Origin of the sequence: Rhodococcus sp. NPDC079359 (assembly GCF_040702585.1) — a bacterium.
Classification (GTDB): Bacteria; Actinomycetota; Actinomycetes; order Mycobacteriales; family Mycobacteriaceae; genus Rhodococcoides.
Genome location: NZ_JBFBLH010000003.1, coordinates 564544 through 620935, shown reverse-complemented (window position 1 = coordinate 620935; position 56392 = coordinate 564544). Strand labels below are relative to the sequence as shown.

The window sequence follows — 56392 nt, the reverse complement described above, 5'->3', positions numbered from 1 at the left end:
CAACGGCATCAGACCCAGGCTCTGCAGCACCACGGTTCCGAGACCGCCGCCGACGACCAGAACTACCAGCACTACGGCAGGCAAGACCGCCGCCGTGCCGCGAAAGCTCTTCGTGGACGCGCTCACTGACCGGCGAGCACGCTTCGACGCCAACCCTCGTCGACCGGCGAGACCCAATCGGCCGAGAGTTCGGGATGCGCGTTTTCCGACAGCTCCTCGTAGGAGGGCAGAACAGTCGAGCTCGGCAACGCCTCGAACCGGGCTCGGGCGTCATCGGGCAATCGGTCGATATCGAGCACGGTGAACTGCCCCCACACGTCCGGCGTCGCCTTTTCGAGTTGTTGCTCGGGCGACAAAGCAAGATTGGCAACCACCTGAGCCGCGGCCGACTTCCCCGACGTCGACGGAATGGCAAGGAAACTCGCATTCCCGACGGTTCCCTCGTCGAGAGTCAGGACGCGGGTCTCCGGTGGGAAGGTGCCGTCGGCGACGAGCTTCGGGAGGGTTGCGGGGCCGTACGTCATCGTCATGTCGACCTGGCCACCGGCGTAGAGGGCGTCGAGCTCGGAGGAGGACTGCGGGTACGTCGTTCCCTCGCGCCACAGCGACGGGGCGAGCTCGTTCAATTGATCGAACAACGCCGGGGCCAAGCGGTCGTAGGAGTCCTGATCGAACTGAGCGGGAACCTCGTCGACCCCGCCGGAGGCATTGATCAACGCCTCACGCACGAACACCGAGCCGGTGAAGTCCGGGGGAGCGGGGTAGGTGAAGCGACCCGGGTTCGCGCGAGCCCAGTCGAGCACGCCGTCGAATGTCGTCGGCGGATCGGGGATGGCTGCCGCGTTGTAGACGAGGGTGAATTGAGCTTTGTGCCAGGGTGATTCGCAGTTCTCGACCGGAGTGCCGAAGTCGTCGAGCAACAGCTGATCCTCGGGATCGGTCAGTTCCATGTTCGGCAGATTCTGCGGCCAGCCGCACAGCCATGCGCCGGCCTGCTTACCGGTGCCGAAGTTCGCGCCGTTGACCCACACCAGATCCACTTCGCCGTCGGTGACCCCGGCCTGTCGCTCGGACAGGATGCGGTTCACGGCGTCGGTGGTCGATTCCACCGGCACGCGCCGCAGCGTGACACCTTCCGCGGCCGCCGCGGGGGTGAGCACGTCGTCGACGTAGGCATTGCCCTGCTCGTCGCCGCCGTACATCCAGAGCGAGACGGTCTGCCCCTGCGCCTGCTGTTCGATCTCGCTCCACGACTGCGCCTCGGCAATCGGTGCTTCCGAATCCGGCGCAGCGCAGGAGGTCAGCAGCAGCCCTGCGCTCGCCGCAATCGTCACTGCGCACCGTACTGAACGAATCACCGTGGGCCCTCCAGATCAACCGAAGCAGCCATCGTCGACGCTGCCCTCACCACCGTAATCGGTCGAATGAGACAACCGCTGAACACGCGGGCACACGGGTCTTGTGCACAATGGATCCTGACCGCCGGACGAGAGGCACACACCGTGACGCAGGACCGCCCGACGCGTAGTCGCCGCGGCACCACCCTGAAATTGCTCGCGGCTGCCGTGGTCGTCATCGCTCTGGTGATCGTGCTCGGCACCGTCGACCTACCCGATCCGTCGTTAATCCGTGACCGAGTCGCATCGGCCGGGCCGTGGGGCATCGCGCTGTTCGTGGTGCTCTATGCCGTCCTGTCGGCCACTCCGTTCCCCGCCAGCACGTTGACCATCGCGTCGGGACTGCTGTTCGGATTGGCGGTGGGCGCAACCGTCGTGGTGTTCGCCGCCACGATCGGGGCGTATCTCGGGTACTGGGGAGCGCGGGCGCTGGGACGCGGCCAGGTGGCCCGCACCGAATGGGACAGGCTCCGCCGGCTCGACGCCATGCTCGGACGACGTGGATTGCTCTCGGTTCTACTCGTGCGTCTGGTGCCGCTGCCGTTCTCCTTGGTCAACTACGCGGCCGGAGTCAGCGCGGTGGGGCAACGTGACTACGTGGTGGGCACGATGGTCGGCATCGTGCCGGCGACTGTCGCCTACACCGCGCTCGGGGCCTACGGAACGTCTCCATTCTCGTGGCCGTTCGCCATCGCATTGCTCGCAGTACTGGCTATCGCGGCCGGTTCGGCGCTGTTGGCACGCCGCCTGGGTCTCACCGGCGCTGCCGAATGATCGACAGCTTTCTGCGTCGCCACCTCGAAAGCCCGCTCGATCGCTGTGCCCGGGCCCTCGACCGCCCCGCGATCACACCCGACCGCATCACCGCCGCTGGACTGGTGCTCGGCCTCGGCAGTGCACTGGCCGCGGGGCTGCAGTTCTGGTTGCTCGCCTTGGTGTTGTGGATCGTCTCCCGCATCGCCGACGGCCTGGACGGGCCACTTGCGCGTAGGCGTTCCAATACGGCTGGTGCGGGCGGATTCTTCGACATCACCGCCGACTTCGTGGTGTACGGCACCACGGTGGTGGGCGTCGCGGTCGGTGCCTCGGCCGGATACGACGCCCCCTGGTGGCCGTTCTTGCTGGTGCTGTTGGCGTACTACATCAACGGCACCGCGTTCCTGGCGTTCTCCTCGATCGCCGAGCGCACCGGTCGTACCATCGACGACGGTCGATCGCTGTCGTTCCTGGGCGGATTGGCCGAGGGTGCCGAAACCATTGCGGTGCACAGTCTCTGGCTACTGCTGCCCGGTATCTCGTGGCAGATCGCGGTGGTCTGGGCGGCGGTGGTCGCGGTGAGCTCCACCCAGCGAATCATCGCTGGGTATCGCGCGCTCTCCTGATCCACGTGCCGCGCACTTTCGCCAGTGCGGTCGTTGCTCGGGAAATCACCGGAGAACCCAACTGCGCCTTCACGTCTGCTATCGCCGCGTTCCACGGTCCGTCGTTGTACGTCGGATACGGATGGGTGGCTCCGGCTAGGTCACGGGTACGCAGCCCCTGCTCGATGGCGATGATCAGCTCGCCGATCGTCTCGCCCGCTCGCGGTCCCACCACACACGCCCCGACGATGCGACGCTTGGCATCGAGCACCAGCGTCGTCGATCCGTTCGTAGCTTTCTCGGTGACGGCGCGATCGACGTGGTGGTGGTCCAGAATTTGCAGCCGTAGTCCGCGACTGCGAGCGGTCCGCACATCGATTCCCGCCGAGGCGATCTCGGGATCGGTGAACGTCACCCGCGGAGTTCCCGTCGTACTCACTTTTCGGTTCAGACCGAGTGCCGCATTGCTCGCAGCCAGACTGCCGTGCACACCCGCAGTGTGCGTGAACTGAGGATGACCGGTGAGATCTCCGGCCGCCCAGATGCGAGGATTGGTGGTTCGCAGATGCTCGTCGACCTGCACGAATCCGTTGTCGTTCAGTTTCACACCGGCCGCGTCCAAGCCGAGCGACGCGGTTCTCGGAGTCCGTCCGGTGGCGATGAGCACTCGATCGAATGGGATCTCGACACCCGTATCGGTCACGGCCGAGCCGTCGGCGATGCGCACGACGGTGGTGCAGGTCAGCACGCGCACGCCCTCGTCGGTCAACGCCTGCGTCAGGATCGACGAGGCCTCAGGATGCTCGCGGGGAAGGATCGTGGCCGACCGTCCGACGAGGGTGACGTCCGATCCGAGACGCGAGAATGCCTGCGCCATTTCGCAACCCACCGTACCGGCACCGACTATGAGCAGTCGCTGCGGCAAGTCCTTCAGATCCCACAGGGTGTCACTGGTCAGATAGTCCACGTTGTCGATGCCGTCGATCGCCGGCACCGTGGGATGCGCGCCGGTGGTCACGATTGCCTGACCGAAATGCAGTATCCGCGTTCCGACTTTCACCGTGTTCGCACCCGTGAAAACGGCGTCGCCACTGATCACGTCCACCCCGGCTTCGGTGAGTGCCTCCGGCGAATCGATCGGCGCGATCTCGGCGATCGAGCCGTGTACGTGCTGCATAACGCGTGCGAAATCCACAATCGGTGGCTGGGTGACGATGCCGAAGCGGGACGCGGATCGAACCGTCTGTGCCGCCGAGGCCGCCGCGAGCAGTGCTTTGGACGGAACGCATCCGGTCCAGAGGCAATCGCCGCCGGTGCGTTCGCGCTCGATCAGCACGACGCGAACGCCGAAGCCAGCTGCGGTCTTCGCCGCCACGATGCCGGCGGTGCCGCCGCCCACCACGACCACGTCGGCACGGTTCTCGGGCACACTCGAAGACGAACGACGGATTCCCATACTTCCCACTACGCCCGCGCCCTGGAGAGACCCGACATGAGACGACCGACGAAATACACGATGTCGGCCCGCCTGTACGACGTGATCTCCTTCGAATGGCCGGTGTATCGAGCCGGTCGGGAGTCGGCGTTCGAGCTGCTGAATCTGCCTGCGGGAAGCCATGTTCTGGACCTCGGCTGCGGTACGGGTCTGAACTTCGCCGGTTTGCAGCGGATGATCGGACCGACCGGCTCGATCACCGGAGTCGACGCGAGCTCACAGATGCTCGAACAGGCCAGGCGGCGAGCCGACCGAGCCGGCTGGGACAACGTCACGCTGGTCGCCGCCGACGCCACGGCCCTCACCAGCGCGGATCTGGGCGAGGCTGAGTTCGATGCTGCGCTGAGTACGTATGCGCTCTCGCTGATGACGCCGTGGCAGGCGGCTCTCGACTCGATGATCGCGCACACTCGCGAGGGCGGTGCCGTGGCCGTCGTCGATATGCAGCGACCCGTCGGACGGGCGGCGGTGTGGACCCCGCTGGCGAAGCTTGCCTGCCGACTCGGAGGGTCAGACATCGAGGCACATCCGTGGACGACGATGACGCCACGGCTGCATGATCTGTCGACTCGCTCCGTTCGCGGCGGCCACATCCAGGTTCGCGTCGGGACTGTTGTATCTCGCCCAGCAGCGCCGAGTTCGTAACCGACGCTCGCCTGCGTGACGACCGGTGAGTTTTTGCTCGCGCCGAGGTCCACCTGATCATGACGACACAGACCGTTTCCGTTCGCGGTGCGACCCTGACCTACGACGTGATCGGCGAGCTCGAGCCCGGGGCCACGCCCTTGGTGCTCATCGGCTCACCGATGGATGCCAGTGGGTTCGGTACGTTGGCATCGCACTTCCGCGACCGGGTGGTCGTCACCTACGACCCGAGAAATGTCGGACGTAGTCGACGAGACGACGCGACCGCGGCGGTCACCGTCGGCGAACATGCCGACGACCTGCATGCAGTGCTCACCGCCGTCGGCCACGGTCCTGTCGATGTCTTCGCCTCCAGCGGGGGCGCGGTCAATGCGCTGGTTCTCGTCAGCAAGTACCCGTCCGACGTTCGGACGTTGGTGGCCCACGAACCGCCCGCCGGAGGCACTCTGCCGGACCACGAGAACATTGCGGCGGTGTGCGCACACATGGTGGCCACGTACGACGCTCACGGCCGAGGCCCGGCCATGGCCGAATTCATGTCGCTGCTGATGCACGTAGGCCCCATCGACGATGCGTTCTTCGCTCGCCCGGCACCGGACCCGGCGCAGTTCGGCCTTCCGACCGAGGACGACGGAACCCGCGACGATGCCCTGATGTCCAACATGCGCGGGGGAGGCGTCGATTTCGCGCCGGATGTCGATGCATTGCGCGCTGCTCCCACCGCGGTGGTGATCGGCGTAGGGGAAGAATCCGGCGGTCCCGAGGACGGTCACATCGCGGCTCGCGCAGCGTATTCGACTGCAGCGCTCCTCGGATCGGAGCCGATCGTCTTTCCCGGCGGCCACTCGGGCTTCCTCGGCGGCGAATTCGGCCAAACGGGAAAGCCGACCGAATTCGCCGAGACACTACGAAAAGTATTGATCTGAAAGAGATTCCGTCCTACAAAACCAGGAGCAATCATGGGCCTCATCACGTTGGAGCTGTTCGCCACCCTCGACCTCGTCGCACAATCACCCGGAAGCCCCGAGGAAGATCCCGAGAATTTCCCCTACGGTGGCTGGCAGGTTCCTCTGCTCGACGAGGTCTCCGGAGCGCAGGTCGACGCCGCATACGAGGGCACGGACGCGCTCCTGCTCGGGAGGCACACCTACGACATCTTCGCCGCGTACTGGCCGAACCAAAAAGGCTCGTTCGCAACGTTGTTCAACGCCATACCGAAATACGTGGCCTCGCGCGGCACACCCGATCTGCGGTGGGACGGTTCGACTCAACTCGGACCGGACCTGGTCGGCGCGGTGCGCGAAATCCGAGATCGACACGACCACATCAAGGTCGTCGGAAGCCTCGATCTGGTTCAGACTCTGTTGCGCGAGAAGCTCTTCGATCGACTCGATCTGTGGGTGCATCCCATCCTGCTCGGAGTGGGAAAGAGAGTCTTCGCCGACGGCACCGTGCCCAGTAACCTGACGTTGCTCGTGCCACCGGCTGTCGGTGACAAAGGCACTGTCTACCTGTGTTACGGCCTCGATGCCGGAACCCCGGAAGTCGGCAACATGGACGATGTTCTGGGCGAATAATTCTGCGGGTAACTCACTTCTTCTGGCGTCGGCTCCCACCGTGCCAGTCCTGCTGCACGCCCGCCTCGTCCTCCTGAACGCCCAGCGCCTTCAGCTGGGGGAGCTCACGCAGACTGCGCTTCATCTCGGCGAATCCGGGGAAGCGAGCGAGTCCGATCACGTTGTCCCACAGTGGCACTGCCTCTTCGTCGCTGGGTAGACGGCTGATCACCGGCCCGAAGAACGCGACGCCGTCCGGCGGCTCGAAGGCGATGATGGGGGTGCCGACGTCCTTGCCGGTCAGTGAGAGAGCATGATCGGTTTCGGCCTGGATCTCGTCGTCGAGGGACGAATCATCCAGTGCTGCAGTGTGACGGGTGGGCAGTCCGAGTTGTTCGAGGATCGGCCCGAGGAATTCTGCGGTGCCGCGATGGCCGTGGCTCGTAGCGTCGTCGGGCACGACCTCGGTGTCGAAGATGTGGGTGCCGAGGGCCTCGTACAGTGGCCCGATCGCGGCCGACCCGTGCTCACGACGAATATCGGCAGCAGCCCGCAACAGCCGCAGACCCGCGGTGTGCCCGGCCTCGTACTCGGGTGGAAAGTGCGCGTCGTAGTCGATGTGCGAGTTGAGCAGTCGCAGCGAGATGAACCGCCAGTCGACGGTGTAGTCGCGCTGGGCCTGGACCTTGCGAACCCATTTGCTGGTCATCCAGGCGAACGGGCACACCGGATCGAAATAGAACTCGATATCTGTCATCGGGGGGACTCTCCTTATGGGACGTAGGTATTCAGTGTTCACCCAGCAGTGCCGAGCGCTGTTCGGTGACGACGGCCCGGATGGCGTCGACCACCGCCGACACCTCCGGCCGTCGCAGTGTTTCGGTACGGGTGACGAGCCAGTAGGTCAGTTTCACGGCGATGGCGTCGGGCAGGACTCGTCGGAGGTCGGGGTGGCGGTCGGCCATGAAGCACGGCAACAGCCCGATGCCCGCGGATGCGCGGGTGGCCTCGACGTGGACGAAGACGTTGGTGGAGGTGACCGATTCGCGCATCGTCGGGGTGAAGTTGGGGGCCAGATCGAGATCGTCGACGTGCAGCATCGAATCGATGAAGTAGATGAACGGGTGTGCGGAGAGGTCGGCCGGCACCTGCGGAGTTCCGTGGTCCTCCAGATAGTCCTCGGATGCGTAGAGGCCGAGTAGATAGTCCCCGAGCCGGATGGCCTCGGCGCGATGCACTTGCGGTTGGCCGACGACGATCTCGATGTCCAGGCCCGATCGTTGCTGCGACGCGCGCCGGGTGACCGCCACGATTTCCACGGACACCCGCGGATGAGCGCGCTGCACCCGCGCCGCGGCCGGAGCCGCGATGTAGGCGCTGAATCCGTCGGTCGCCGAAATTCGTACGACGCCTTCCAACGCGCCGACATCGCTCGAGACGAGGGTGCGCAGCGCATCCTCGACGGCCTCCGCCGCGGCCAGTGCGCCGCGGCCAAGCTGTGTCAGTTCCCAGCCACCGGCACCACGGGTGAGAACCCGGCCGCCGAGCGTGTCCTCGAGTGCGGCGATGCGTCGGGAAATGGTCGTGTGGTTGATGCCCAGGTCGTCGGCGGCGGAGCTGTAGCGACCGGTACGACTGACAGCGAGCAGCACCAGCAGGTCGTCTGCACTGGGGATCTTCGCGCCACCGAGCGTCATGTGTGCAGTTTTGCAGATCCGACCTGCGTTCATGGCTCTTGCGCCCACAAACATCTGCACCAATACTCAGAGCAACCCGCAGTTGTGTGGTCCATCACATGCATGAACGTGACGTGCTGAGTAACACAGGAGAAAACATGAGCGTCGATCAGCCGCTGACAGAACGACCAGAACCGGATCCCGATGCCACGCCCACAGGCCTGAAGAAGGTCGTCGGGGCGTCGATGGCAGGCACCATCGTCGAGTGGTACGAGTTCTTCCTCTACGGCACCGCCGCAACGCTGGTGTTCAGCAAGATCTTCTTCGCTGCCGGAACCAGTGAGCTCGACGCGATCCTCGCGGCCTTCGTCACCTACGCCGTCGGGTTCGTCGCACGTCCGTTGGGCGGCATCGTCTTCGGCCACTACGGCGACAAGTACGGCCGAAAGAAGTTGCTGCAGTTCAGCCTCGTCCTCGTCGGCGGAGCCACGTTCCTCATGGGCTGCCTACCGACCTTCGAGGCCATCGGCTACTGGGCACCGGGACTGCTGGTGACCCTGCGATTCATCCAGGGCTTCGCCGTCGGCGGCGAATGGGGCGGCGCGGTTCTCCTCGTCGCAGAACACAGCCCGAACAAGTCCCGCGGATTCTGGGCCAGCTGGCCGCAGGCCGGCGTCCCCGCAGGCAACCTGCTCGCCACCGTCGCGCTGCTCGTCCTGACGACCACACTGTCCGACGAAGCCTTCCTCAGCTGGGGCTGGCGCGTCGCGTTCTGGCTCTCCGCCGTCATCGTCTTCGTCGGCTACTACATCCGCACCAAGGTCTCCGACGCCCCGATCTTCCTCGAGGCACACAAGCAGGCCGAGGTCATCAAGGCCGCGTCGTACGGCGTCTTCGAGGTCGTCAAGCGTTACCCGCGTGGCGTGTTCACCGCGATGGGACTGCGCTTCGGTGAAAACGTCATGTACTACCTCGTCGTCACCTTCTCCATCACGTACCTGTCGGTCGAGGTGGGTACCGACACCTCCACGATCCTGTGGTGGATGCTCATCGCCCACGCGATTCACTTCTGCACGATTCCGTTGGTGGGCAAGCTCGCCGACCGCGTCGGACGTCGCCCGGTCTACTTCGCCGGAGCCGTCACCGCAGCAACGTGGGGCTTCTTCGCCTTCCCGATGATGAACAGCGGCCACAACGTCGTCATCATGCTGGCCATCATCATCGGTCTGATGTTCCACGCCTTCATGTACGCCACGCAGCCGGCCATCATGGCCGAGATGTTCCCGACGCGGATGCGGTACTCCGGTGTGTCCCTCGGCTACCAGGTCACCTCGATCGTCGCCGGTTCGCTGGCCCCGATCATCGCGGTCAAGCTGCTCGACATCTACGGCTCGTCCGTCCCGATCGCGGTGTACCTGGCCGTGGCCTGCGCGATCACCGTCGTGGCCGTCGTCGTCGCTCGGGAGACCAAGGGACTGGCGCTGGAAAGCATCGACATCGCCGACGCCAAGAACCTGGCCACCGAGGCCGAGCTGGCGAAGGCCGGTCTGCTCGACAAGACTGCACAGCGATGACCGACCTGAACGGACGCTCCGCCCTCGTCACCGGGGGAGCGTCCGGCATCGGGGCCGCGTGTGCACGCGAGCTCGCCGGTCGCGGTGCCCGCGTCACCGTCGCCGATGTGAACGACGTTGCCGCAAAGGAATTGGCGTCGGAGATCGGTGGAGACGTCTGGTCGGTGGATCTGCTCGACACCACCGCGTTGGACGACCTTCGGTTGGACGTCGACATCCTCGTCAACAATGCGGGTATCCAGACCGTCGCACCGATCGTCGACTTCGACCCGGGCGCATTCCGCAGAATCCAGACGCTGATGGTCGAGGCACCGTTCCTTTTGGTCCGAGCTGCGTTGCCGCACATGTACTCTCGCGGTTTCGGTCGGGTGGTGAACCTGTCCTCGGTGCACGGACTGCGTGCCTCGGAATTCAAGGTCGCCTACGTCACCGCGAAACACGCACTCGAAGGACTGTCGAAAGTGACGGCTCTCGAAGGTGCCGCCCACGGTGTGACGAGCAACTGCGTCAACCCGGGATACGTCCGAACGCCGCTGGTGGAAACACAGATCGCAGACCAGGCCAAGGCACACGGCATCCCCGAGAACGAGGTACTCGAGAAAGTTCTGCTGACCGAGGCGGCCATCAAGCGACTCGTCGAACCGGCCGAAGTCGCCTCACTGGTGGGCTGGTTGACCTCCGAAAACGCCGGCATGGTGACCGGAGCGTCATACACCATGGACGGTGGTTGGTCGGCTCGATAGTTCGGCCCCGCCCCGCGTCAATGGACCACTGCATACGTCTGGCCGCGTCAATGTGACATCGACGCGGAGACGTGAACTGGGTGGATGGACCACTGCCTACGTCTGACCGGTGCAGTGGTCCATTGACGCGAACGGGGTGGGCGCGAACCAGAGCGGGCGGGTGAACAATCTCGCCTCGAACAGCAAGAAGCCCCCGTGACATGTCACGGGGGCTTCTCTGGCGGAGGATAGGGGATTTGAACCCCTGAGGGCGTTAACCCAACCCGCGTTCCAGGCGAGCGCCATAGGCCACTAGGCGAATCCTCCGTGGGGGAGCTTACCCGGTTACCCCCACCATCTCCCAAATCGGGAGGCGCGAAGGGTGGTGATGTGATGTCGGACGGGAGGCGGCTACACTTCCTAACGGATCCCGCGCGGCGCGCATCCTGTGAACTCCCCCAGGGCCGGAAGGCAGCAAGGGTCAATGGGCTCTGCCGGGTGCGCGGGGTCCCCTTTATTTCAGTGACATCGACACTGTCCGGGGAACCCGTCACCGAGAGGCCGCTCCGCATGCCAGCGCAAACCCAGTTGGGTCTGATGAACCATGAGGAGCTTGCCTCCGAGCACGAGCGGCAGAGCGCGAAGTACACGCAGCTCAAAGCCGAGAAGCTCACTCTCGATCTCACCCGCGGCAAGCCGTCGCCCGAGCAGCTCGATCTCGCTGCTGACCTGCTGACGCTTCCGGGTGCGGATTACAAGGACGGCAACGGCACCGACTGCCGCAACTACGGCGGCCTCGCGGGCCTGCCGGAACTGCGTGCCATCTTCGGTGAACTTCTCGGCATCCCGGTGAAGAACTTGCTCGCCGGCAACAACGCCAGCCTCGAGATCATGCAGGACCTGGTGGTCTGGGCGCTGCTGCACGGGCTGCCCGATTCCCCTCGCGCCTGGTCGGCCGAGCCGAACGTGCGCTTCCTCTGCCCTTCGCCCGGCTACGACCGGCACTTCGCGATCACCGAGAGCTTCGGCATCGAGATGATCCCGGTTCCGATGGGACCCGACGGCCCGGACGTGCACGAGATCGCCAACCTGGTGGCGTCGGATCCGCAGATCAAGGGCATGTGGGTGGTGCCGAACTACGCGAACCCCACCGGTGCCGTCTACTCGGAGGACGTCGTTCGCGCGCTGGCCACCATGCCTGCGGCCGCACCCGATTTCCGACTGTTCTGGGACAACGCCTACGCGGTGCATCCATTGACCGAGGAATTCGCGCCGTCGTACGACGTGTTGGGCATGGCCGCCGAGGCCGGGTTCCCCAACCGCCCGTTCGTGTTCGCGTCGACCTCGAAGATCACGTTCGCCGGTGCCGGGGTCAGCTTCCTCGGCAGTTCCGAGGAGAACCTCGCCTGGTACCAGAAGCATTTCGGCAAGAAGAGCATCGGCCCGGACAAGTTGAACCAGCTGCGGCACCTGCGCTTCTTCGGCGATGCCGCCGGTGTGCGGGCCCACATGGCCAAGCATCGCGAGATCCTGGCCCCCAAGTTCGCTCTGGTGCAGCAGATCCTCGAGGACCGGCTCGGTGCGTCGAAGATTGCATCCTGGACCGAGCCCAAGGGCGGCTACTTCATCAGCCTCGACGTGCTCGAGGGCACGGCCGCGCGGTCGATCGCGCTGGCCAAGGAAGCCGGAATCGCTCTGACGGCCGCCGGCTCGGCCTTCCCGTACGGAAAAGATCCGGAAGACAAGAACATTCGCCTCGCCCCGAGCTTCCCGTCACTCGGTGAGCTGGAGAAGTCGATGGACGGCGTCGCGACCTGCGTTCTGCTGGCCGCGACGGAGAAGCTGCTCGAAGGCTGACGCACGTGAGCGGAACTTCGTAGCAGGCTACGAGGTTCCGCTCACATGCGGCGAAGCCGCTCAGTGCCCGACGACTACCGCACCTTCGGGTGCCGACGGCAGTGGCCCACTCTTGAGCAGCGTTGCCGACAGCACCGCGCCGAGCAGGAAGATTCCCGACGCCCACCAGAACGTGGTGGTGTAGCTGGCGATCTCCGCGTTGGCCTGTAGCAGTGCCACATCGGTTGCCGTCGCCATGTTCGAGCTGACGTAGCTGGTCGCCGCATTGGCTGCCACGGTGCTCAGCAGCGCCGTGCCGATCGAGCCGCCCACCTGCTGCATCGTGTTCACCGTTGCCGATGCGACACCGGAATCGTCGGGGTCGACGCCCGAGATTGCGCCCTGCATGGCCGGGGCCATGGTGGCTCCGAGCCCGAGGCCCATGATGACCAGGCCGGGCAGGATGTGCGTGACGTAGCTGCTGTCGACGTCGATCTGCGTCAGCAGTGCCATGCCGATCGAGGCCACGACCAGGCCGGTCGTCATCAGGATGCGGGGTCCGAAGCGAGGCAGGATCAGCGCCGTGGACAGCGTCGCCGTGAGGATCAGCGACGCGATCATCGGCATGAAGGCGAACCCGGTGGTGATGGGCGTGTACTTCAACGTGTTCTGCAGGTAGTACGTCAGGAACAGGAACACCGCGAACATGCCTGCGCCGGTGACGAATACAGCGAGGAACGATCCCGCACGAGTGCGGTTCAGCACGATCCGCAACGGCAACAACGGATGCTCGACGCGCATCTGGATGGTCACGAACACTGCGAGCAGTACGACACCGGCGGCCAGGAATCCGAGGGTGACCGAGTTGCCCCAGCCGTCGGACTCGGCGTGAGCGAAGCCGTAGACGATGGAGAACAGTGCGGCCGAGACGGCGAGGGTGCCGGGGATGTCGAGCTTGGGGCGGACGTCCACCTTGTGCTTGGCCAGGAACAGGAACCCGCCGACGAAGGCGAGTGCGGCGAAGATCAGGTTGACGTACAGGCTCCAGCGCCAGTTGGCCCATTCGGTGAGCATGCCGCCCAGCAGCAGGCCGAGAGCGCCGCCGCCGCCGGCGATGGCACCGAAGATGCCGAATGCCTTGGCGCGTTCCTTGGTGTCGGTGAAGGTGGTGGCCAACAGGGACAGGGCCGCGGGGGCGAGCAGAGCGCCGAAGACACCCTGACCGGCGCGAGCCGCGACCAGCATGCCGAAGTTGACGGCCGCGCCGCCCACAGCCGACATCAGCGCGAAACCGACGAGCCCGATGAGGAAGGTGTTGCGTCGTCCGAAGAGGTCGCTCAGTCGTCCACCGAGCAGCAGCAGGCTGCCGAACGCGAGTGCGTACGAGGTGACGACCCAGGAGCGGTCGGCGTTGTCGAAGCCCAGGTCGAGCTGGGCGGCGGGGAGTGCGATGTTCACGATGGTCGCGTCGAGCACGACCATGAGCTGAGCCAGCCCGAGCGTCGCGAGAATCAGCCAACGATTCCGATGCGAACGTTCGTCGACCGGCGTGGTGTTCGACGTGGCGTCGCCCACGTTCTCCGATGAAAGGGCGGTCATAGTGTCCTCGGTTCGACTATGCGGAGGTGTACCCTCCGGTTGTAGAACAAGGTAGCAGCGAAGTGGAGGAATGTCCTCCGCTTATCGGGTGAAACGGACATCGAATGAGTGTGAGAGCGGACACAGCGGCATCGAAGCCACTTCGGGCTGATGCCGAACGCAATCGACGTCGCATCGTCGACGCGGCCCGCGAACTGTTCGCGTCACACGGCATCGACATCACGCTCGACGACGTCGCGGCGCACGCCAAGGTGGGCGTCGGCACCGTCTATCGGCGGTTCTCGTGCAAGGAAGAACTGATCGACGGCGTGTTCGAGCAGCGTCTCGAAGACATGCTCGCGACCGCCGAACGGGCGCTCGAAGCCGAGGATCCGTGGGACGGGTTGGTGCAGTTCCTCGGCGATGTGTGCGCGGGAATGGCACTCGATCGCGGTCTCGGAGACGTCGTACTCGGGTCCGATCAGGGCTGCCGAGGGATCGCTCAGGTTCGCTCGCGCATCGATCCGTTCTTCGAGAAGATCGTCGAACGAGCACTGGCATCCGGTCAGCTTCGGCCCGACGTCGCCGTCAACGACTTCTATCCGGTGCTCGGCATGATCGGCGCGAGCGTCGAATTCTCCAGCACCGTCGACGCGTCGAACTGGCGACGCTATTTCACCGTGTTGCTCGACGGTCTGCGCGGCGACGGCGTTCCAAGGTCGACGCTGCCGGGGCGGCCCTTCACCAGCGACGAGGTCGATGCGGCCAAGACGGCGATGCATCGTCGTCGACGCTGATCGTGAGGACACCGAACTAGCCCTATGCGTTGTGTGACGCATCACGTAAGGTGCGTCACGATAAGTGCTACACGGGGTAGCGCTCACTTGAAGTCAAGTGATCGACGTTGGGGGTTATCAGGTGCGTTGCAAGCGCGTGTTCGGGTCGGCTGTGGCGGTAGCAGCAGTATTCATGGGGGTGACGGCACCCGCGGTGTCAGCGGCACCCTCGACGGGATCGACCGTCGAATCCGATTTCTACATTCCACCGAGCCCGCTCCCCGCAGGCTCCCCGGGTGACGTGATCCGGTCCGAGCCCTCGCATCTCGCGCTGTCGGTTCCCGGGATCGGTGGCCCACTGCCCGGTGCGGCAACCCGAATCATGTACCGCAGCAACGATTCCAACGGCGAAGCCAATGCTGTCACGGGAACCTACATCGATCCCGCCGCGGAGTGGACCGGGCCCGGCCCGCGTCCGCTCGTCGTCCTCGCCCCGGGAACCCAGGGACAGGGCGATCAGTGCGCGCCGTCGAAGATGCTCAACAACGTCATCACCTACACTCCGCCGCTCGGCTTCATGGTCGAGTACGAGGTGCTCGCGGCATACTCGCTGCTCTCGCAGGGTTACGGCGTGGTCATCACCGACTACGAGGGCCTCGGTACGCCGGGTGCGCACACGTACGTCAACCGCGCGTCGGAAGCTCACGCTGTGCTCGACGCGGCCCGCGCCGCACAGAACCTGCAGGGCACCAAGATTTCCGCCGACGGCCCGGTGGCCGCGTACGGCTACTCGCAGGGCGGCGGAGCAGCCGCTGCTGCAGCGGAACTCGCCGATGAGTACGCACCCGAGATGAACCTCGTCGGCACCTACGCCGGCGCACCTCCCGCAGATCTGAAGGCGACCCTCGAGCAGGTCGACGGCACCATTCTCACCGGAGTCATCGGATACACCCTCAACGGTCTGCTCAACTCCGATCCGGGTCTCCAGCCCATCATCGACGAGAACATCAACGACGCAGGCAAGGCCATGCTGAATCTGGTCGCGAATCAGTGTGTGGGGGAAACGATTCTGAACGTCGGGCTGCACCGCACCAACGAGTACACCAAGACCGGCGAGCCGCTCTCGGTGGTGCTGGACAGGCTGCCGGTCGCTCAGGAGATCCTGGCCAAGAACAAGATCGGTGAGCGGACGCCGAATGCCCCGGTGCTGATTCAGTCCGGTACGTCCGACGACATCGTTCCCCACGGACAGGCCGTCGGACTGGCCGGTGACTGGTGCGGCAAGGGTGCCACCGTGCAACTGAGCGCCGCGCAGGTTCCGGCCATCGTGCCGGGTTCGGGTGCCGGACACCTGATTCCGGATATCCTCGGCCTCGGCGAGGCGCAGAACTGGATCAAGGACCGGTTCTACGGGGTGCCCGCGCCGTCCAACTGCTGATCTTCTCGGTACGGCCCGCGTGAGTCAGCGCGGGCCGTACATGATCACCGCGACGCCGATGAGTGCGATCGACGCTCCGGTGATGTCCCACCGGTCGGGTCGGAAACCGTCGACCACCATTGCCCAGAGCAACGATCCCGCGACGAACACCCCGCCGTACGCCGCCAGAATCCGGCCGAAGTTCGCGTCGGGTTGCAGAGTCGCCACGAAGCCGTAGGCGCCGAGAGCGATCACCCCGGCTCCGGCCCACAGCCACCCGCGATGCTCTCGAATTCCTTGCCATACCAACCATGCTCCGCCGATCTCGAACAGAGCGGCGACGCCGAACAGCACTATCGACTTCAACACAGTCATGGCGTTCAGCGTCGCACAGCGCCGTGGGAGGTGTAGAAACAAGTGTTCGGGGGTAAGGCCTACAGGCCCAACAGGGCCGAACGGTAGGGGTTGAGTACTTCATGCGGGACAGTTACGCCGAGACATTGGATTCGCTGGCGTCGAATTTGTCCGAAATGTCGCGAATCGCTGAGAAGGCGATGGCGGACGCGACTCGATCGTTGTTGACGGCAGACATCGTTCTCGCCGAGCAGACCATCGAATACCGCGAAGAAATCGACATGCTCGCAGTCGAATGGGAGCACGGAGCCTTCGGCTTCCTGGCCCTGCAGGCACCCGTTGCCCACGATCTACGACGCGTCGTCTCGGGCATCAACATCGTCGCCGATCTCCAGCGCATGGGGGGCCTGGCCGTGCACATCGCCGAACTGGTTCGCCGTCGCCATCCCGCGCACGTACTGCCGCCCGAGGTCGAGGGCGTGTTCGAGCAGATGGGTCGCGTTGCCGTCGCGCAGGCCGAGTCCACGCAACGCGTCCTGGAGACCCGAGACGCCGAACTCGCCGCCGACCTGCGAATTCAGGATCAGGAGATGGACGCGCTGCACCGCAGCCTGTTCATGCTGACCTCCGCGCCCGACTGGCCGCACGGCGTTCCTGCCGCAGTGGACATCACGCTGCTCGGGCGCTTCTACGAGCGATACTCCGACCACACCGTCGAGGTCGCCAAACGAGTCATCTTCCTGGTGACCGGCGATCGCCCCACCGACGAGTCATAGTCTGCGCGAACGGCTCGAAGATGGCAGGATCGGCACGATGAAACGTGATGTCTCTGCGTACCTCGATGTCGACGTGACCGAGGCCAGCACCCTCGAGTTCCAGATCGCAATTGCACCGCATCCAGGAACCGATGTGTGGGAAGCACTCTCGTTCACACTCGACGGTCAGCCGATCGAGGCGCAGGAGATCAGCGGTGCTCACGGCACCCGCATCCACAAGATTCACGCCGGCGTCGGCAAGCTCGAGGCGTCGTACTCGGCGACCATCTACGGAAACACCGAGCCCGCTCCGGTCTCCGACTACGACCTCTCGCTGTACCTGCGGCCCAGCCGCTACGCCGAAGCCGACAAGTTCTTCGGCTTCGCAGCAACGGAATTCGGCTCTTACCCGCCGTCGGAGAAGTTGCTCGCCGAGGTGTCCTCGTGGGTCGGCGCGCGGCTGAGCTACGTACCGGGCAGCAGCGACCCCATCGACGGCGCAGTCGACACCCTCCTTGCCGGTGCCGGCGTCTGCCGCGATTACACCCACCTCGTGGTTGCGCTGCTGCGTGCCGTCAACGTCCCTGCTCGCCTGGTCGCGGTGTACGCGCCGGGCTGCGATCCCATGGACTTCCATGCGGTCGCCGAAGCATTCGTCGAAGGCCAGTGGCGAGTGGTGGACGCGACCTGCCTCGCCCCGCGATCGACCCTGGTGCGCATCGCCACCGGACGCGACGCATCCGACACCGCCTTCCTCGACAACCACGGCGGATCGATCATCCTCAACAGCGCCGTCGTCGGAGCCGTCGTCGACGGACCGCTGCCCTTCGACGACATCACGCAGTTGGTGTCGATCACCTAACTGGGTCGCTCCTGCGGGCTTCACTCCTGGCACCTGATCGTGTCGAGTCGGGCCGCGTCAGGCCGCGGCCGCGCGAAACTGTTTCCCTAGGGCTCCCTCGCACGAGGGTTCGCCCGAAGATAGGGAACTCGCCCGATGTGTGGACGGTGCGGCGGAGCCAGAGTGGGTCCATGTACTCCACCTACGAAGTTCTGGCCGATCACGAACGCCGTGTTGCGGATTCGCTGCGAGCGTACGACCGCCGGGTGCGCAGGCGTGCACAGGACGACGGCCGGCCACGAGCGCGGCGTAGTTTGTTGGCGTGGCTCGCACTCTGATCGGACGGGACGCCGAACTTGCAGCGCTCGAACAGGTCGTCGCGGACGCTGCCAGAGGCGTACCTGCCGCGGCCGTCGTGTCCGGCGACGCCGGTGTGGGCAAAACGCGACTGCTGGCAGAATTGCGACGCAATGCGGAAGCACGCGCAACTCGGGTATTGGTCGGGCGGTGCTTGGACCTCGGTGAGGTCGGCATTCCGTATCTCGCGTTCACCGAATTGTTCGGTCCACTCCCGCACACCACACGGACCGAACTGTTCGATGCTGCCCTGGTTGCGCTGACTGCAGCCGGGGCCGACCGCCCGGCGGTCCTTATCGTCGAGGATGCGCACTGGGCGGACACCTCCACCCGTGAGCTCATGACATTTCTGCTGTCGAGACTCGCGAAAACTCGTGTTGCACTGATGATCTCGTATCGTAGTGATGATCTGCATCGCAAACACCCACTCCGACAGTCGCTCTCCGAGTGGGCACGTCTGAGCTACGTCCGTCGAGTCGACCTGCCGGCTCTCGATGCCGAATCGTCGTACCGCCTCCTCGACTCGCTTCCCGCGGCAACGGATGTGGCATCCCGGGACGTCATCGTGGAGCGATCGGGTGGCAATCCGTTTTTCATCGAGGAACTCGTATCTGCCGGCCAGCGTCCGGGATCGTCGATTCCGCCCGGCCTTGCCGAGCTACTGCTGGTCCGGCTCGACGCCTTGTCGCCCACGGCGAAGTCGGTAGCCGAAACGATGGCGGTGGGTGGCCCCCGCGTCGCGCACGAGGTTTTGGCAGAGGTGACCGGTCTGGACGAGGACCGACTCGAACACGTGATCCGCGAGATCGTCGACGCCCGGCTCGTGGAGACCACCGACTTCTACTACGTCTTTCGGCACGCGCTTCTGGCCGAAGCCATCTACGACGACGTCCTGCCCGGCCGTCGTGCGAGGTTGCACGCTTCTTTCGTCGACACGCTCACCGAACACCGGCATCGTGGCGCTGCCGCGGACCTGGCTCGACACGCAGGATTGGCCCACGATCTGCCGAAGGCGTTCAGAGCCCACGTCGATGCGGGCCGCGAGGCGATGACGCTGGCGGCACCTGCTGAAGCCATGGCTCACCTCGCCGCCGCACTGGAACTGCGACAGTCGCAATGGGAGCCGACGGAAACGGCACTGGTGTTGGAGTACGCGGTGGCGTCGACGACAGCAGGGCAAGACCTGCGGGCGCTCTCTGTGGTCCGTGCCGAACTGGAACGGGGTGGGGATGCGTTGTCGATCCCCGATCGACTCGACTTGTTGCACCCAGAGGCGACTTCGGCTCTGGCGATCGAACGTGAGGATTCGGCCCTGGTGGCCGTCGAGCAAGCGTTGATCATCGCGGAAGCGGAGGAATTCGCCCCATGGAGGGTGCAATTGACCGCTCTCGGTGCCCGGATAACCGATTCGTTGGGCAGGGAAGATCAGTCGCTCGCCTGGGCTGAGGAGTCTGTGCGTATTGCAGAGTCCCTCGGCGATCCGGGGCGGTCGGCAGATGCGCGAATTACGCTGGCACGCTTGCACGGACGCCATAATGACCCCGCGGCGTCGCGCACGCTCCTCGTTCGTACCGCCGCACTCGCGCGAGAAAGCGGTGACATCGGGGATCTACTGCGCAGCAAGTTCAATCTCGGAATGGTCGAATTCGACGACGGCAATTTCCTGTCGGCCCAGGAATCGTTCGAGGAGGCAGTCGAGATCGCTCGTTCCACGGGCCGCCAATGGACGCCTTACGGAGTCGGGGCACGGGTCCAGCTTGCGAACGCGCGGTACTACTCGGGTGATTGGACACTGGCCCTTGCCGACTTGGCTCGGATCGAATCGGCCGCACCACCTTTGGGTTCGGCCGAGCAGCTGTGCGCAGGATTTCAGATTCGAGCCGCGATCGGGGACGAGGAGCTCGCGGCCGACATCGAACGCGTGCGCCCCTACGAGTCTCAGGATGGCTTCATCACGATTCTGAGGAGCGCAGCTGTTGCCTATACCGCGTTGTGCAACGGGCGGTTCAGCGAAGTGATCACCTGCATAGAAGACGCTGTCGCCACCGTGGGTGCGCAATGGCACAACCCATGGTTCGGCGGGCGCATCAGACTGTCGGTACTGGGGATGGAAGCGGCGCGCCGCGGGTCTGCCGTCATCGGTGCGCAGGCCGCATTGGACATCGGATCACGCCTGCACTCCGAGATCGAACGCACAGCGAGTTCCAGCCCGTCCTACGGCTGGGAGTCGACCGCCTGGATACGGCGAGGCGAGGCCGAGTTGGGTCACCTGCGGCTCAATTGCGGATACGGGGACGCCGCCTCCGTAGTGGCGGCATGGCGTGCGGCCGTGGACGCGTTCGCAATTCAGCCGTTCGAGCGCGCCCGGGCGCTGCAGTCGCTCTCCGAAGCCCTCGAGGCGGCGGGTGACCGGTCGGCATCCGCACACGCGGCCGACGAGGCCATCGCGATCTACGACCGACTCGGGGTCACCGTGCGACTCGGCGATACACGTCGACCCGCAGGCGCGCACCTGCTGACTCGACGCGAGTGGGACGTTCTGGAACTGCTCGGCGAGGGATGCACCAACAAGCAGATCGCCGAGCGACTCGTGATCAGCGTCAAGACCGTCAGCGTGCACGTGTCGAATGTGCTGACCAAACTCGGAGCCCAGAACCGCACGGAGGCAGCGCGATTCGCGAAAGGGAAGTCGAGTGAATAGGGCGGGGCGGCGGGGCTCCGGGCTGCGAGAACGAATCGGTTTGAGCAACGCTCGTCGGCGTGGGCACGTGGCTGGTGTGGTGTAACGGGCAGATTCGCACGCGCCCAACGAACGAATCGATGCTCTTTTCGGGGTCGTCTACGTGAGGCGTCGAACCGACACCCTCTATTTCGGCGGATGTGAGTGGAGCAAGGCGTTGTACAGCCGCACTATCGCCTCGCGTACTTCGGCAGGATCGATGTAGAGGTTTTTCTCTTTCAACGCGTCCTCGAGCGCCTTGCCATCGGAAATGTTGTCGGGCACCAGGACGTGCCACTTGTATCCGCGTGGGCGCGGGCGGATGCCGGCCTCCGCGAGATACGAATTGATGTCGTCGTTTTCTTGCTGTAAATCGGCTTCGGTGAAGGGTTCGTACCAGACTTCCTCGGGCACCTTGCCAGGGTGGCCGCGTGTCACTCTTACCGGCCCGTGCGCGGTTGCGGGATGCGCTGTTCGATAACATCTTTGAGGTCCTGCGATCCATGCCGTAAGTGCACCGTGCCCGTTGGGTATCACGCTGACGTACCGACCCGCCGGCAGCACGTCAGGAATCTCGTCCTCAGCGGCGGACGACGGAAAGTCGCCCCAGTACTGCGCCATGTTGTACCTCTCTGCGGGTCGCCCGAAATCTACTATCAACGATCGACTCGTTGGTTACGGGTTCGGTGGTCTTTTTGGAACGAAATGCGAGGAGTCGACCGTGATAGTGGCGACGACGTCGGCATTGGCAGGGTCGGCAAAAGCATCCGGTGTTGTCGATCGCACGGTGACCGTCGCTGACTCGGCTGTCAGGTCGATCTTCGACGCCGTACCGTCGGAGTCGATGCGGCGCAACATAGTTGTGCCGTCGACGCACCACCGCGTGCCGTCGACCGCCGTAGCGCGGTCTGCTCGAATAAACCGGATGTCGTCGGGTCCGTCGACGGGAGTGAGGCGTCGGGTAACTCTGTTCAACAATCGAACTCGCTGCTCGTCCGGGTAAGTTCTGATCACTCCATGGCGTCGGTTGCTGTTCATCGACGACCGTGTCCTCACCAGGAGATACAGCTGTCCCTCGTGGACTGTTGTGGTCCAGCTGCCTTCCGTGGTGTATCGCTCGATGTTCAGCTCACCCTCGGGAGAAATGGTGCACAGGTGGATATCGTGCTCGGAGGTGATCCAGAAGCCGTCGTCGATCGCGTGTATCCGACGCGACCAGCGGTCGACCGAAGGTTCGATGGTCAGCGGCAGCAGGTAGCGAGTGACGACCGGAACTGCGCCCGCCGTATCGACCTGCAGAAGAACCGGGTCCGACGAGTGCATGACCCAGATCGAATTTCCCCTGATCGTCACAGCTCCAGCTACGAACGGTCTGAGCGAAGAGGGGTTGTCGTCGAGATCGATGTCGATCAGTACACCCGACGCGACGAAGCCGCCGTCTTCGGTGTCCTTGGACGGCCACCATTCGTGTGCGACGGGAATGGCATCGATCTCAGTGAGCTGGTTGGTTCCATCAATGGTGGTCCAGCCGTTTTCTGTCGGTCGAACTTGTTGGTCGACGAGATGCATCGAGCGGATGCGACCGTGGACGCGGGGTGGCGCGTCCACGCCGAAGTCGGTGAGCATCGCGTTGAACGTTCCGGTCAGAGTGACCTCGCCAGTGGTGGGCTCGTCGGTCCACCACTGGGCGCTCCAGCCGTCGCCGTAGACGAGATGAAGCCAGAGTAGACGCCCATCGCGGTGCATGCTGGGTGCTCGGCCGTAGGCGGGTCTGGCTATGGCAGTGCGTGTTTCGTCGCACGGGCTAGGTGCATCCGCTAGCGAGTAGTGCTCGAGGGCGACGTCCGCGAGATCACCGACCGATGCGCGGGGAAAAGATCCATCCTGAATGACCCACCCTGCAACAAACACTCGAAGGGTGCGTGGAGACGAAGCGTTCATGCATTTCCCGACGCAGTAGGGGAGGCCGCACGACGAGGCGTGGCGGGCGTCGGGTCACCGTGTTCTGAAGACTACATGCGTTGATGGAAGCGAAGTATTCATTCGAAAGACTGCGGTTGTTGCTACGCGTTCTTTCTCCCCGTCTGGCACGGAGTGAAGTCGGCACCGAATGCGTCGAACAGTGTCCGTCCCACTGCACCATCTCCCGAGTCCAGATCGTCATCCACGGTGGAGGTGCATGGCAAGATCGATGCCATGTCCCGCACACTGCACCTCGTCGGCGATCCTGAGGCCGATGCACTGCTCGCCGAGGATCCGTTCGCGCTGCTGATCGGCATGCTGCTCGATCAGCAGGTACCGATGGAATCGGCGTTCGCAGGACCGAAGAAGCTCGTCGACCGTCTCGGCGATCTGAACGTCGATACCGTCGCCGACGCCGATCCCGACGAGTTCGCTGCCCTGTGCGCGCAGACCCCGGCCGTCCACCGGTTCCCGGGTTCGATGGCCAAGCGCATCCAGGGGCTCGCGGCGTTCCTGGTCGAGAACTACGACGGCAAGCCGCAGGAGATCTGGACTCGGGACGATCCAAACGGTGCCGAAGTACTGAAGCGTCTCAAGGCCCTCCCCGGCTACGGCGATCAGAAGGCCCGCATCTTTCTCGCGCTGCTCGGCAAGCAGATGGGGGTCACGCCAGACGGTTGGCGCAAGGCCGCCGGAGCGTACGGCGACGACGGTGCGCGTCGATCCATCGCCGACGTGGTGGACGAGAAATCGCTGCTCGAGGTGCGCGAATTCAAGAAGGCAGCGAAAGCCGCAGCCAAGAACAAATAAGTTTGTCGGTGCCCGTCGATACAGTGGCCAGAACTTTCACCGGGGGGCGAAATGACCGACAGTATCGAGACCTACGAGGGCTGGCTGGCGACTCTCGACGAGGACGCACTGACCGATCTGCTGCATCGTCGGCCGGACGTGGCCACCGATCCGCCACCGCGCTCGTTCGGCTTGCTCGCGCAGTTGCTCGGTGCACCGTCTCGGGTGTCGATGCTGCCGCGTCGACTCGACAGCGGCGCGCTCGCTCTCCTCGAATTGTTCGCGCTCATGGGCGATCTGAGCCGAGCCGAGATCGGGCACTGGGCGAGTGAGGGCTCCATCAACCAGACGCCGCACATCGATGCCGCTATCGCCACACTGACGGCCTACGGGTTGATCTGGCCGCACTCCTCGCCCGGTGCAGGCACCGTCGAATACTCACCCATCGATCTGTCCGGGGTGTTCTCGCATCCGTTCGGACTTGCCCGCAGGCAGCGAAAACTGTTCCTGCACTGCGCCGTCGAGCAGGACCGGCTGGCTGTGCTGTCGATCCTCGGAATCGACCCGGCGCTCGAGCGAGGGGCGCGCGCAGACGCCGTTGCAGCCGCGATGACGCCCGAACGCATCCGTGAACTGTTCGACGGTGGGTCGGAGGAGATGCGAGCGATGTTGTCTCGCTTCGTCGATGGCAAACCGGTGTCACTTATCTTCGACATTCCATCGAGCGCGGGGACCCCTGCCTTCGAGCGGGGATTGTTGTACCGACTCGACGGGCACCGCGTCGAGATGCCGCTGGAGGTGAGCATCGCCCTGCGCGGGGAGGGGTGGCGTCTGCCCATCGAACTCACGCCGCCGACTTTCGACACCCGCGTGCTCTCGCACGACGAGGTGCGGCGCACTCGTTCCATCGCACTGCTGCAGTTCTGCGAACACACGCAGGCATTGCTGACGGCCATCGACGCCGACGGCCTGACGACGATGAAGACCGGCGGCGTCAGTGCCAAGGAACTTCGGTCGCTGACGAGCAGGTTGGGATTCGCCGACGAACACGACACCGCGTTGATGTTGATGCTGGCACGCGAAGCCGGGCTGCTGGCCGAACGCGGAAAGACCGGCGTCGCGTTGACCTCGGCCTACGAGACATGGTCGACGAGCGCCCGAGCCGAACAGGCGGCGACGCTGGTGACCGCGTGGTGGAGTTCGCCCTTCACTCCCACCCACCGAGTTCCCCGCGCATCCCAGAAGACCGTTCCCGTGCTCAAGAAGATGCTCGACGACCCCGCGGCAGCGGACCTGCGCGCGACGGCGCTGACAGCTCTGCTCCGATACGAGGACGTCGCCTCGCCGGTGACGGTTCTGCAGGATGCCGAGGAGTTCGCCCGGTACCTGGACTGGCACATCCCGGTCGTCTCGACGAGCGCCGGGCCCGGCCACGTGCACGCGCTGTGGTTGGAGGCGAGTCGACTCGGGATACTGGCCGACGGTGCACCGACCGATCTGTGCCGCACCCTCACCGAGTTCCCCGCGGGTCGAGACGGTGACCCGCGCGAAATCCGTGCGGCTCTGGCCGCACAGTTGCAGGACATGGCCGAGTGGGTTCCGTTCTCCGTTCGGCTGTTGCCCGATTCCACCGCGGTGGTGACCGGACCACCCAGTACCGAGGTGGCGTCGATTCTCGGCGCGGCCGCGCAGCCCGAGTCGAGGGACGTCGCATCGGTCTGGCGGTTCACCCCTGCGACCATCCGGGGGTTCTTCGACACCGGCGGCACCGGCGACGAGCTGATCGATGCGTTGACCGCGATGGCCGACACCGACGTACCCCAGGCTCTGAGCTACACGATCCGGGACTGCTGGCGTACCTACGGCGCACTGGCCGTGCGCAGAATTCCCTGCGCCATCGTGTCCGAGGACGTCGTGCTGCTGACGAACATCGAGACCGACGAGTCCCTGGCCGTGCTGCAGTTCCAGCGCCTCGCTCCCACCGTCCTGGTCAGTTCGGCCACGCCGATCGACACCATCGCAGTGCTCCGCAGGCACGGATACTCCCCGGTGCGGCACTCCGACACCGGGCAACTCCAACTCGACAGCGCACCTCGCATTCGCGCGGGGGAATCCCGGCCGACGCATCGTGCCGTCCACCCGGCACGGCACCGACGCGAACCACGCGAGCTCGCGCGGCTCCTGCTGGCCGGCAGCGGCGGAACCGTCGACGAGGCACGAGTTCGGTCTGCGCTGGATTCCCACAGCCGGCTGTTGCCGCGTGAGCTGGATCTGTTGACCGACGCCGCAGCGCGCGGCACGCCCGTCACGATCGACTATCAGAACTCCAGGGGAGCCATCGTGCGGCACGCGATCTCGGATGCGTTGCAGGACGGCCATTGGCTGTACGCGCTGTCGGAATCGACCGGAAGCCGCGAGAGCTTCGCCGTCATGAACATCAGAGCGGTATCCACCGCCGCACAATGACCGGCGATGCAACTGTGTCCGTGGTCGCCGGTACCCTTTCGGGCGTGGCCCTCTACCGGAAGTACCGTCCTGCGACGTTCGCCGAGGTCGTCGGTCAGGAGCACGTCACCGAGCCGATCAGCGTGGCGTTGGACAGCAACAGAATCAACCATGCCTACCTCTTCTCCGGGCCGCGCGGCTGCGGAAAGACCTCCTCGGCGCGGATCCTCGCCCGATCGCTGAACTGCGCCGAAGGTCCCACGTCGACGCCCTGCGGCGTGTGCAACTCCTGTGTCGCCCTCGCCCCCGGTGGACCCGGCAACTTCGACGTCGTCGAGATGGACGCGGCCAGCCACGGTGGCGTCGACGATGCCCGTGATCTGCGAGACAAGGCCGTGTACGCCCCGGCCGAATCGCGCTACGTCATCTTCATCATCGACGAGGCACACATGGTGACCCCGGCGGGCTTCAACGCGTTGCTCAAGGTCGTCGAGGAACCGCCCGAGCACCTCGTCTTCATCTTCGCGACCACCGAACCCGAGAAGGTTCTCCCCACCATCCGCTCGCGTACCCACCACTACCCGTTCCGGCTGCTCGCGCCGTCGACGATGCGCGTTCTGCTGGAAAAGATCTGCGGCCAGGAACAGGTCCCGGTCGAAGACGCGGTCTACCCGTTGGTCATCCGCGCCGGCGGCGGCTCGCCCCGTGACTCGCTCAGCGTCATGGATCAGCTCCTGGCCGGAGCCGGTCCGGAAGGCGTCACGTACCCGCGAGCACTGTCGCTGCTCGGCGTCACCGACGTCGCGCTGATCGACGAGGCCGTGGACGCATTGGCTGCGGGCGACGGCGGCGCACTGTTCGGCACCGTCGACAAGGTGATGGACGCCGGCCACGACCCACGCCGGTTCGCCATCGACCTCCTCGATCGCATGCGAGACCTGATCCTGATGAAGGCCGTGCCCGACGCCGGAGAACGCGGTCTGGTCGACGTGCCGGGCGACGTACTCGAGCGACTGCGTGACGAGGCCGATCTGCTCGGCTCGGCGACGCTGACTCGCTACGCCGAGATCGTGCACTCGGGACTCGGCGAGATGCGTGGTGCCACCGCCCCGCGTCTGCTGCTCGAAGTGATGTGCGCCCGCATGCTGCTGCCCTCGGCCTCCGACGCGGAATCGGCGGTGCTGCAACGACTCGAACGCGTCGAACGTCGCTTGGACGTCACCCTTCCGGCGGGGGAGCAGGCAGCCGTCGCCCAGGCAGTTGCGGATCCGACGCGACCGCAACTGCAACCCACCGAGGAGCCCGCACCCTCGGGTCCGGCACCGGTGAGCAAATTCCAGCGACCGTCACAGCGCCCACCGGCCGCAGAGCCGACAGCGCCGACACCGGCACCGGCACCAGCTCCGGTGGCAGCCGCTCCCGCAGTCTCAGTTCCCACACCGGCACCCACGCCCGAGCCGACATCTGAACCTGAACCGGTTCCGACACCCGCACCAACACCGGAGCCCGAGCCCACACCTGAGCCAGCTCCGGCACCCGAGCCCACACCTGAGCCAGCTCCGGCACCCGAGCCCACACCGACGCCCGAGCCCACACCAACACCCGAGCCGGCACCGACACCCGAGCCTGAGTCCGTCCCGGAACCCATTGCCGTGCAACAGGATTCGGCCCCGGCGGCCCCGGCGGCCCCGGCTGCCCCGGCTGCCCCGGTCGCCCCGGCTGCACCAACTGCCTCGACGTCACATGAGGACTTTCCGCCGGAGCCCGAAGACGATTACGGTCCCGAACCGGATCCCGTGTTCGAGTCGGAACCGGAGCCCGTGGCGGCCCCTGCCCCCGCGTCGAACGAACCCGACGCAGCTGCGGTTCGCGCGGTGTGGTCCGAGGTGCGTACGAAAGTACGGGAGCGGAGCCGGACCGTCGAGGTGATGCTCTCCGGAGCCTCGGTGCGTGCCGTCGAGAACGGCACCATCACGCTCGGCCACGACTCGGCACCGTTGGCCAAGCGGCTGGAGGAACCCCGCAACGCCGACGTCATTCGCGACGCTCTGCGTGACGTGTTCGGCGTCGAATGGTCGGTGGTATGTCTGGTCGGTGCCGCGGCACCACCGGAACAGTCATCAGCAAAAAAAGATGAACCGGCAGCGAAACCCGCGTCGCTGCCGAAGTTCTCGAGGCCGAGCCAGGCAGGGGCTCCCCGTCCCACGTCGGACGGGTTCGGATCAGCGGGCGACGGATCCTCGGCCGGCATCGGGGCGGACGACATTCCGATGCCCGAAGCCCCGGACTATCCGGACGAGCCCGAGCCGGTAGGGCCACCGCCGCCGGAGACCCCGGAGGACGAGGAAGAGTTGCTCAAGGCTGCCGCCGAGCCTGCCGATCCCACGGTTCGCCGGGACCCGGAGACAGTCGCGATGGAGCTGCTGGTGAGCGAACTGGGAGCGGTACCGCTCAAAGAGATCTGATCGACGGGTGACTCAGCCGACGGTGAGATCCTCGTTGTCGGCGAACACCAGGCGGCCACTGTCGAGTGCCACGGCCCAACGCCGTGCCACCGCCCATTCCCTCGACGTGGTGTCGGGGGTCTGCACGCCGAAGTCCTCGACGATGGCTCCGGTCTCGTAGGCGTCCTGACCGGACTCGTCGTCGGTGCCGGTGGTGTGAATGCGTACTTTGACGCGGGCGCCCACGGTCAGTTCGTTGTCGGTTTCCATGGAGGGTCTTCTTCCGCGCTCGGTAGATCTGATCTATCCGAGTGTCCCATGCCGACTTCGTTCAAACCTGAACTTCCGCGCCGGTCATGGAGAACGCTCGTTTCGGTCCTTATGTCGGATCGACCCGCGGCCCTACTGTGAAGTGAGCTGAGGTCTGTTGTGGCCTCGCATCGACGCGGTCGGCCAGCACGGCGACGGCGACGCCGATCGAGAATGTGGAAGGAACTGCGCGCTGTGACTACAGAGGCATTCATTTATGAAGCCATCAGGACTCCCCGAGGCAAAGGAAAGAACGGCTCCCTGCACTCGGTGAAGCCGATTTCCCTGGTGACCGGCCTGATCGACGAGCTTCGTCGACGTTTCCCCGACATGGACGAGAACCGGATCTCCGACCTCATCCTCGGAGTGGTCTCGCCCGTCGGAGACCAGGGTGCCGACATTGCCCGCACTGCCGTGCTCGCTGCGAAGATGCCCGACACCGTCGGCGGCTTCCAGCTCAACCGTTTCTGCGCGTCCGGCCTCGAGGCCGTCAACCTGGCCGCGCAGAAGGTGCGTTCGGGTTGGGACGAGCTCGTCGTCGCCGGTGGCGTCGAATCGATGTCGCGTGTGCCGATGGGCAGTGACGGCGGCGCGTGGGCCATGGACCCCGCCACCAACTACGACACCTACTTCGCCCCGCAGGGCATCGGTGCCGACCTCATCGCCACCATCGAGGGCTTCACCCGTGAAGACGTCGACGCCTACGCCGCGCAGTCGCAGGAGCGTGCCGCAGCAGCGTGGTCGGGTGGATACTTCGCCAAGTCCGTCGTACCGGTCACCGACCAGAACGGTCTGCTGATCCTCGATCAGGACGAGCACATGCGTCCGGGCAGTACCGTCGAATCGCTCGGCAAGCTGAACCCGGCCTTCACCGGTATCGCTGCCATGGGCGGATTCGATGACGTCGCACTGCAGAAGTACCACTGGATCGAGAAGATCGAACACGTCCACACCGGCGGTAACAGCTCCGGCATCGTCGACGGCGCAGCACTCGTCCTCGTCGGCAGCGAGCAGGCCGGCAAGGATCTGAACATGGTTCCGCGGGCGCGCATCGTCGCCACGGCCACCAGCGGTGCCGACACGACCATCATGCTGACCGGGCCGACCCCGGCGTCGAAGAAGGTTCTCGCCACCGCGGGGCTGACCGTCGACGACATCGATCTCTTCGAGCTCAACGAGGCGTTCGCGTCCGTCGTGCTGCGGTTCCAGAAGGATCTGAAGATCCCGAACGAGAAGCTCAACGTCAACGGCGGAGCCATCGCCATGGGCCACCCCTTGGGAGCTACCGGCGCGATGATCACCGGCACCGTGCTCGACGAGCTCGAGCGCCGCGGCGGTCGCTACGCGTTGATCACCCTGTGCATCGGCGGCGGCATGGGCGTTGCCACCATCATCGAGCGAGTCTGAGGTAAAGGCATGAGCAACAACATGATTCAGTGGGACCAGGACGCCGACGGCATCGTCACGCTGACAATGGACGACCCCAACCAGGGCGCCAACACGATGAACCAGCTGTACAAGGACTCGATGGGTGCCACCGTCGAACGCCTCGAGGCCGAGGTCGACTCCATCACCGGTGTCGTGATCACGTCCGCCAAGAAGACGTTCTTCGCCGGCGGCGATCTGCACACCCTCATCGCAGCCAAGCCCGAGGACGCCCAGCAGGTGTTCGACGAGGTTCAGGAAGTCAAGGGGCAGCTGCGTCGCATCGAGAAGCTCGGTAAGCCAGTCGTGGCCGCCATCAACGGCGCAGCACTCGGCGGCGGACTCGAGATCGCCCTCGCGACGCATCACCGCATCGCGGCCGATGTTTCCGGCGTCCAGATCGGTCTGCCCGAGGTCTCGCTCGGACTGCTTCCCGGCGGCGGCGGCGTTGCTCGCGTCACGCGACTGCTCGGCATCCAGACCGGCTTCATGACCGTCCTCGCCCAGGGCACCCGGTTCCGTCCGGCGAAGGCTCTCGAGATCGGTCTGATTCACGAATTGGTCGGCAGCATCGACGAATTGGTGCCCGCCGCCAAGGCGTGGATCAAGGCCAACCCCGAGGGTGGCGTCGCACCGTGGGACGTCAAGGGCTACAAGATCCCCGGCGGTACGCCGTCCAACCCGAAGCTCGCGCAGATCCTGCCTGCATTCCCGTCCAACCTGCGCAAGCAGATCAAGGGCGCACCGATGCCGGCTCCGCGCGCGATTCTCGCTGCGGCAGTGGAGGGTGCGCAGGTCGACTTCGACAATGCGTGCACCATCGAGTCGCGGTACTTCACCGAGTTGGTCACCGGACTGGTGTCCAAGAACATGATTCAGGCGTTCTTCTTCGACCTGCAGGCGATCAACGCCGGTAAGTCCCGCCCGGACGGCATCGAGAAGACCACGTTCACCAAGGTCGCGGTTCTCGGCGCAGGCATGATGGGCGCGGGTATCGCGTACGTGTGTGCCAAGGCCGGAATCGATGTGGTGCTCAAGGACGTTGCCCTCGAATCGGCTCAGAAGGGCAAGGCCTATTCCGAGGCGATCGAAGCCAAGGCGCTCTCCCGTGGCAAGACCACCCAGGAGAAGTCCGACGCTCTGCTGGCCCGTATCCACCCGACGGCCGACGCCAAGGACGTCGAAGGCGCAGACCTCGTCATCGAGGCCGTCTTCGAGTCGGAGGAGTTGAAGCAGAAGGTGTTCCAGGAGATCGAGGACCTCGTCGATCCGACGGCGCTGCTCGGTTCCAACACCTCGACGCTGCCCATCACGAGCCTCGCTCAGGGCATCAAGCGTCAGGAAGACTTCATCGGAATCCACTTCTTCTCACCCGTGGACAAGATGCCGCTGGTGGAGATCATTCGCGGCGAGAAGACGTCGGATGCAGCCTTGGCCAAGGCATTCGACCTGGTGCAGCTCATCAAGAAGACCCCGATCGTCGTCAACGACAGTCGCGGCTTCTTCACCTCGCGTGTCATCGGCACGTTCATCAACGAGGCCATCGCGATGTTGGGCGAGGGCGTCGAGCCGTCGACCATCGAGCAGGCCGGTCTGCAGGCCGGTTACCCGGCTGCGCCGCTGCAGCTCTCGGACGAGCTCACGCTCAACCTGATGCAGAAGATCCGCAAGGAGACCTACGACGCGCTCATCGCCGCGGGTCAGAGTCCTCCCGAGGATCCGGCCGGTGCCGTCATCGACAAGATGGTCGACGAGTTCGAGCGTCCGTCGAAGGCCAAGGGTGCGGGCTTCTACGAGTACGAGGACGGCAAGCGCGCCGGACTGTGGCCCGGACTGCGTGATGCGTTCAAGTCGGGCTCGGCGGACATCCCGTTCGAGGACCTCAAGGAGCGCATGCTGTTCATCGAGGCCATCGAGACGCAGAAGTGCTTCGACGAGGGTGTCCTGAACACCACCGCCGACGCCAACATCGGCTCGATCTTCGGCATCGGATTCCCCGCCTGGACCGGAGGCGTGCACCAGTACGTCGTCGGCTACCCGGGTGGTCAGGCCGGATTCGTCACTCGTGCAGACGAATTGGCGAAGAAGTACGGCGATCGCTTCCAGGTTCCCGCCTCGCTGCGCTAGTGCCAAGGCAGTGGTGTGGTTATGTGCCGCCCGTGGCACCTAACCGCACCACTGCGCGTAGCGCACTCAACCGCGGTGCGCGATCAACCTCTCGGCGCCGTCTGTGAATTGTTGCTTCATCAATTCGCAGGCGGCGTCGATGTCGTTTCGAAGGAGTGCCTCGATGAGGGCCTCGTGGTTGCGCACTGTCGCTCGGCCCCAGTCGCGGTCGGTGGCGTAGAGGCGGGTGGGTGTGTAGCGGGTGGCGTTGTTGAGAAACCACGCCAGTTTCGCGGATTCGGCGAGTCGGTTGAGGACTCGGTGGAACTCGAACTCGCAGTTCTCGACGTCCTCCGGCCGACCGTTCTCGACGGCGACCGACAGCGCGGCGGTGAGCTCGGCGAGCCGGTCGAGCTCGGCCTCGGTGATCTTCGGCGCGGCGCGGCGAACCAGCTCGGCGGCGATGTGCCCCTGCAGCCAGAAGATGTCGACGATGTCGCTCGGCGTCAGTGGCGAGACCTTGTATCCGCGATGCGGGACGAGTTCGACTATGCCCTCACCACGCAGCGTCAGCAGTGCCTCGCGGACCGGAGTGACGCTCACGCCGAGTTCGGCGGCGGTCTCGTCGAGTCGGATGAAGTCGCCTGGGCTCACTTCGCCGGACATGACGAGATGCCGGACGTGGTTGGCCACCTCCTCCGACAGCTGCGGCCGTCGGCGCAGAACCGATGCTCGACGCTTGTCCACCATTCCGAAAGCCAATCACACGGCGGGCTTCGTGCGAAGGAGGACCTTCGCGACCGGTTCGACGACTCGGGCCGCGATGGGCCCCAGGATGGCCATCAGCAGCACGTATGCCGTGGCCAGAGCAGCCAGCTCGCCCTCGACGGCACCCGCGGCCACGGCCAGCCCGGCGATGACGATGGAGAACTCGCCGCGGGCCACCAGGGCCGCACCGGCGCGCAGTCGGCCCGGTCGCCCTATTCCTTGACGCCTGGCCGCCCACCAGCCCGTCGCGATCTTGGTCGCCGCGGTGGCGACCGCCAGGACGATAGCCCAGCCGAGCACCGGCGGGATGGTTGCCGGATCGGTGGCGAGCCCGAACACCACGAAGAACATCGCCGCGAACAGATCTCGGAGGGGTTCGAGAACGCGGGTGGCGTTGGCGGCCGTCGAGCCGGAGATCGCGATACCGAGCAGGAATGCGCCGACGGCTGCCGAGACCTGCAGTTCCGACGCGATTCCGGCCACCAGCAGGGCAGCGCCGAGGACGTTGAGGAGCATGACCTCACGGTCCTTGCTGTCGAGCAGCGCGGAGACCGAGCTGCCGTAGCGCAGAGCGATGACCAGGACGATCGTGACCACCAGCAACGAGATTCCGAGAGCTTCGAGCCCGCCGAGGAAACTGGCACCCATCAGAACGGTGGTGAGGATCGGCAGGTAGACGGCCATCGCGAGGTCCTCGAACACCAGGATGGAGAGCACGATGGGGGTTTCTCGGTTGCCGAGCCGGCCAAGGTCGGTGAGGACCTTGGCGATGATGCCCGAGGACGAGATGTAGGTGACACCGCCCATCACCAGTGCTCCGACGCCGCCCCAGCCGAGTATCAATGCCACCACTGCGCCTGGAGTGAAGTTCAGAGCGATGTCGACCAGGCCCGCCAGCCAGGATCGGCGCAGTCCGGTGACGAGTTCGGTGGCGGTGTACTCGAGTCCGAGCAGGAGCAGCAGCAGGATGACGCCGATTTCGCTGGCGATCTCACTGAATTCGTCGATGCCGCCGAGGCTGACGATTCCGCCGTTTCCGAAGGCGAGACCGGCGAGAAGATAGAAGGGAATGGGGGAGACCCCGAACTTGCCTGCCACGCGGGCGAGTAGGCCGAGGACGAAGAACACCGCTCCCAGTTCGGTCAGAGCGAGTGCAGTCTCGGCCACCGGGTCAGACCCGACGATTGTCAGGCATTGCCGAGGATCTTGGCAGCTGCGTCCAAACCGTCGGCGGTTCCGACGGCGACCAGCAGGTCGCCGGAGACGAGGGTGAAGCCAGGAGTGGGTGACGGTTGTACTTGGCCCGCGCGCATCACTGCGACGATCGAGACGCCGGTCTTGGTGCGCATCCCGGTATCGCCGAGGGGGCGACCGTCGAAACGCGAGCCCTTCCTGACGGGGAGCTGGCGGGTGTGGATTCCGGGGAGGTCGCGATGCTGTTCCCCGAGCTGAGCGATGAGTTGCGGCGACCCGAGCAGATTGCCCAGAGCCGCCGCTTCCTCATTGCTCAACGTGATGGATTCCTGCGTCGCATCGGGGTCGTCCTTGCGCGAGACGATCAACTCGTTCGCGCCGTCCTTGCGGGTGATGACGCCTATGCGACGCCCGGAAGCGAGGGCGAAATCCTTCCGCACCCCGATTCCCGGCAGCAGGGTCACTTCGACGTTCATGGTCGAAATGCTAGCCCTGCAGGCAACGCATTATCGCAGGATCGGGTGTGAGCCCGACCCATGTCGATCAGGATGCGACGGCAGCCAGGAGGGCTTCGCGCTGGTTTGCACCGAGGCCACCGATACGGCGGGTATCGGCGATGGACAGCTGCTCGAGCAGCTGTGCGGCGCGCACGGAACCAACACCCGGCAGGGCCTTGATCAGGGCGGACACCTTGGTCTTCTTGACGATCTCGTCGTTCTCCGCCTTGGCGAGAACGTCAGCGACGCTGAGTTCGCCGGACTTGACGGATGCGAGCAGCTTCGACCGCGCAGTGCGTGCCTCGGCCGCCTTGGCCAGCGCCGCGGTGCGCTGTTCCGGTGTCAATACTGGTAAAGCCATGGCCTGTTCTCCTCGATTGTGGTGACCCGTCGCTCGTTGACAGGTCTCGACCCTCTTGCATCGTGCCTGGTGGCTCTCCCAATCTAACCGAACAACACGACTGTCATTCCGGTCGAGCCACCGAACCTTCCCAGCCAGGCTACGTCCTATCCGATTCGGGGTGTGCCCCGACCAGCACTTCGGCCCCGTGTCGGCTCTCGAAGGGCGTCGTGTACCGGGCATGTCCGACGCCTCCCTGCCCGCCTTTCAGGCAGGTGCCGGCGAGTAGGTCTTCCGGAGTGCGACCTTGACCACCTTGCCGCTCGCGTTGCGTGGGAGGGCGTCGACGACGACCAGATCCTTGGGGTGTTTGAACCGCGCGAGATGGTCGCCGAGCCACACGAGAAGCTCGTCGAGTGTCAGGTCCGGGGTGCCGGGCGAATCGTGCAGTGCGACCACCGCGACGGGCACCTCACCCCATCTGTCGTCGGGGCGGCCGATCACCGCGGCCTCGAGGATTCGGGGGTGGGAGAACAGGACGTTCTCGACTTCGGCGCAGTAGATGTTCTCGCCGCCGGAGATGATCATGTCCTTCTTGCGGTCGACGACGAACACGAAGCCTTCCTCGTCCTGGCGTACGAGGTCGCCGGAGTGGAACCAGCCGCCGTGGAATGCGTCCGCCGTCGCGTCCGGGTTCTCCCAGTAGCCCTGCATCAATGTGGGCCCTCGATAGACGATTTCGCCGATCTCGCCCTGCTCCACGTCGTTCATCTCGTCGTCGACGACGCGCGCGGCGATGGTCGGGATGACGCGTCCGACGGAGCCGAGTTTGCGCAGTGCGTCGACGCCGTCGAGCACGCAGGTGATGGGCGACATCTCCGTCTGTCCGAAGACCGCGACGTTCAGCGCTCCCGGGAACGTTGTCGACATCGCGCGAAGGACGGTGTCGGAGGCCGGGGCGGCACCCCAGGAAATGACCCGCAGGGCAAGTTCTCTCGGGTTGGCGGCCTGCTCGGCGCACATCGCCTGCCATTGCACGGGGACGAGGAAGAGATTGGTGACGCCCTCGGCGGCGAGTACGTCGAGCAGGGTGCCCGGATCGAAGGCACCGACCGGGTGGACGACGGTGGGAATGCCGAGCAGAAGGCTGGGTGCGAGACTGCCGAGTGCGGCGATGTGGAACATCGGTGAGGCGCAGAAACCGACCTCGTCGGTGGCGCTCATTTGTAGTGCCCGGATGCAGGTGAAGGCCTGGGCCTGCATGTTCGCGTGCGTGAGGACCGCGCCCTTGGGTCTTCCGGTGGTACCCGAGGTGTACATGATCAAGGCCGGGGCGTCGTCCGGAACGTCGACGGTGTCCGCCGGCTCAGCCGCGGACAGCAGCGCCTCGTAGTCGTCCCCGACGGTGATGATCCCGTTCAGTGAATCACTCTGCGCCACAACTGCTTCGGCCAGCGGAGCGAGAGTGTCATCGGTGATCACCAGGGTAGAGCCACTGTTCTGCGCCAGAAAGGCCACCTCGGGCGGAGTCATCCGGAAGTTCACCGGCACTGCCAGAGCCCCGAGCGCATTGATTGCCAGCACCGCCTCGAGGTACTCGGGTCGGTTGAGCATCACGATCAACACCCGGTCGCCGAATCCGATTCCGCGGCTCTGCAGAACGCCTGCGCATCTCGACACGCGGTCGTCGAGTTCGCGCCACGTGATCGATCGCCCCTGGAACCGGAGCGCCACGGCGTCGGGCTGCATGAGGGCGTGCCGTCGAACGTGGTTGTTCCAGTTGTTTCGGTTGGACAACCCGGGTTCGTTCGGGTGAGCGGCCATCGCCGGTTCCTCTCGTCAGCGGTAAGGGCAGGGGATCGAATGTGATGCAGCCTACAGACCGGCCACCGCTTTGTCCGGAGCTTCGTCGACTGCATTCCTGCAGCTCAGCGCTGCAATAAGTTTGTGATCATTCGCATCGATGCCGCTACTATGGGGAATCGAGACGACCGGCGGTGCAAGGGCAGGCGATGAACGAGACAGGTACGACGGCGCAGCGGCGTCGGCCACGGAATCGAAAGGCGCAGATTCTGGTGGCCGCGGCCGAGGCCTTCAGCGAGCGCGGCTATCACCCCGTCGGAATCGAGGACATCGCCGCCACCGTCGGCATTTCCGGGCCCGCGCTGTACCGGCACTTTCCCACCAAGTACTCCCTGTTCGTCCACACCGTCATGCGGATGACCGACTCGTTGACCGCGGCAACCGATCCGGCCGTTATCGATGTGGAGGATCCGCAGGCTCGCATCGACGCGGTCATCGGTGCCATCATCGCCACCACCCTCGACAATCGGCGCACCGGTGGGTTGTATCGATGGGAGGGGCGCTATCTCGTCGGTTCGGACCGTGAGTACTTACGCCGAGCGCTGCGAACGGTGCACGAGCGGATGACGGTCCCGCTGCGACAGCTTCGCCCCGATCTGTCCGAATCCGATGCAGCGCTGCTGGCCACCGCGGCAATCAGTGTGGTCGCCAGCATCACCGCGCATCGATCGGCGTTGTCGGCCAAGCAGATCGAGGAGTCGATGCTCGCGGCCGCACGGTCGGTTCTGTGGACCGAACTTCCGCAGCAGGGCAGCGCATCTCCTCACCGCGAATCCGTGCTCGAGCATGCATCGAAACACGAAGAGCTGCTGCATCATTCGATCAGGCTGTTCTACCTGCACGGCTACCACGAGGTGGGCCTGGACGACATCGGCGCAGCGGCGTCGATCACTGCCTCCAGTGTGTACCGCTATTTCCCCAGCAAGGCCGAACTGCTCGAGGCTGCGTTGCACCGTGCCAACGACCAGCTCACCGACACCCTGGCCGGTGCGCTCGAGCACTCGAGCTCCCCGGTCGACGCGGTGCGGACGTTCGCCAGGCTGTACACCGAATTGACCTTCCGGCAGGGCGAACTCGTGGCCGTGTACTTCGCCGAGATCGGAAATCTACCGGCCGATCGGCGGACGACGCTGCGCAGAATTCAGCGCCACAACATAGACGGCTGGGCGCAACTACTGCGGGAAGCACGGCCGAACACGAGCGTGGTGGTCTCGAAATTTCTGATCCACGCCGCTCTCGGGTTGGTCTTCGACGTCGGTCGCACGGTGCGGTTCGAGCGCTCCGACCGAACCATGGCCCGGGTGCAGCAGACGATGACGGCGGTACTGCTGGGGTGATCGCCGCCGGACTCAGGCAGGCGTGGCCACGGCGGTGTACGGGCACGTACCAGCTCCCAGATCCCGAGGGCGGTAGCCGACGGGATAACCGGGGTAGGTCTTGTTCGACGCGTCGGCGGTGGCCCGCGATCGCGTCCGCTTGGGGAGGAACCGCTCCACGCGGGCTCGGGCACGCAGAGCCCGCACGGCGGCCCGCTCGATCGTCGCCGAGCCGGACGGGAAGCCGAAGGCACCCGCCATCCGGTCGTCCAGCAATGCGAAGACTGCCTGCTTCACGGCGGGGGTGAACGCGGCGGGGTACCACGAGCAGTACAGCTCGAGGGTGTACGTGCCGATCCGTCGGTTGTCCTCGCTGAAGCGGAACGTGCGCTCCTCGTAATCGAGCTTGAACTGCGCGAGCTCCGTGTACGAGGAGGGAATGTTCTTGATTCCCATCCGCTTTCCCACTTCGCAGTAGAAGTGGAACGTTGCGAGTCGTTCCTTCGGATGCAGGCGACGCCATCCGTAGGTGTCGATCCACTCGATCGGCTCGTAGATGAACGTCGTCAACACGTAGAGTATGTCGTCGTTCGAGATGTCGAACTGCCCGTGCATCCGGTTGACCATCCGAAGCGATTCGCGGCCCCGCTCGGAGTCGTATCCGTGCTCGAGCAATTCGGCCATCAGCAGCGCGGTGTCGTCGTAGCGCTTCTGCGGCCTGTTCTCGAATTCGCCGGTCCTGACCAACAGTGCCGAGATGGTCGGCACACAGTAGGTACGGAACAACGCGAATTCGAGTGCACGCTGGTAGTCCCACGGAAACTCGTAGCCGGCGGTGATGCGGTGGATCGTGTGGCAATCCCGCACCGGGTCGAGTTCCTCGATGCGGCGGAGCCAGCCGAAGCGCCCCTTCTTCGGCTTGATGTCCATGTTCAGCCCCGTCCGTGACGAAGCTTCAGCGCCAGCACGGACAGCTTCATGTTTCGCGCTTTGCGCTTCATCGTCAGCAGATTGACCGGAGCTGCGAAACTCTGCACGGTCAACGATTTCACGGTGCTGAATTCACGGAGGCCGTCGGCACCGTGGATGCGGCCGAATCCCGAGTCGCCCGTGCCGCCGAAGGGCAGCGCCGGAACACCGGCGAAGCCGAGCACCGAATTGACCGTCACGACACCACAATCGAGCTTCTCGGCGGCGCGTCTGCCCACCGCTCCGTCCTGGGTGAACACCGATGCGCCGAGTCCGTACTTGGACGCGTTGGCGCGTTCGATGGCCTCGTCCAGATCGCGAACCTTGTTGACCACCACGGTCGGACCGAAGGTCTCCTCGGTGATCGCCGTCGAATCCTCGGGTACGTCGGTGAGAACCACCGGGTCGATGTACGGACCGTGCAACGAGTCGAGTCCGCCGACGACCGCCTTGCCGCCCTTGGCCAGAGCGTCCTCGATCTGGCCGCGCACGATGTCGCTCTGCTTACCCAGCGTCATCGGACCGTAGGACGAGGTCTTCGTTCCGCCGGGCTTCAGCGCCTTCACCGCGGCGGTGAACTCGCCGACGAAGCGGTCGTACACCGGCGCCGCGACGTAGATGCGTTCGACGCCCGCGCAGGTCTGGCCGGCGTTGCCCATCGCACCGAACGTCGCGAATTCCACTGCGGCAGTGATGTCCGCGTCTGCATCGACGAGCATCGCGTCCTTGCCGCCGCACTCGGCGACGAGTGGGGTCAGCGACTTCGCGCAGGTGGCCATGACCTTCTTGGCCGTGGCGGTGGATCCGGTGAACGCGATCTTGTCGACACCGGATTCGACGAGGGCGGTGCCGGTGGATCCGTCGCCGGTGATCGTCTGGAACACCGGGTGTGGAGCGGCAAGCGACTGCCACTTCTCGGCCAACCAGGTCCCGACGCCAGGCGTCAGTTCGCTCGGTTTGAACACGACGGTGTTGCCTGCCGCGAGGGCGTACGCGATCGACCCCATCGGTGTGTAGAGCGGGTAGTTCCAGGGGCCGATCACTCCGACGACACCGAACGGGCGGTACCCGACGTAGGCCTTCTGGTTCACGGCGAGCAGGCCCGATCCGACCTTGCGCTGCCGCAGGATCTTCTCGGCGTTGCGGGCCGCCCAGTCGAGGTGTTCGACGCCGAGCATGACCTCGAGCAGAGAGTCCTCGTCCGGCTTGCCGGTTTCGGCGGCGATGACGGTAGCGAGGCTTGCGGCGTCCTTGGCGATGGCGGACTTGAATTCGAGCAACCACCTTTTGCGTCCGACGAAGCCCTGTACGTCCCACCAGCGCGCGGCCGACCGGGCGCGAGCGACGGCGACGTCGACTTCTGCGGTGCCCGCGATCGGATACGTGGCGAGTGCGACACCTGTTCTGGGGTCGAGGCTTTCGAAGGTGCTCTCGTTCGTTCGTTCGATCTGGTCCGTCACGGGCTCTATCCTCCAGCAGATCGCATCACATATATTTGATGTGATTGAATGTTGTCCAGGACACACTATGCGTCCGATTCGGTTGCTACAACCCCCGCCGCCTCGATGTGCAGGAGCCGATTCATGAGTATCGATCTCACCCGGGAACAGACCGCGTTCGCCCAGGCTGTCGCGTCCTTCTGCGCCAAGGAAGCCGGTACCCGCGCCCAGAGGGACGCGCTCACCGAGCACGGCAAGCACACCCACAACCAGGCGCTCTACGACAAGATGGCCGAGCTGGGCTGGCTGGGTGCGATCATCTCCGAGGAGCATGGCGGGGCGGGCGGCAGCACCGTCGACCTGTGCATTCTGCTCGAAGAATCTGCCAAGGCCATGGCTCCCATCGGCGGCATCGGACCCACCCTGATCACCGGTGCGGCCTACGAGAAATTCGGCACACCCACACAGAAGGAGACCGTTCTCGGCGGCATCGTCGCCGGGCGGAGCTATTCGATCTCGATGTCCGAGCCGGAGGCAGGCTCGGACGTCGGCAACCTCAGCTGCCGCGCCGAGAAGACCGACACCGGCTGGCTGATCAACGGCCAGAAGACCTGGTGTTCCAATGCGCACTTCGCCGATCGGATCCTGCTCGTCGCACGCACCGGCAGGAGCGGAGCCGGCGGAGCGACCCAGGGAGGCAGAGCGGGTGGGAAGCACGAAGGCCTGACGATGTTCGACGTTCCGGCCGATGTCGAGGGCCTGAACATCGTCGGCATCGACACGATGGGCGGCAAGGAAGTCAACGATTTGTACTTCACCGACTGCGCGCTGCCCGAGGACGCGGTGGTCGGGGTGGAAGGGCAGGGGTGGTCTCAGCTGATGACCGGTCTGAACATCGAGCGCCTCATTCTCGCGGCGATGATGCTCGGTACGGCGCAACGAGCATTCGAAGACACACTCGACTTCATCACCCAGCGCAAGCAATTCGGACGGCCCGTCGGAACGTTCCAGGCACTGCGGCATCGCATCGCCGATCTGGCCACCGAGATCGAGTGCGGACGGCTGCTGGTCTACCACGTGGCTCGGTTGGTCGACGAGAACCCGACGAAACTCTTCCCGCGCGAGGCATCGATGGCCAAGCTCAAGCTCACCGAGACCGCCAAGAAGGTGGCGCTCGAAGGCATGCAGATGATGGGTGGCTACGGCTACGCCACCGAGTTCGACATGGAAAAGCATGTCCGGACGACTCTCGTGTCCTCGATCTACGGCGGTACCAACGAGATTCAGCGCGACATCATCGGCAAGACGTACGGGCTGTAGGTCATCGTGTTGCGTCGTCGACCACAGCTCGCGGAGGATGTCGCCGCCAGTATTCGCCAGCAGATCGTCACGGGTGCGCTCGAGCCAGGGGCATTCGTGCGAATCGACGAGACGGCGGCGGAGTTGGGCGTCAGTGCCACTCCGGTGCGCGAAGCACTCGTTTCGCTGCGCGGGGAAGGGCTCGTCGAGCAGGTGCCTCGACGCGGCTACCGCGTCGGTGAGCTGTCGCGCCAGGATGTGGACGACATCTTCTGGCTGCAGGGGACAATCGCCGGCACACTCGCCGGTCGGGCCGCTCGCAGCATCACACCCGAGCACCTGGATCGGCTGACAGCACTCAACGACGGTCTCCGTGACGCCGTGGCCCGCTCGGATACCGAATCGGTGGAGTACTACGAGTTCGAGTTCCACCGATTCGTGAACAAGATCGCAGGCGGAACCAAGTTGGCGTGGTTCCTCCTCGGTGCGGTCAGATACACGCCGCGGTTGTACGCGACCGACAAGCGATGGGGTGAAGATGCAGTGCGCAGTCACGAAGAACTGATCGACGCCTTTGCGCGACGCGATGTCGAGGCCGCCGACGACGTGATGCGTCGACAGTTCCGGCAGTGGGACATCGGTGCGGAATCGACGCCGTCGTGACCGGCGATCCGGATTTTCTGCGCAAGTCCATGACCGGACTGGGGCTGCTCGCCGGCTCGGCGAACGTCATCATGCAACTGGGGCACCCGGCCGTCGGGTATGGGGTGTTCGAGAGCCGTGTCGAATCCGGACAGATCAACCGGCACCCGATCAAGCGCACCCGAACCACGTTGTCCTATCTCGCCGTCGCGGGTATGGGTGACGACGAGACCAAGGCCGCATACCGCAAGGCGACCAACCGATCTCATGCAGCCGTGAAGTCGACGCCGGACAGTCCGGTGAAGTACAGCGCCTTCGATCCCACCCTGCAGCTGTGGGTGGCGGCGTGCCTCTACCGCGGTCTCGAGGATGTGTACGCCGCCTTGTACGGGCCACCCGATCCGGACACCGTGGACGAGATGTACCAGGCATGCCACGTACTGGGCTCGACGCTTCAGATGCCACCCGAGATGTGGCCCGCAGATCGAGCAGCGTTCGAGAAGTACTGGGACGCAGCGCTCGACGACATTCATATCGACCCGACGATCCGGCGCTACCTGCACGGCATCGCCTCGGCGACGTTCACCAAGCCGGCGGTACTACATCCGCTGATCGGGCCGTTCTTCCGCTTCGTGACGACCGGATTCTTACCCCAGCGATTTCGGGACGAGATGGAATTGGCCTGGGACCCGGTCAAGCAGAGACGGTTTGCGCTGTTGCTGCGCAGCGCGTCCCTGCTCAACCGGGTGTCGCCGCCCGTCGTGCGCGCATTTCCGTTCAACATCCTGCTCCGCGATGTCGAGCGTCGGATTCGCTCGGGGCGAGCACTGGTCTAGTACGAGCCTCAGCTCAGATGATGCGGCTGCGGGTGCGACTTGTGCCCCTCGTCCGATCCCTCGTTGTCCTGATGACCGTTCGCCGTACCCTGCACGCCTGTTCCCGCCGGAACCATCGCGATGATGACCGACTTCGAGGTGGGGGTGTTGCTGTGCAGCGCAGTCGAATCCAGCGGGATCAAAGGATTGGTCTCGGGATAGTACGCAGCGGCCGACCCACGCGGGGTGTCGTACTCGACGATGCGGAACGACGGCGCGCACCGATCCACGTCGTCGTCGTCCCACTTGGTGACGAGGTCGACCATGTCGCCGTCGCGGAAGCCGAGCGCCGAAATGTCCTCGCGGTGCACGAAGACGACGCGTCGGCCGTTCTCGATGCCGCGGTAACGGTCGCTGAGTCCGTAGATGGTGGTGTTGAACTGATCGTGGCTGCGCAGCGTCTGCAGGATCAGATGGCCCGGCGGAACCTGCAGCACATCGATCGGTGAGACCGCGAATTCGCCCAGGCCGCTCTTGGTTTCGAACGTCCGGCTGTCGCGCGGCGGATGCGGAAGCACGAAGCCGCCGGGGCGTCGAACATTGACCTCGTAACCCTCGCAACCGGCGACGACGCGGGAGATGTGCTTGCGGATGTTGCGGTAGTCGTCGCGGAAACCCTTCCAGTCGAGACCGTATCGGTTGCCGAGTGTCGACTCGGCGATGCCGCTGACGATCGCGACCTCGGAACGAAGGAACTCGCTCGCGGGCTTCAACGGTCCGCGCGAGGAATGCACCGAGCACGTGGAGTCCTCGACCGAGATCCATTGCTCACCACTGGCTTGCACGTCCTTCTCGGTGCGGCCCAGAGTCGGCAGGATGATCGACGTCTCGCCGCAGACGAGGTGCGAGCGGTTGATCTTGGTGGAGATCTGCACCGTCATCCGCATCTTGCGCAGTGCCTCGAAGGTGACGTCACTGTCCGGAGTCGCCTGGACGAAGTTGCCGCCGAGGCCGAGGAAGAAGTGCGCCTTACCGTCGCGCATGGCCCGGATGGAATCGACGGTGTCCAAGCCGTGCTCGCGCGGCGGCTCGAAGTCGAATTCCGCAGCCATGGCGTCGAGGAAGGCCACCGGCGGGCGTTCCCAGATGCCCATCGTCCGGTCGCCCTGCACGTTCGAGTGGCCGCGCACGGGGAGCAGCCCGGCACCTGCCCGGCCGATGTTGCCCTGTGCGAACGCGAGATTGGTGACTTCCTTGATGGTCGCGACGGCATTGCGGTGCTGCGTCAGACCCATGGCCCAGCAGAAGACCGTTGCCTTGGAGTCGCGCAACATCTCGGCTGCCTCGGTGATCTGCGCTACCGACAGTCCGGTCACCTCGGTGACGAGATCCCAGTCGACCTCGGCGACGTGCGCCTTCCATGCGTCGAAGCCGACGGTGTAGTTGTCGAGGAACTCGTGATCGAGTGCATCCCACTTCACCAGCAACGAGCCGATGGCCTGGAAGAGTGCAAGGTCGCCGTTGATCTTGATCGACAGGTGCAGATCCGACAGGTCCGTTCCCGGGCCCACCATGCCCCGCGGGGTCTGCGGGTTCTTGAAGTTCAGCAGACCCGCTTCGCGAAGTGGGTTGATGGACAGAATCTTTGCGCCGTTCTGCTTGGCCATCTCGAGGGCCGAGAGCATGCGGGGGTGATTGGTTCCGGGATTCTGACCGGCGAGGATGATCAGTTCGGCATTGTGGACGTCGTCGAGCGTGACGCTGGCCTTGCCGATGCCGATCGATTCCTGCAGCGCGATGGACGTCGACTCGTGACACATGTTGGAACAGTCGGGCATGTTGTTCGTGCCGAACGCCCGGGCGAAGAGCTGATAGGTGAATGCGGACTCGTTCGAGGCGCGACCCGAGGTGTAGAAGATGGCCTCATCGGGACTCGCGAGGGACTTCAGCTCATCGCCGATCAGGCGGAACGCGTCGTCCCACTCGATGGGCTCGTAATGGCTGCCGCCGGGCAGCTTGATCATCGGGTGCGTGATCCGGCCCTGCTGGCCCAGCCAGTGTTCGGTGTGGCTGTCGAGTTCGGCAATGCTGTGCTGCGCGAAGAACTCCGGCGTCGCCCGCGTCGTCGTCGCTTCCTCGGCAACGGCCTTCGCGCCGTTCTCGCAGAACTCCGCTGCGTGCCGGTGGCCCGGATCGGGGTCGGGCCACGCGCAGCTCATGCAGTCGAAACCCTCGGCCTGGTTGAGCTTGAGCAGCGTCTGCGCGGTGCGCTTCGGGCCCATGTGCCCGAGCGCTCGCTTCATCGACACTGCGACGGCGACGGGGCCTGCCGCGTGGGTCTTCGGCTTTTCGATGTCGAGCTCGGCCTCGTCGACGTCGCTGTCGGTGCGTCTCATGCGGGTCCCTTCGTTGCGTTACCCCCGCACTCGACCATAGCCGTTGGCTCAGCCGGCGAGGAGCTTGGTCACCAGATCCACGTACTGCTGCTTCGCCGAATCCTGGCTCGTACCTTCGAGCTTCGCCCAGGCATCGAACTTCGCTCGGTTCACCATGTCCAGTCGTCCGGGCCGCTTACCCGAGGCGTCACCGATCGAACCCTGCTTGTAGAGCGAGTACAGGCTCAGTAGGTCGTCGTTGCTCGGCTTGGACGTGAGCTTCTTGACGTCTACCTGCGCGTCGGCGAACGACTGGTCGAGATCGGACATGAAGAACTCCTTCGGTTAGAGGTGGTGTCATCCTCGCACGGAGGCCTCGGAAATCAGCCGAATGCAGTGCGCCACGAGGGCTTCGCGGGTGACGGTGAGCGTGCCGTCGAGATAGCCGATGAACAGGGCCGTCAACGCCCCGACGGTTCCGACGGCGATCAGCTGTCGATCTTCGCTGTCGGGCAGTTGGGAGTGCACCAGTTCGACGAAGCCGGGCAGGAGATCGAGGCCGCGTCGGCTCAGCGCCGGTTCGGCCAACGGCGCGATGAGCAGCACCCGTCCGGTTCGCGGCTCGTCGATGATGAGTTCGACGAATGCGCGTACCGGCGCGGCGATGGTGTCCTCGGCAGTGCTCGCCTGCATCACGGCGTCGAGCAAGGCGCCCTGTGCTCTGGTGCCCACCCACGCGTACACCGCGCGGACGAAGGCGTCGCGGTCGGCGAAGCTCTCGTAGAAGTACCGCTCGGTCAGGCCGGCGGTACGGCAGACGGCCCGCACGTTGACGGCCGGACCGTCCGGCGAGCCGAGGAGCTCGACCCCGGCCGCGAGCAACGCGTCGTAGCGCTTGGATCTGCGTTCCTCCAACTGTTGACTACGCATGTTGTCAACCCTAGTCTGACAACATGCGTAGTCAGCCCGATCGACCCGTCCCGCTCGGTCCGGATTCGCTCACCTGGAAGTACTTCGGCGACTGGCGAGGGATGTTGCAGGGCGTCTGGGCAGGGTCGATGCAGAACATGCACCCAGGGCTCGGAGCCGGGGTGGAGCAACACTCCACGTTCTTCGACGAGCGCTGGCAGCGTCTGTACCGGTCCCTGTACCCCATCGGTGGGGTCGTGTTCGACGGCGATCGGGCCGAGGAGACCGCACTGCAGGTCCGCGGCTATCACACGAACATCAAGGGAATCGACTCCAAGGGCCGCAAGTACCACGCGCTCGATCCCGACACGTTCTACTGGGCGCACGCCACCTTCTTCATGGGCACGGTGCTCACTGCAGACCACTTCATGGGCGGGCTGACCGAGGCTCAGAAGGTGCAGCTGTTCGACGAGCACGTGCAGTGGTATCGCCTCTACGGCATGAGCATGCGGTCGGTGCCTGCCACCTGGCCGGAGTTCCAGCAGTACTGGGATCACATGTGCCGACACGTGTTGGAGGACAACATAGCCGCCCGCGGGGTGTTGGACCTGTCGAAGCTGGGACCACCGCCGTATGCGGCCTGGCTGCCCGAGCCGATCTGGGCCGTGTTCCGGCGTCCGGTGGCGAGGCTGTTCGTCTGGATCACCGTCGGGCTCTACGACGAGCCGGTACGCCGACTCCTGGGCTACAGCTGGTCTGCCCAGGACGAGAAGCGCCTGGCGTTGTTCGGCAAGGCAGTGAACCTGGTGTTCGGGTTGGTTCCGCCGCGACGGCGACTGCACCCGCGAGGCCGCGCCGGATGGGATCGTGTTCGGGGCCGGATCGACCCGACGTCACCGCTGGTCCATACGCCGGCCCGCAATCTGCCGCCGGTGGAACGCCGCACGGACCCGTCGCACTACAGCCCGAAGGTGTAGATCGGCGCGCTCGGGGTACAACGCGGGGTATGTACAACGTCAGAACCGGCACCGGAAAGCCCCTGGTCCTCGTCCACGGTCTCGGTTCCTCGCACCGCAACTGGGACCCCATCGTGCCCGCCCTCGTCAAGCACCGAGAGGTCATCGCCCTCGACCTACCCGGGTTCGGGCAGACTCCGCCTCTGGCCGAGGTCTCCATCGCGACGTTGACCGACGCGTTGCGGGAATTTCTCGACAGCGAGGGGCTGTCCGACGCCGATCTCGTCGGCAGTTCGATGGGTGCGCGAATGGTCGTCGAGCTGGCCCGCCGCGGTCACCGCGGATCCATGGTGGCGCTCGATCCCGGCGGGTTCTGGAACGACCGGCAGGTCAAGATCTTCGGGGCCACGATCACCGCATCGTTGGCGCTGATGAAGAACGTGCAGCCGCTGGTACCGTTTCTGGCCGGCAACCCGGTCACCAGAACTGCTGCACTGGCGCAGTTCTCGGCTGCGCCCTGGAAACTTCCGAGTGGGCTGGTCGAGCAGGAGCTCAAGGGTTTCTCCTCCACGACATCACCTTCGCTCGACGCCGCACGCAAGGCGCTGATCCACGGGCCGAAGCAACAGGGTTCCCCGAAAGGTTCCCTGCAGGGCTCGCTGCTCATCGGTTGGGGCCGTCAGGACAAGGTCACCACACCCAGCCAGGCCACAGTGGCGTTGGAGCGATTCCCCGACGCCACCCTGCACTGGTTCGACAAATGCGGACACTTCCCGCACTGGGATCAGCCGACCGAGACCGCGCGGGTCATCCTGCGGGGAACGGGTCGCTGACGCTCCCATGTGCGCGGAACCTCGTAGCAGGGGTCGAGTTTCCGCTCACAAGGGTCAGCCGTTCCACCAGGGCCGCAGAGGAACGTCGGCCTGTCCCTTCGGTCCGAGCTTGACGGCCAGAACCTGGTGCAGCTGAACCACATTGCGCTCGAAGCCGAGCCGGGACCCGGCCATGTACAGGCCCCAGACGCGGGCTGTTCCCTCACCGGCTTCGGCGACGCAGGCATCCCAGTTCTCGACGAGGTTCCGGCACCATCCGGCCAGCGTCAAGGCGTAGTGCTCGCGCAGGTTCTCCTCGTGACGAACCTCGAGTCCGACGTCCTGGATCTCGGTGATGATGCGGCCCGAGCCGGTGAGTTCGCCGTCGGGAAAGACGTACCGGTCGATGAAGCTGCCGGCCTTGGCGTGTGCGCGATTGTCCGGCCGGGTGATCGAGTGGTTGAGGAGCCGGCCGCCGTCGCGCAGCTTGGACTGGATGAACGTGAAGTACGACGGGTAGTTGTGCACGCCGATGTGCTCGGTCAGCCCGATGGAGGAGATGGCGTCGAAGTTGGTCTCGGGCACGTCGCGATAGTCCGAGAAGCGCACCTCGGCCAACTCTGACAGGCCCTCGTCGGCGATGGCCTGCTGTGCCCACGACGCCTGCTCCTGGGAGAGCGTCACACCGATCACCTTCACTCCGCGGCGGGCGGCGTAGCGCACCATCGAGCCCCAACCGCAGCCGATGTCGAGCAGGCGATCACCCGGTTGCAGGCCGAGCTTGTCGAACACCAAGCGATACTTGTTCTCCTGTGCGGCTTCCAGCGACTGATCGGCGCTCTCGAACGCCGCGCAGGTGTACGTCATGGAGGGGCCGAGCACCTTCTCGTAGAAGGCATTGGACACGTCGTAGTGATGGTGGATCGCTTCGGCATCGCGAGTCTTGGAGTGGCGCAGACCTTCTGCGATGCGACGCCACCGCGGAATCGCTTCCTGGGGTGGGGGAGCGATGGGCCGCAACACATCCCAGCCGAGCGAACGGGCGATCGATGTCAGCGTCATCGCCGAGGGGCGACGGAAGTGCAGCTCGTCGCCCATCAGCGCCAGCAGCTCGTAGGGGTCGCCCGGATGGACTCCCGTTGCTTCGAGATCGCCCGAGACGTACGCGCGCGCCATGCCGAGATCGCCGGGAGCGGTTGCGAGATAGGTGGTTCCGCGGGGGCTCTTGAGGTTGAGGCCGATTCTCGCGTCCTCGGGTCCTGCGGTGCTGCCGTCGTAGGCGGTGAAGCGCAGTGGGATGTTGCCGTCGGAGATCAGTTCGAGAATCTCGGAGATCTTGAGCTTCTGGGCACCGTTCACCGTGCGATTGCCGGAGTCCTTGAACGTCGTCATCTGCGTTGCACCGCCTTCGAGTACAAATCCAACAATCGGGATTCGGGATCGTATTTCTTCTTCAACACTTCGTATCGATCGCCGCCGTACAGAACGGCGAATTCATGTTCGGTGTAATAAGCGTCCGAGTACAGCGATTTATGCCCGTCGAACTCGGTGACCTTCTTCTCGATGGCGCGGTTCGCGGCACCCTCTGGTTCGCCTGCAACGATCGGGACCGAAGACCAGAAGCCGATGTTGACGTAGGTGCGTTTGGGTTCGAGTGGGTACAGCGGCCACGGCCTGGCCGGATTTGCGCCCGGTGCTGCGGGCTCACGAAGACGCAACGGGCACAACCACAACGGCTCGATCGGGATGTTGTCGAGGAACCACGCGACGAAGCCTGCGGTGTGCTCGATCGGAACCTCGACATCCTGCACGACGCGTTCGCGCGGCGGATTTCCTTTGCGTTTCTCTAGTCGATCGCCGATGTCGTACTTACGATCGAGGCCGATCAGTTTCCAGTAGAAACTACTGCGCCGGTACTTGCGCGGCCAGAAGCGTCGGATTCTCGGGTTCTGTGTTCCGAACGCTCGGGAGCACCAGAACCAATCGGTGTCCCAGCGCCACAGGTAGTCGTGAATGGTGAGGCGGTCGGTCTTCGGTGTGTCCGACGCGTGCTGGATCGAGCGGTAGAAGATGTCGGCACCGGTGTAGTCGCTGACCGGTCCCGGTTCGTCGGTCTGGACGCCGAGGGTGAGGTAGCTTTCGTCGGCGCTGAAGACCACACCGTCGAGGTACTGGACCTCGATGCCGTCGTACTCGCGCTGCTCGACGATGCGGTCCATCGTGGACTGCAGGGTATCGAGATCGTGAAATCGCAGGTGGCGCAACGCGACATACGGCAACACGGGTTCGAGCTGGATCTTCAGCCGAGTGGAGTAGCCGAGGGTTCCGTACGAGTTGGGAAAGCCCCAGTAGAGATCTGCGTGTTCGCCCTCCGGTGTTGCGGTGACGATCTCGCCGCTGCCGGTGAGGACATCGATCTCGAGCACCGATTCGTGTGGGAGTCCACTACGAAAGGACGTGGACTCGATGCCGAGTCCGGTGACGGCTCCGCCGAGGGTGATCGTCTTGAGCTGCGGGACGACGAGGGGTGCCAGGCCGTAGGGAAGCGTCGCGTCGACCAGGTCCTCGTAGGTGCACATTCCGGCGACATCTGCTGTGCGCGAGGCGGGATCGACGGTGATGACCTTGCTCAGGCCCGACACGTCGAGCCCCGGTGTGGTGGTGGTCGTCCTGGCCCGGAACAGGTTGGACGTCTTCTTCGCCAGACGCACCGTCGCATCGGCGGGAATTGCGCGATAGCTGCGAAGCAGCTGCTCGACACCCGACCGGTGCGCTGCGTAACCGCTCTCCCTCGGTTCTGGCCGTCGTCCGAGAAGAGCATTCACTGAAGCCACACTCAGACGCTATATCTCGTACCGCGTGGTATCCACCGGCATCGGCGTCCGACCGGTGAAACTTCACGCAACTGTTGCCGAATCTCCGCGGAGAATCGGAGTAAATCGGACAAATGGTTGCGTCATGCATGTGTTTTGCGGGATGAGAAATATGTGTGTGAAGCACATCACACACGGTCCGGCGGGATGCCTGCCGCGCGTGCGCGGCGAGGCAGTATGGACGCACATCCCGTTCGCTATCGAAGGAGAACGTTTCCGTGGCTCAGGTCAGTGCATCCAGTTCCGCCACCATCGCCACCACACCGGATCGAGTGCTCGCTGCGCTCGCCGACTACGAGACGGTGCGCCCACGCATCCTCCCCGAGCAGTACCGCGACTACGAGGTGGTCCAGGGCGGGCAAGGAGACGGAACCGTGGCCACATGGACCCTGCAGGCCACCGAGAAGCGAGTGCGCAACGTCGCCGCGACCGTCACCGTCGCCGGATCGACCATCACCGAACGCGACGCCAATTCCTCCATGGTCACCACCTGGTCGGTCGCCCCGGACGGCGCGGGCACCACGGTCACCACGACGACGGAGTGGAAGGGTGCAGGCGGCATCGGCGGATTCTTCGAGAAGACCTTCGCACCGCTGGGACTGAAGAAGATCCAGGCCGCGACGCTGGAGAACCTGCGCCGCGAGTTGATCTAAGCCTGCTCGAAGTCGGGGGCCTCGATGAGCTCGAGTGTTCCGACGACCACGGTGCGCATCGACCACAGGAACATCCCGTCGGGTCCACGGTCGACCGTGTCGTAGGCCCCCGGCAATGTATCGAGGTCGGTGCGCGCCGCGATCGCGTCGTCGTACTCACGATCGCGTCGAGCAGAGTTGTAGACCATCTCGGCCAAGGCCAGCGCATGCTCGCAGACGGTGATGACAGCCCACGTCGCCTGCTTCGGAGTGAGGTCGTATCGAGTTCGATAGCGCGTCTGCACCGAGTCGGCCATACGGATGGCGTCGATCGAGCTGGGAGTCAGGCCGATCAGATACTCCGCGATGCCCGGGTTGGAGTGAACCAGCTCGCGCATCGCGGAAGCGAGGGTCAGCAACGCGTCGTGCATGGATTCGTCGTCACCGGGAAGCGGCGGCGACCACCTCCGCAGAATCTCCTCCGCCACGAGCGCCTTGAGGGAGCAGAGATCGTCGATGTTGTTGTAGATGGCGACGATCGACACGCCCAGGCTTTCGGCCACCGACTTCACCGACACCTTCGGCAGCGTCAGCGCAATACCCGCCTCGGCCATGGTCTGGGGCGTCACCCGACGCTTGCGAGGGGAGCGACCCTCGGGGTTCGTCGGTTCGTGCATTCGAGGATGGTACGCGCCTCAGTTGTGACGCATCCTCAGCTGTGTGGCGCGGCGTCCGCGGACCTTCGTGCGACTACGCTGGGGATCGCTTCGACCCACGCGAGAGGACGACACAGTGCAACCCGGTGAACAGCCCGACATGGCATCGATCCTGCAGCAGGCCCAGCAGATGCAGCAGCAGCTGATGGCGGCGCAGGCGGAGATCGCGGAGACCGAAGTGACCGGCCAGGCGGGCGGTGGCCTCGTGGTCGCCACCGTCAAGGGAACCGGTGAGGTGGTCGGACTGACCATCGACCCCAAGGTCGTCGACCCGAGCGACGTCGAGACGTTGCAGGACCTGGTGATCGGCGCGATCGCCGATGCGTCTCGCGCGGCTCAGGCCGTCGCGAGCGAGAAGATGGGCCCCCTCGCTGGTGGTCTCGGTGGCATGCCCGGCCTGCCCGGGTTCTAGGCGGTGTACGAAGGTCCGGTTCAGGATCTGATCGACGAACTCGGCAAGTTTCCCGGGGTCGGTCCGAAGAGCGCTCAGCGCATAGCTTTTCACCTCCTGGGCGTCGAACCTCCCGAGGTGGATCGGCTCATGCGCGCGCTGCAGCGCATTCGCGACGGCGTTCAGTTCTGCATCGTCTGCGGCACGGTCTCGGACAAGGAACTGTGTCGAATCTGCGCGGACTCACGTCGTGACAGATCCATGATCTGCGTCGTCGAAGAACCCAAAGATGTTCAGGCAGTGGAACGTACGCGAGAGTTCAAGGGCCGCTACCACGTGCTCGGTGGGGCACTCGATCCACTGAACGGAGTGGGGCCGGATCAGCTCCGCATCCGAGAGTTGTTGACTCGCGTCGGAACCCAGGACGACGGAGTGGACGTCACCGAAGTCATCATCGCCACCGACCCCAACACCGAGGGCGAAGCCACTGCCACGTATCTGGTGCGCATGATGCGCGACTTCCCCGGCCTGGCCATTACCCGCCTCGCCTCCGGCCTGCCCATGGGCGGAGACCTCGAATTTGCCGACGAACTGACGCTGGGCCGCGCTCTGACCGGGCGCCGGCGTATGTAGAGCGGCTTCGCCGCACGTGCACGAAACCTCGTAGCAGGGGTCGAGTTTCCACTCACGACCCGGAGTTGTGCACAGCCTGTGGATAGATTCTGACGTGGGCGCCGGAAACCGGCCATCCTGAGGTCCATGAGGACAAGACCAGCGGGTACCTGGCAGCGATTATTGGACGAGCAGCACGGAATCATCACGACGAAACAGATGCATGCTTTCGGCGTCAACAAGGATTCGATCAACCACTACGTGGAAACCGGGCAGTGGCTGAGAGTGTTTCGTGGAGTCGTCTCGGTGACCAATGGGCCGCTGACTCGTGAGATGCAATTGTCTGCAGTGCTGCTGTACTCAGGGCGGGGAGCGTTGCTCAGTCACACCACCGCCGCGGAGGAATGGGGGTGGGTTCGGCCTGGGGCAGGCCCGGTTCACGTCACCGTTCCGTACGGATGCTCGGCCACCAGCAAGCCGCCGACGATGAGGCACGCCAAGCAGAACTTCACCTCGGAAAGCAACGAACAAATCCATCCCGGGGTAGTGGTCCACCGTTCCCGAGCCATGGGACACATCGGTGCCGAGACGAATCCGGCGCGAACGAGCACCGTCGATACGGTCCTCGATCTCGTTGTCGCAGAGCCGACGTCGAGGCAAGCGACGATCACATTGGTCTCGGCGATGTCTTCGGGTGGCGTGAACGTCGCGGCCATGACGAGCAAGGTCGAAGTCCGGCGACCGATGCGCTACCTCAAACCGATTCTGCACACGCTGGCTCTCATGCGCGACGGAGTCCATTCTGCACTCGAACACCGTTACGTACTCGACGTCGAGCAGGTACACGGTCTGCCGGTCGGGCAGCGGCAGGCCCGGTATTCGTTGACGGCCGAAAGCTTTTCGAGGACATTCGCTACCAGATCTGCGACCTCATCGTCAGGCTGGACGGCCAGGCCTTCCACTCTGCCAAGCAGCGGCGATTTCGCGATCGCAGACGTGACAATGCTGCGGAGCTGAGGAACCTGCCGCGGTTGATGTACGGCTGGCACGAAGTGACGGACGACCCGTGCGGTGTGTACCGAGAGGTCCGTGAGGTGCTGGTCAGAGAGGGTTGGACCGACGCGTCGTATCCGTGCGAACGTTGCGCCTTGTGAGTGGAAATTCGTAGTGGGCTACGAGTTTTCGTTCACGTGCGGCGCAGCCGCTCCTTGCGAAGCTGCGCAACCTCGGCAAGCTCGAGGGGAGCGAGAGTGGTGCCCAATGCCCGCTCCAGTAGATAGTCCGCCAATTCCGGGTTCCGGGCGAGTACCGGGCCGTGCATGTACGTGCCGATCACCGAACCCTGCACGACGCCTTCGCGTCCGTCGCCGACACCGTTGCCGACACCGTGGGTGACCTTGGCCAACGGGGACGCATCCAGGCCGAGAGTCGTTCCGCCGCGGTGGTTCTCGAAACCGGTGAGCTTCTGAGTGAGTCCTTCGAGCGCGGGTTCGGTGACGACTTCACCGATCGAACGCGTCGCCTGCGGTGCGGTGGTGACGTCGAAGAGCGAGATGCCGTCGACGCGTTCGCCGGCAGAGGTTTCGTACCAGTGGCCGAGGACCTGGATCGCGGCGCAGATGGCGAGCACGGGCGCTCCGCGGGCAGCGGCGTTCTGTAGTCCGGGGTATCGGGTGAGGTGACGCGTCGCCAGGCGTTGAGCCGAATCCTCGGCTCCACCAAGGGTGTACACGTCGAGTGAATCGGGGACCGGATCGCTGAGGGTGATCTGCACGACCTCGGCGTCGATGTCTCGCATCCGAAGCCGCTGACGAAGAATGAGCGCGTTGCCGTTGTCGCCGTAGGTGCCCATCACATCGGGCAGGACCAGACCGATGCGGACGGTGGACTCAGACATTCTTCACCTCACGTGCCAGCGCGCGCCCGAGGTCGCGGAACGCAGTGTAATTGGCAAGCACTTCGACGCGCCCCGGCGGACAGGACGCGATGGCCTGCAACGGATCTGCGATGGTGGTGTGCTGCGAGCCCGCGTACAGCAGGCGAACTCCGAGGTCGGTCGCGCGCTCACCGGCGGCGACGACGGCGACGTTCTCGAAATGCTCGAAGCGGACATCCCACAGCCACGACAGGTCTTCACCGTCGGGTACCTGCCCGTTGACGGCGATGACGAGGCCATCGCAGGTGGGGTCGATCATCGACAGCGCCTCCTGCCAGCCGGCAGGGTTCTTCGCGAGAAGCATTCGGACGGAATGGGATCCGTACTGGATGGTGGAGTAGCGTCCGGCGACTTCGTCGACGCTCGACGCGGCGGCGACGGCATCTTCCGCGCTCGCGCCGAGGGTCACTGCGGCGGCTACGGCCTGAGCTGCGTTGCCGCGGTTGGCTTTTCCTGGCAGCGACAACGTCATCGGCAGGACGAGTCCTTCGGGCCCGTA

Annotated in this window: 54 protein-coding genes, 1 tRNA gene and 1 other RNA gene (2 of these 56 running past the window's edge); 30 read left to right on the top strand and 26 right to left on the bottom strand. The window is 64.9% G+C overall.

The window, feature by feature from the left end; all coding sequences use genetic code 11:
- On the bottom strand, positions 1–126 hold the 5' portion of the coding sequence (locus AB0362_RS11280) for an ABC transporter permease subunit (RefSeq protein WP_317809485.1). The gene continues 714 nt to the left of window position 1, outside the view; the window shows 126 of its 840 coding nt (coding positions 1–126); its start codon is at positions 124–126; the stop codon falls past the left edge of the window.
- Positions 123–1334 (bottom strand): ABC transporter substrate-binding protein, encoded by a 1212-nt coding sequence (locus AB0362_RS11275; RefSeq protein WP_317549045.1) that lies wholly within the window; start codon positions 1332–1334, stop codon positions 123–125. Before AB0362_RS11275 ends, AB0362_RS11280 begins: the two co-directional genes overlap by 4 nt.
- Before the next feature lie 168 nt (positions 1335–1502).
- Between AB0362_RS11275 and AB0362_RS11270 the strand changes: the two genes are divergently transcribed.
- Positions 1503–2171, top strand: a complete 669-nt coding sequence (locus AB0362_RS11270) for a VTT domain-containing protein (protein WP_317549046.1) — start codon at positions 1503–1505, stop codon at positions 2169–2171.
- Positions 2168–2779, top strand: coding sequence for a CDP-alcohol phosphatidyltransferase family protein (locus AB0362_RS11265; protein WP_317549047.1), 612 nt, complete (start codon positions 2168–2170; stop codon positions 2777–2779). Before AB0362_RS11270 ends, AB0362_RS11265 begins: the two co-directional genes overlap by 4 nt.
- Here AB0362_RS11265 and AB0362_RS11260 read toward each other — a convergent pair.
- Positions 2751–4187 carry an FAD-dependent oxidoreductase gene (locus AB0362_RS11260; RefSeq protein WP_317549048.1) on the bottom strand — a complete coding sequence of 479 codons (1437 nt, stop codon included), beginning with the start codon at positions 4185–4187 and terminating at the stop codon, positions 2751–2753. The two genes, AB0362_RS11265 and AB0362_RS11260, sit on opposite strands and share 29 nt — an antisense overlap.
- A 63-nt stretch (positions 4188–4250) precedes the next feature.
- Between AB0362_RS11260 and AB0362_RS11255 the strand changes: the two genes are divergently transcribed.
- From AB0362_RS11255 to AB0362_RS11245, 3 genes are read left to right on the top strand one after another with little or no spacing between them, the layout of a single operon-like run.
- The gene (locus AB0362_RS11255; RefSeq protein ID WP_317549049.1) at positions 4251–4898 is read left to right on the top strand and encodes a class I SAM-dependent methyltransferase; all 648 of its coding nucleotides are present in this window, start codon (positions 4251–4253) and stop codon (positions 4896–4898) included.
- Positions 4899–4957: 59 nt separating this feature from the next.
- Positions 4958–5824, top strand: coding sequence for an alpha/beta hydrolase (locus tag AB0362_RS11250; protein WP_317549050.1), 867 nt, complete (start codon positions 4958–4960; stop codon positions 5822–5824).
- Between the two features lie 33 nt (positions 5825–5857).
- Complete coding sequence (locus AB0362_RS11245) at positions 5858–6475, top strand: dihydrofolate reductase family protein (RefSeq protein WP_317549051.1); 618 nt, start codon at positions 5858–5860, stop codon at positions 6473–6475.
- 13 nt (positions 6476–6488) lie between these two features.
- Here the strand turns inward: AB0362_RS11245 and AB0362_RS11240 are convergent, their stop codons facing one another.
- Both AB0362_RS11240 and AB0362_RS11235 read right to left on the bottom strand, forming a co-directional pair.
- A complete protein-coding gene (locus AB0362_RS11240; RefSeq protein ID WP_317549052.1) occupies positions 6489–7211 on the bottom strand; it encodes a hypothetical protein in 723 nt (240 codons plus the stop codon).
- A gap of 31 nt (positions 7212–7242) precedes the next feature.
- Positions 7243–8151 carry a LysR family transcriptional regulator gene (locus AB0362_RS11235; protein WP_149407250.1) on the bottom strand — a complete coding sequence of 303 codons (909 nt, stop codon included), beginning with the start codon at positions 8149–8151 and terminating at the stop codon, positions 7243–7245.
- 137 nt (positions 8152–8288) lie between these two features.
- Between AB0362_RS11235 and AB0362_RS11230 the strand changes: the two genes are divergently transcribed.
- Both AB0362_RS11230 and AB0362_RS11225 read left to right on the top strand, forming a co-directional pair.
- On the top strand, positions 8289–9704 hold the full coding sequence (locus tag AB0362_RS11230; RefSeq protein ID WP_094669902.1) for an MFS transporter: 1416 nt from the start codon (positions 8289–8291) through the stop codon (positions 9702–9704).
- Positions 9701–10447, top strand: a complete 747-nt coding sequence (locus AB0362_RS11225) for a 3-hydroxybutyrate dehydrogenase (RefSeq protein ID WP_149407251.1) — start codon at positions 9701–9703, stop codon at positions 10445–10447. The genes AB0362_RS11230 and AB0362_RS11225 overlap by 4 nt, the downstream gene beginning before the upstream one ends.
- A 218-nt stretch (positions 10448–10665) precedes the next feature.
- On the opposite strand, the gene AB0362_RS11220 is transcribed toward AB0362_RS11225, so the two are convergent.
- Positions 10666–10753: transfer RNA gene (locus AB0362_RS11220), tRNA-Ser, on the bottom strand.
- 95 nt (positions 10754–10848) lie between these two features.
- On the opposite strand from AB0362_RS11220, the gene ffs reads away from it, so the two are divergent.
- Positions 10849–10943, top strand: an RNA gene (gene ffs, locus AB0362_RS11215) — signal recognition particle sRNA small type.
- Positions 10944–10996: 53 nt separating this feature from the next.
- Complete coding sequence (locus tag AB0362_RS11210) at positions 10997–12283, top strand: aminotransferase class I/II-fold pyridoxal phosphate-dependent enzyme (protein ID WP_094638959.1); 1287 nt, start codon at positions 10997–10999, stop codon at positions 12281–12283.
- Positions 12284–12343: 60 nt separating this feature from the next.
- Here AB0362_RS11210 and AB0362_RS11205 read toward each other — a convergent pair whose 3' ends face one another.
- Positions 12344–13861, bottom strand: coding sequence for a DHA2 family efflux MFS transporter permease subunit (locus tag AB0362_RS11205; RefSeq protein WP_317549053.1), 1518 nt, complete (start codon positions 13859–13861; stop codon positions 12344–12346).
- A gap of 104 nt (positions 13862–13965) precedes the next feature.
- Between AB0362_RS11205 and AB0362_RS11200 the strand changes: the two genes are divergently transcribed.
- Positions 13966–14637 (top strand): TetR/AcrR family transcriptional regulator, encoded by a 672-nt coding sequence (locus AB0362_RS11200; protein WP_094671499.1) that lies wholly within the window; start codon positions 13966–13968, stop codon positions 14635–14637.
- 172 nt (positions 14638–14809) lie between these two features.
- The gene (locus tag AB0362_RS11195) at positions 14810–16054 is read left to right on the top strand and encodes a lipase family protein (protein ID WP_149407253.1); all 1245 of its coding nucleotides are present in this window, start codon (positions 14810–14812) and stop codon (positions 16052–16054) included.
- 24 nt (positions 16055–16078) lie between these two features.
- Here AB0362_RS11195 and AB0362_RS11190 read toward each other — a convergent pair whose 3' ends face one another.
- Positions 16079–16408 carry a YnfA family protein gene (locus tag AB0362_RS11190; protein ID WP_068050448.1) on the bottom strand — a complete coding sequence of 110 codons (330 nt, stop codon included), beginning with the start codon at positions 16406–16408 and terminating at the stop codon, positions 16079–16081.
- A 101-nt stretch (positions 16409–16509) separates the two neighbouring features.
- Between AB0362_RS11190 and phoU the strand changes: the two genes are divergently transcribed.
- The 4 genes from phoU to AB0362_RS11170 all read left to right on the top strand — a co-directional run bounded on the left by phoU (position 16510) and on the right by AB0362_RS11170 (position 21041).
- Positions 16510–17163 carry a phosphate signaling complex protein PhoU gene (phoU, locus tag AB0362_RS11185; protein WP_068050449.1) on the top strand — a complete coding sequence of 218 codons (654 nt, stop codon included), beginning with the start codon at positions 16510–16512 and terminating at the stop codon, positions 17161–17163.
- Between the two features lie 37 nt (positions 17164–17200).
- Positions 17201–18004: a transglutaminase family protein gene (locus AB0362_RS11180; protein WP_068050450.1), complete on the top strand. Its 804-nt coding sequence runs from the start codon at positions 17201–17203 to the stop codon at positions 18002–18004.
- A 170-nt stretch (positions 18005–18174) separates the two neighbouring features.
- Positions 18175–18321, top strand: coding sequence for a hypothetical protein (locus tag AB0362_RS11175; RefSeq protein ID WP_366235621.1), 147 nt, complete (start codon positions 18175–18177; stop codon positions 18319–18321).
- Positions 18306–21041: a LuxR C-terminal-related transcriptional regulator gene (locus AB0362_RS11170; protein WP_366235620.1), complete on the top strand. Its 2736-nt coding sequence runs from the start codon at positions 18306–18308 to the stop codon at positions 21039–21041. Before AB0362_RS11175 ends, AB0362_RS11170 begins: the two co-directional genes overlap by 16 nt.
- 165 nt (positions 21042–21206) lie before the next feature.
- On the opposite strand, the gene AB0362_RS11165 is transcribed toward AB0362_RS11170, so the two are convergent.
- Both AB0362_RS11165 and AB0362_RS11160 read right to left on the bottom strand, forming a co-directional pair.
- The gene (locus tag AB0362_RS11165) at positions 21207–21680 is read right to left on the bottom strand and encodes a DUF5956 family protein (protein WP_366235619.1); all 474 of its coding nucleotides are present in this window, start codon (positions 21678–21680) and stop codon (positions 21207–21209) included.
- 54 nt (positions 21681–21734) lie between these two features.
- Positions 21735–22805 carry a hypothetical protein gene (locus tag AB0362_RS11160; protein WP_366235618.1) on the bottom strand — a complete coding sequence of 357 codons (1071 nt, stop codon included), beginning with the start codon at positions 22803–22805 and terminating at the stop codon, positions 21735–21737.
- A gap of 450 nt (positions 22806–23255) precedes the next feature.
- Here AB0362_RS11160 and AB0362_RS11155 point away from each other — a divergent pair, with 450 nt between their 5' ends.
- Genes AB0362_RS11155 through AB0362_RS11145 form a run of 3 tightly spaced genes read left to right on the top strand, consistent with a single transcriptional unit; the run spans position 23256 to position 28720 of the window.
- Complete coding sequence (locus AB0362_RS11155) at positions 23256–23831, top strand: HhH-GPD-type base excision DNA repair protein (protein ID WP_149407259.1); 576 nt, start codon at positions 23256–23258, stop codon at positions 23829–23831.
- Positions 23832–23882: 51 nt separating this feature from the next.
- Positions 23883–26276 (top strand): helicase-associated domain-containing protein, encoded by a 2394-nt coding sequence (locus AB0362_RS11150; RefSeq protein ID WP_366235617.1) that lies wholly within the window; start codon positions 23883–23885, stop codon positions 26274–26276.
- Between the two features lie 44 nt (positions 26277–26320).
- Positions 26321–28720 (top strand): DNA polymerase III subunits gamma/tau, encoded by a 2400-nt coding sequence (locus AB0362_RS11145; RefSeq protein WP_366235616.1) that lies wholly within the window; start codon positions 26321–26323, stop codon positions 28718–28720.
- A 12-nt stretch (positions 28721–28732) separates the two neighbouring features.
- Here AB0362_RS11145 and AB0362_RS11140 read toward each other — a convergent pair whose 3' ends face one another.
- Positions 28733–28969: a hypothetical protein gene (locus tag AB0362_RS11140; protein WP_068050455.1), complete on the bottom strand. Its 237-nt coding sequence runs from the start codon at positions 28967–28969 to the stop codon at positions 28733–28735.
- 234 nt (positions 28970–29203) lie between these two features.
- On the opposite strand from AB0362_RS11140, the gene AB0362_RS11135 reads away from it, so the two are divergent.
- The gene (locus AB0362_RS11135) at positions 29204–30415 is read left to right on the top strand and encodes an acetyl-CoA C-acetyltransferase (protein ID WP_149407263.1); all 1212 of its coding nucleotides are present in this window, start codon (positions 29204–29206) and stop codon (positions 30413–30415) included.
- 9 nt (positions 30416–30424) lie between these two features.
- Entirely contained in the window at positions 30425–32560 is a 2136-nt protein-coding gene (locus AB0362_RS11130) for a 3-hydroxyacyl-CoA dehydrogenase NAD-binding domain-containing protein (RefSeq protein WP_366235615.1), read from the top strand.
- A 66-nt stretch (positions 32561–32626) separates the two neighbouring features.
- Here the strand turns inward: AB0362_RS11130 and AB0362_RS11125 are convergent, their stop codons facing one another.
- The 5 genes from AB0362_RS11125 to fadD5 all read right to left on the bottom strand — a co-directional run bounded on the left by AB0362_RS11125 (position 32627) and on the right by fadD5 (position 37162).
- Entirely contained in the window at positions 32627–33289 is a 663-nt protein-coding gene (locus AB0362_RS11125) for a GntR family transcriptional regulator (RefSeq protein ID WP_179272177.1), read from the bottom strand.
- A 12-nt stretch (positions 33290–33301) separates the two neighbouring features.
- Positions 33302–34474 (bottom strand): cation:proton antiporter, encoded by a 1173-nt coding sequence (locus AB0362_RS11120; protein ID WP_149407265.1) that lies wholly within the window; start codon positions 34472–34474, stop codon positions 33302–33304.
- A gap of 20 nt (positions 34475–34494) precedes the next feature.
- The gene (locus tag AB0362_RS11115) at positions 34495–34977 is read right to left on the bottom strand and encodes a cation:proton antiporter regulatory subunit (protein ID WP_149407266.1); all 483 of its coding nucleotides are present in this window, start codon (positions 34975–34977) and stop codon (positions 34495–34497) included.
- Between the two features lie 67 nt (positions 34978–35044).
- A complete protein-coding gene (gene mihF / locus AB0362_RS11110; protein WP_008712632.1) occupies positions 35045–35359 on the bottom strand; it encodes an integration host factor, actinobacterial type in 315 nt (104 codons plus the stop codon).
- Positions 35360–35605: 246 nt separating this feature from the next.
- Complete coding sequence (gene fadD5, locus AB0362_RS11105; protein ID WP_366235614.1) at positions 35606–37162, bottom strand: fatty-acid--CoA ligase FadD5; 1557 nt, start codon at positions 37160–37162, stop codon at positions 35606–35608.
- A gap of 188 nt (positions 37163–37350) precedes the next feature.
- Here fadD5 and AB0362_RS11100 point away from each other — a divergent pair, with 188 nt between their 5' ends.
- Positions 37351–38538, top strand: a complete 1188-nt coding sequence (locus tag AB0362_RS11100) for a TetR family transcriptional regulator (protein ID WP_366235613.1) — start codon at positions 37351–37353, stop codon at positions 38536–38538.
- A 12-nt stretch (positions 38539–38550) separates the two neighbouring features.
- Here AB0362_RS11100 and AB0362_RS11095 read toward each other — a convergent pair whose 3' ends face one another.
- Both AB0362_RS11095 and AB0362_RS11090 read right to left on the bottom strand, forming a co-directional pair.
- A complete protein-coding gene (locus AB0362_RS11095; protein WP_366235612.1) occupies positions 38551–39447 on the bottom strand; it encodes an oxygenase MpaB family protein in 897 nt (298 codons plus the stop codon).
- 2 nt (positions 39448–39449) lie between these two features.
- Positions 39450–40946: an aldehyde dehydrogenase family protein gene (locus tag AB0362_RS11090; RefSeq protein WP_149407270.1), complete on the bottom strand. Its 1497-nt coding sequence runs from the start codon at positions 40944–40946 to the stop codon at positions 39450–39452.
- Positions 40947–41069: 123 nt separating this feature from the next.
- On the opposite strand from AB0362_RS11090, the gene AB0362_RS11085 reads away from it, so the two are divergent.
- From AB0362_RS11085 to AB0362_RS11075, 3 genes are read left to right on the top strand one after another with little or no spacing between them, the layout of a single operon-like run.
- Positions 41070–42245: an acyl-CoA dehydrogenase family protein gene (locus tag AB0362_RS11085; protein WP_317533253.1), complete on the top strand. Its 1176-nt coding sequence runs from the start codon at positions 41070–41072 to the stop codon at positions 42243–42245.
- 6 nt (positions 42246–42251) lie between these two features.
- Positions 42252–42887, top strand: a complete 636-nt coding sequence (locus AB0362_RS11080; RefSeq protein WP_366235611.1) for a GntR family transcriptional regulator — start codon at positions 42252–42254, stop codon at positions 42885–42887.
- Complete coding sequence (locus AB0362_RS11075; protein WP_366235631.1) at positions 42884–43702, top strand: oxygenase MpaB family protein; 819 nt, start codon at positions 42884–42886, stop codon at positions 43700–43702. Before AB0362_RS11080 ends, AB0362_RS11075 begins: the two co-directional genes overlap by 4 nt.
- 8 nt (positions 43703–43710) lie before the next feature.
- Here AB0362_RS11075 and AB0362_RS11070 read toward each other — a convergent pair whose 3' ends face one another.
- The 3 genes from AB0362_RS11070 to AB0362_RS11060 are packed head-to-tail and all read right to left on the bottom strand — an operon-like array spanning position 43711 to position 46986.
- Positions 43711–46077, bottom strand: coding sequence for an FdhF/YdeP family oxidoreductase (locus AB0362_RS11070; RefSeq protein WP_366235610.1), 2367 nt, complete (start codon positions 46075–46077; stop codon positions 43711–43713).
- Positions 46078–46125: 48 nt separating this feature from the next.
- Positions 46126–46386, bottom strand: a complete 261-nt coding sequence (locus AB0362_RS11065) for an acyl-CoA-binding protein (protein ID WP_032379982.1) — start codon at positions 46384–46386, stop codon at positions 46126–46128.
- Positions 46387–46413: 27 nt separating this feature from the next.
- Positions 46414–46986: a TetR/AcrR family transcriptional regulator gene (locus AB0362_RS11060; protein WP_149407274.1), complete on the bottom strand. Its 573-nt coding sequence runs from the start codon at positions 46984–46986 to the stop codon at positions 46414–46416.
- A gap of 23 nt (positions 46987–47009) precedes the next feature.
- On the opposite strand from AB0362_RS11060, the gene AB0362_RS11055 reads away from it, so the two are divergent.
- Together AB0362_RS11055 and AB0362_RS11050 are read left to right on the top strand one after the other, a co-directional pair.
- Entirely contained in the window at positions 47010–47942 is a 933-nt protein-coding gene (locus AB0362_RS11055; protein WP_366235609.1) for an oxygenase MpaB family protein, read from the top strand.
- Between the two features lie 29 nt (positions 47943–47971).
- Entirely contained in the window at positions 47972–48754 is a 783-nt protein-coding gene (locus tag AB0362_RS11050) for an alpha/beta fold hydrolase (protein WP_366235608.1), read from the top strand.
- A 54-nt stretch (positions 48755–48808) separates the two neighbouring features.
- Here AB0362_RS11050 and AB0362_RS11045 read toward each other — a convergent pair whose 3' ends face one another.
- Both AB0362_RS11045 and AB0362_RS11040 read right to left on the bottom strand, forming a co-directional pair.
- Complete coding sequence (locus AB0362_RS11045) at positions 48809–50125, bottom strand: class I SAM-dependent methyltransferase (RefSeq protein ID WP_094638728.1); 1317 nt, start codon at positions 50123–50125, stop codon at positions 48809–48811.
- Positions 50122–51567 carry an FAD-binding oxidoreductase gene (locus tag AB0362_RS11040; RefSeq protein ID WP_366235607.1) on the bottom strand — a complete coding sequence of 482 codons (1446 nt, stop codon included), beginning with the start codon at positions 51565–51567 and terminating at the stop codon, positions 50122–50124. Before AB0362_RS11040 ends, AB0362_RS11045 begins: the two co-directional genes overlap by 4 nt.
- Before the next feature lie 257 nt (positions 51568–51824).
- Between AB0362_RS11040 and AB0362_RS11035 the strand changes: the two genes are divergently transcribed.
- A complete protein-coding gene (locus AB0362_RS11035; protein ID WP_068050479.1) occupies positions 51825–52259 on the top strand; it encodes an SRPBCC family protein in 435 nt (144 codons plus the stop codon).
- Here the strand turns inward: AB0362_RS11035 and AB0362_RS11030 are convergent.
- A complete protein-coding gene (locus AB0362_RS11030; protein ID WP_366235606.1) occupies positions 52256–52915 on the bottom strand; it encodes a hypothetical protein in 660 nt (219 codons plus the stop codon). The two genes, AB0362_RS11035 and AB0362_RS11030, sit on opposite strands and share 4 nt — an antisense overlap.
- Positions 52916–53054: 139 nt before the next feature.
- Here AB0362_RS11030 and AB0362_RS11025 point away from each other — a divergent pair, with 139 nt between their 5' ends.
- The 3 genes from AB0362_RS11025 (at position 53055) to AB0362_RS11015 (ending at position 54974) form a co-directional block, all read left to right on the top strand.
- Positions 53055–53366, top strand: coding sequence for a YbaB/EbfC family nucleoid-associated protein (locus tag AB0362_RS11025; RefSeq protein ID WP_217901102.1), 312 nt, complete (start codon positions 53055–53057; stop codon positions 53364–53366).
- A 3-nt stretch (positions 53367–53369) separates the two neighbouring features.
- The gene (gene recR / locus AB0362_RS11020) at positions 53370–53978 is read left to right on the top strand and encodes a recombination mediator RecR (protein ID WP_032379989.1); all 609 of its coding nucleotides are present in this window, start codon (positions 53370–53372) and stop codon (positions 53976–53978) included.
- A 126-nt stretch (positions 53979–54104) separates the two neighbouring features.
- The gene (locus AB0362_RS11015) at positions 54105–54974 is read left to right on the top strand and encodes a type IV toxin-antitoxin system AbiEi family antitoxin domain-containing protein (RefSeq protein WP_366235605.1); all 870 of its coding nucleotides are present in this window, start codon (positions 54105–54107) and stop codon (positions 54972–54974) included.
- Between the two features lie 169 nt (positions 54975–55143).
- Here the strand turns inward: AB0362_RS11015 and AB0362_RS11010 are convergent, their stop codons facing one another.
- Both AB0362_RS11010 and AB0362_RS11005 read right to left on the bottom strand, forming a co-directional pair.
- On the bottom strand, positions 55144–55854 hold the full coding sequence (locus AB0362_RS11010) for a type 1 glutamine amidotransferase (RefSeq protein ID WP_094687627.1): 711 nt from the start codon (positions 55852–55854) through the stop codon (positions 55144–55146).
- On the bottom strand, positions 55847–56392 hold the end of the coding sequence (locus tag AB0362_RS11005) for a Mur ligase family protein (protein WP_366235604.1). Its footprint extends 717 nt past the window's final position; the window shows 546 of its 1263 coding nt (coding positions 718–1263); its start codon lies off the right edge, out of view; the stop codon is at positions 55847–55849. Before AB0362_RS11005 ends, AB0362_RS11010 begins: the two co-directional genes overlap by 8 nt.

Bases quoted from the DNA above. Each gene is read 5' to 3' on its own strand.
- AB0362_RS11225 (WP_149407251.1), top strand. From the start codon at position 9,701: ATGACCGACCTGAACGGACGCTCCGCCCTCGTCACCGGGGGAGCGTCC.
- AB0362_RS11155 (WP_149407259.1), top strand. From the start codon at position 23,256: ATGTCCCGCACACTGCACCTCGTCGGCGATCCTGAGGCCGATGCACTG.
- AB0362_RS11205 (WP_317549053.1), bottom strand. From the start codon at position 13,861: ATGACCGCCCTTTCATCGGAGAACGTGGGCGACGCCACGTCGAACACC.
- AB0362_RS11190 (WP_068050448.1), bottom strand. From the start codon at position 16,408: ATGACTGTGTTGAAGTCGATAGTGCTGTTCGGCGTCGCCGCTCTGTTC.
- AB0362_RS11125 (WP_179272177.1), bottom strand. From the start codon at position 33,289: ATGGTGGACAAGCGTCGAGCATCGGTTCTGCGCCGACGGCCGCAGCTG.
- AB0362_RS11025 (WP_217901102.1), top strand. From the start codon at position 53,055: ATGGCATCGATCCTGCAGCAGGCCCAGCAGATGCAGCAGCAGCTGATG.
- AB0362_RS11095 (WP_366235612.1), bottom strand. From the start codon at position 39,447: ATGGACATCAAGCCGAAGAAGGGGCGCTTCGGCTGGCTCCGCCGCATC.
- AB0362_RS11150 (WP_366235617.1), top strand. From the start codon at position 23,883: ATGACCGACAGTATCGAGACCTACGAGGGCTGGCTGGCGACTCTCGAC.
- AB0362_RS11115 (WP_149407266.1), bottom strand. From the start codon at position 34,977: ATGAACGTCGAAGTGACCCTGCTGCCGGGAATCGGGGTGCGGAAGGAT.
- AB0362_RS11130 (WP_366235615.1), top strand. From the start codon at position 30,425: ATGAGCAACAACATGATTCAGTGGGACCAGGACGCCGACGGCATCGTC.
- AB0362_RS11160 (WP_366235618.1), bottom strand. From the start codon at position 22,805: ATGCACCGCGATGGGCGTCTACTCTGGCTTCATCTCGTCTACGGCGAC.
- AB0362_RS11245 (WP_317549051.1), top strand. From the start codon at position 5,858: ATGGGCCTCATCACGTTGGAGCTGTTCGCCACCCTCGACCTCGTCGCA.
- AB0362_RS11015 (WP_366235605.1), top strand. From the start codon at position 54,105: ATGAGGACAAGACCAGCGGGTACCTGGCAGCGATTATTGGACGAGCAG.
- AB0362_RS11210 (WP_094638959.1), top strand. From the start codon at position 10,997: ATGCCAGCGCAAACCCAGTTGGGTCTGATGAACCATGAGGAGCTTGCC.
- AB0362_RS11050 (WP_366235608.1), top strand. From the start codon at position 47,972: ATGTACAACGTCAGAACCGGCACCGGAAAGCCCCTGGTCCTCGTCCAC.
- AB0362_RS11045 (WP_094638728.1), bottom strand. From the start codon at position 50,125: ATGACGACGTTCAAGGACTCCGGCAATCGCACGGTGAACGGTGCCCAG.
- AB0362_RS11165 (WP_366235619.1), bottom strand. From the start codon at position 21,680: ATGGCGCAGTACTGGGGCGACTTTCCGTCGTCCGCCGCTGAGGACGAG.
- AB0362_RS11010 (WP_094687627.1), bottom strand. From the start codon at position 55,854: ATGTCTGAGTCCACCGTCCGCATCGGTCTGGTCCTGCCCGATGTGATG.
- AB0362_RS11055 (WP_366235609.1), top strand. From the start codon at position 47,010: ATGCGTAGTCAGCCCGATCGACCCGTCCCGCTCGGTCCGGATTCGCTC.
- AB0362_RS11070 (WP_366235610.1), bottom strand. From the start codon at position 46,077: ATGAGACGCACCGACAGCGACGTCGACGAGGCCGAGCTCGACATCGAA.
- AB0362_RS11140 (WP_068050455.1), bottom strand. From the start codon at position 28,969: ATGGAAACCGACAACGAACTGACCGTGGGCGCCCGCGTCAAAGTACGC.
- AB0362_RS11230 (WP_094669902.1), top strand. From the start codon at position 8,289: ATGAGCGTCGATCAGCCGCTGACAGAACGACCAGAACCGGATCCCGAT.
- AB0362_RS11085 (WP_317533253.1), top strand. From the start codon at position 41,070: ATGAGTATCGATCTCACCCGGGAACAGACCGCGTTCGCCCAGGCTGTC.
- AB0362_RS11180 (WP_068050450.1), top strand. From the start codon at position 17,201: ATGAAACGTGATGTCTCTGCGTACCTCGATGTCGACGTGACCGAGGCC.
- AB0362_RS11200 (WP_094671499.1), top strand. From the start codon at position 13,966: ATGAGTGTGAGAGCGGACACAGCGGCATCGAAGCCACTTCGGGCTGAT.
- AB0362_RS11175 (WP_366235621.1), top strand. From the start codon at position 18,175: ATGTACTCCACCTACGAAGTTCTGGCCGATCACGAACGCCGTGTTGCG.
- AB0362_RS11065 (WP_032379982.1), bottom strand. From the start codon at position 46,386: ATGTCCGATCTCGACCAGTCGTTCGCCGACGCGCAGGTAGACGTCAAG.
- AB0362_RS11240 (WP_317549052.1), bottom strand. From the start codon at position 7,211: ATGACAGATATCGAGTTCTATTTCGATCCGGTGTGCCCGTTCGCCTGG.
- AB0362_RS11235 (WP_149407250.1), bottom strand. From the start codon at position 8,151: ATGACGCTCGGTGGCGCGAAGATCCCCAGTGCAGACGACCTGCTGGTG.
- AB0362_RS11265 (WP_317549047.1), top strand. From the start codon at position 2,168: ATGATCGACAGCTTTCTGCGTCGCCACCTCGAAAGCCCGCTCGATCGC.
- AB0362_RS11030 (WP_366235606.1), bottom strand. From the start codon at position 52,915: ATGCACGAACCGACGAACCCCGAGGGTCGCTCCCCTCGCAAGCGTCGG.
- AB0362_RS11100 (WP_366235613.1), top strand. From the start codon at position 37,351: ATGAACGAGACAGGTACGACGGCGCAGCGGCGTCGGCCACGGAATCGA.
- phoU (WP_068050449.1), top strand. From the start codon at position 16,510: ATGCGGGACAGTTACGCCGAGACATTGGATTCGCTGGCGTCGAATTTG.
- AB0362_RS11195 (WP_149407253.1), top strand. From the start codon at position 14,810: ATGGGGGTGACGGCACCCGCGGTGTCAGCGGCACCCTCGACGGGATCG.
- AB0362_RS11250 (WP_317549050.1), top strand. From the start codon at position 4,958: ATGACGACACAGACCGTTTCCGTTCGCGGTGCGACCCTGACCTACGAC.
- mihF (WP_008712632.1), bottom strand. From the start codon at position 35,359: ATGGCTTTACCAGTATTGACACCGGAACAGCGCACCGCGGCGCTGGCC.
- fadD5 (WP_366235614.1), bottom strand. From the start codon at position 37,162: ATGGCCGCTCACCCGAACGAACCCGGGTTGTCCAACCGAAACAACTGG.
- AB0362_RS11060 (WP_149407274.1), bottom strand. From the start codon at position 46,986: ATGCGTAGTCAACAGTTGGAGGAACGCAGATCCAAGCGCTACGACGCG.
- AB0362_RS11255 (WP_317549049.1), top strand. From the start codon at position 4,251: ATGAGACGACCGACGAAATACACGATGTCGGCCCGCCTGTACGACGTG.